The organism is Cupriavidus sp. IDO, assembly GCF_000812465.1.
Taxonomy (GTDB): Bacteria; Pseudomonadota; Gammaproteobacteria; order Burkholderiales; family Burkholderiaceae; genus Cupriavidus.
On sequence record NZ_JWMA01000044.1, the window covers coordinates 1 to 57,671 of the forward strand.

Below are 57,671 nucleotides of genomic sequence, written 5' to 3' on the forward strand. Positions count from 1 at the left end.
GGTTGTGGTCTGGCCACCGGGGGTGGAACCGTTGCCGCCGAAGCCATATAGCGGCATCGGCCGCCCGCCGGTGATGCCGCGGCGCACTCGCAATCGACAGCCGATAAGTGTCAAGGACCTGGCGCATTCCCTGCCGCCTACCGCATTCCAGACGATTAGCTGGCGCGAAGGCTCAAACGAAACGCTCAGTGGGCGCTTTGCCGCCGTATGCGTGCGTCACGCCGGTGGTAATAGTGGCAAGGCGCGTCTGCGCCCCGAGCAGTGGCTGTTAATCGAGTGGCCTGCTGGGGACGCTGACCCATTGAAGTACTTCCTATCGACCCTCCCGGCCGACATTGCGCTGGATGAACTGGTCGCCCAAGCGCACATGCGTTGGCGCATCGAGCGCGACTACCAGGATTTGAAGCAGGAGTTGGGGCTCGGGCATTACGAGGGCCGAGGGTGGCGGGGCTATCACCACCATGCCGCACTGAGCATTGCCGCCTATGGATTCCTGGTCTCTGAACGAATTACCACCGGCGGTTCAGTCGGCGCCAAAAAAAACTTCATCGCACGCCAAACGCCTGCGCTTCCCGCAGATTACATCCCGCGGGGCAGCCCAGCGCGCCCAGCGACACGTGGCTGATTCGATCACCACGATCCGCCATCAACTCAGCATTCTAATGATCGGCAGACTCGCCATGTGTCCATGCTGTCGGAGGCCGAACAAACGACTTCTCTTGTGACACAGTAAGATTAAAGGGTCTCTTCTGGACAGACAGCCCGTTCACAGGCGTCGACGTCGCGCCGGTGCGCGACCGCCACCGTGAGGACGCCAATTGGAAGCGCTACACCAAAGGCTTCATGAAGTATCTGAAGACTCAAGGCGAGGCCATTGCCGGGCTTCGGGTACCCGTCATACGACTGCGTTTATGACTAATGTGAAGCCGGAATTGGTGGAGATCCTTATCGGCTGGTAAGGCCCCTCTTGCAGAGCCATAAAAGGGGGCGAAATCACACTTGGTCCTTCGAAACAAATCGGTCGTCCTCAGACCTAGCGCTGTATCTCTGCACATCGGGGACCTCAGTAGCCCGGACGATGGTGCCCAGCGTTGCGCCTCCCTCCCCTGACAAACTTAGCCCGTACGCGACTGACAATCGGTCAAAGCCATCGGTATGCCACCCTGAATCCGCCAAGTCCTGTGGCACAGGCAGGCGCAGGACCTCGACGCTTACGTTCCAGCCAGGCGTGCTGTTAATTACCTCGCCCACGCTGCCGTAGAACCCCATCCTGGAGCCCCCGCCGCACAGCAAGAGCGGAACGCCACTCAATTGATAAATGCCAATGCCCTTACTTATTTTGGCATCGTTGATACACCCGACAACCTGCCTGCGAAATCCCGCCCTGCGAAACGCTTCGTCAGGATCGATGCCCGTGGTTTGCAGCTCATATCCCGGCAAGTAGTCGCCTATCGATTCTGGAATCGGTCGAAGCCGGTCCGTGGGCCTCTCGATCGAGCACAGGTAGTCTCGAGTCGGCCAATGTATCTCGCCTTCGGGTACAAGCTGTTTCAGCAAGTCCACCCTGGCGCGGTGAAGGTTCATGGATCCGTTGGGCTCGACGCGACTTGAGTAAAAGGTGAGCACACCGTCCGCTTCGCTCGGTACCCGGACATGGAACATCGCCGTGTCCACCGTTCCCGCGCCGACGTCAACCAGCATCATCACCGGCCGTGAGCGCCAGTCCCACCGCGCTGACTTCATGAAGCCCTGCAATTGGGCACTAACTTCGGGAACGGCATCGACCTCATCCCATGCGAATGCGGCCCGACCGTCCACGACGCGGTCCCGTCCGGCCAAGACATCGAGCGAGCGCCGGCGCCAGGATTCGACTTGGCTAGTCGTGATCTGCCGCGCCTCCGAATCACTTGCAAGATTCGCCGCTGCCCATGCCAGGCGCCTGAAGAGATCAACGACCGTCTTGTCCTCGTACGAACGGGCCGCAAGGCCAAGATTCACCCGCCAGTTCACGGCGTGCCTAGCATAAACGTCGCGATGTTCCGTGAACAGCCATGCACGAGCCCGGCGAATGACAAGCGCCAGGAAGGCGCAGCAGTCATTGAACTCCGTGACCGGACTCCGAGCCGGACATTCCAGCAGGCCGAGCTTCAAGTTTGAGATCCGGTGCGTGCCACCGGAGAGCGAATAGACATCCGCTGTCTTAAAGACGCGCGACGGCAGAAGGAAACCGTCGATGCCGCGTCGCTGGCCGCTGAGGTTCACCGGGAATACGCTGGTTGCGGCGAACGCGTCTCGAATCACAACCTTCGTTGAAGATGTTCCGAAATCGAGCCCGAGAATCAGGTCGGTCTCGTTCTCGGGATCTGCAGTCATGCTGCCGTCGACGCCGTCGTTCGCCAGTTGCGGCAGCGGCGCCTCGTCGGAAGGGTCTTCGGCGAAGAGCCCGTGAGGATGGAATAAGCCGATCTGTACCAGCGTTGACCTGGACTTAGGGGAGGCCTGCGGTACCACCGATGCACGGCTCACTTGGGAAGCTGTTGGACGCTTCGCTTGGCCATCCCGGCTGCGATCCGGACCTCGGGCGACGAGCTCGAAGCGACGATCAGGAGTCTTGGCGGGTGTCGGGTTCGATATCGGCACCCCCAGCCGCACCAGCGACGATTCGTCAGACCATGACGATGGCACCGACACTTGGCCCGGCTTTGCCGGCACAACGCCATTGCGACGGCCAGTCTGTCCGCCAAGCTTGCCTGTTCTCTTCCCTTCGGCATCTGCCGGCGGCCGTAGGCCCGCTGCCCGAAGCGCGTCCTGCAGCTGTGTCCCAAGCTTCATCGTGCTTTTCCCCCGGTCTACACTCACTCGATTAGGACAACACCCGTGCATACCAACTCGGATTCGTGCCGCAGGTCGCTGCGCGCTTGCAGCCGTGCCCTACGCTCCGCGGCGCGCTCGCGCGCCTTGACGATTCGCCCCTCGTTCGCCCGAATCGTACGAATCTTATTCTGCATTTGAAGGCGTGCAATCAGCTCCCGCAGGCGAGCGATCTCACGTGCCTCCTGCTTGTCCACTTGGTCCAGCTGGAAAGAGATCCGGTCCCTATTCTCACGATGCGCTGCTGCCATAAAGTTGTCGCACCGGGCATCCAAGGAATCCATTAACTCGCCGAAGCAGTCGCCGACGGCATCACCGTCCAGTCTTCCAGACGCCCCTGGCCAAGGTTGCCCCTGCATCCCCGCAACGGTCACCAAGCGTTCGGCGTCCTCCGCCGCCAAGTACTCTTTCGCACCGAGCAGGCGAGCCTCGAAGACTAGCCGCTCTGATTCCTGCTCGCCGCGGACCGACCAGCGCGCAACCGCAAACACATATTCACCTCGGGGAAGTCCGCCGACAGCCTCGGAGTCCGCCCGCATCGCAGCCACGGCCGGGTGGCGGTGCCGGTCCTCAGCATCCAGCCGGCTCCGTACAAACGTCACCAATGGGTGGTACTGCGAGATTGCCTCCGCGTCGTTTCGGCTTCGTCGGAGAAGGTTCTCGAACACACAGGGCTGACGCCCCGACGCGGGCGTCGCCAAGCGAGTCCGTCCCTGCAGGCGCTCCTTCTCCAGAAAATCCGCGAACGCGGCGCGCATAAAGGGCCCAAGGTCGACCTCCCAAACAGCTGGGTCACCATCCCTTACCTTGACCAGCTGCGCACCCTGGCAGTACTCATCTATGAAGTCACTCACGTACGCATGCAGATCCTCGGAAGTGACGTAGCGGTTCAGCTGTCGCGCTGCTGCAATGCGCTGCTGCAAGTAGTCGCCATGAGCCACGAGCCGGCCTGCCTCCTGCTCCAGATTCTCCTCGATGCGAGCCTTCTGCTCGACCGCCATGCGTGTCTGCTCGATGACGTCGCTCTCCTCCTCGTCGCTGAGATCGTGACGCAGCAGGTCGAAGCTCATCTCCCGCACCAGCTCTCCGAGTATGGCTTCGATGCTGCCCAAGGCCTGCTCGAAGATGCGCAGCCTCTCGAACAGCCTGACATAGACGCGCTCGTCCAGGGTTCCTGCAAGTAAGAGGTTGAAGATAACGATCCGCTCCGCTTTCTGACCGATGCGGTCGATTCGGCCGATGCGTTGTTCGATCCGCATCGGGTTCCAAGGAAGGTCGTAGTTGACCAGCAGCGACGAGAACTGGAGGTCCACGCCCTCACTCGCCACCTCGGACGCGAGCAGCAGTGTGGGGCCGTCTACTGCCTGGAATCGCTCGAGGGCGGCCTGTTTGTCCATGCCGCCCATTAGCACAACAGAATCCACGCCGATCTCTGCAAATCGCTCAGCGAGATAGTGCAATGTTTCCCGGAAGTAGGCGAACAGCACCACCTTTGCGCCAGCGTTTAGGCGCCAGTACTCAAGCAGCTGGTCGCGCAGCGTCTCGAACTTTGAATCGTTCCTTCGCAATGCCTCGTAGTCACCCACATCCCGCGCGATGCGTGAGAGTTGCGCAATCAAGCCGTCTGCATTAGGGCGCTTTCCATCGCCGCCATCGAGCGACGCAGCATCGCCAAAGGCATCCCACAGAATCTGGTCAATCTCATCGTCCAAATCGCCGGTCCGTTTCGACCAGGATCGGCATGCAGCAGCCATGGAACTACACATCTGGCGTTGCGGAATCGTCAACAGGAACCCCTCGGCCATGGCAAGCTCACGACAGTACTTACGGACTGCAGTCGTCACCTGGTGATAGAACTCGGCTTCGACCGGGGTCATCTCGGCTCTGACCGCGTGCGGTTGCCGTACCACGCGTCGCTCCTGCACGTCCCGCTTGCGCGTCCTCGTCACGACCTTTGTTATCGGATTGATCCGGTCGATCCGCTCTGCGAATTCAAGTCGGCGCCCCATCGACACCAGCGCATCGCCATCAGGCGGAGACTCCAAGAGAAACTGCAATGCCTCGCTTCGCTGCGCGAGCTCAAATCCGCGCAGCGCAGCAAATTTTTCGCGGATGAGCCGTAGGTCAGGCTGCCCCTGAAGCAGCAAATCCCTCAGTTCGACCAATGGCGCGTTGTCGCGCAAGGCTTGATCGAACGACCACTCGTGTGGAAACGAGTCGCTGTCCACCAAGTTCAGGAGGTGGAACAGATCGGAGTTGCGAAGGTGGACGGGAGTGGCTGACAGCAGGACAAGATTGTCCGTCATGCGACGAAGCAGCTGTCCAAGCCTTGCGGTCTGCGTTTCCGGATTTCGCATGTAATGCGCCTCGTCGACGATAACCAGATCGAACGTCGATGCATCTCCAATGCTGTCCTCTGCGATTCGCCTTAGTCGAGCAGCCGGCGAGCGCGTGTCCTCGTCCTCGTCAGGCGCATCGGCAAGACTGCGCAGGCCCTGCATGCTGGCAATGATGACAAACGACGCCCTCGGATTGCCGGCAGCCTGCTCCAGCGTCTCTACAGTTTCCTCGGCATTGCACAGGCGCGCCTCCACGCCGAAGCGGTCGGCTAGTTCCTGGCGCCATTTTTCGCGCAGCATCGCCGGGCACAGCACCAGAAGTCGGCGGGCATCCTCCCGGCTCCTTAGTTCCGTCCAGATCAGCCCAGCCTCGATGGTCTTACCGAGTCCCACCTCATCGGCAATCAGGATACCTCGCGAAGGCGAATCCAGAAATGACAGCACCGGCTTGAACTGGTAGGCGTAGAAGTCTGTATTTGTGGTGTAGAGGCTGTAGATCAGGTCGGCGAGCTTGCCGCCCAATCTGGAATGTGTCAGGGCAGACCGAAGGTCACGTGCGCGACCGAACCGCAGGCGACGCATGTCGTCAAAGACGTTCCCGCCCTCGTCCGGCACGGACTCAAGAGCCAGCCCTGGAACGAAGTCCGTACGATCGGGAAAGATCACCTGCCAGCGCGGGAACGCTGGATTACCAGTCTTCTCGCCCGATAGGACACCCGTCCGTGTGGGATTCGACTTGAGGCGCACCCGCTGCCCCGCGTGGAAATCAACACTCATCTGGTCACCCTCGCCCTGTCGCAGCAGTTTTGCCGCAGGCCGGCTCAGGAATTGAGCCACCCGCGCCGGATTTTAGGGTACTTATGGAGAAAACCCTGTTGGCGCTAGACCACCAACAACACCGCATCGCAGCGACTTCTATTTTGCGGAACCCCTCTGCTACTGAGCCGTGAGGACCGGCTTGAAGAACTACCCTGGTCCAGGGGTCTCGACGATTCAGCGCTCGAAGAAGCAGCATTCCGACATGATTGAATCTCTCAGGCCGCACGTTCGGACATGCGGGTGGCAAAACTTGCCGCCTGGCGGCCATATGCACCGCGTGCGGAGTCAGGAAGGAAGACGTGAAGCAAGCCTACGGCGCGCGAGAGGCCGGCGTAGTGCAGCATAGCCCGCTCGGGTTCGCCGATGCCGTTCATGTCGATGGCCAGCACAGCAAGGCGCTCCAAGCCTTTGAAAGAGTGCATCGTCGAGAAGACCAGGTCGCCGGCAGTGGCGGTGGTGGCGTCCACGAGACGCACACCCGCAATCGCATCGATGCCAGCCAGCAGGGAATTTTCTCGCGTCCGTGTCGACAGCACAGCAATGTCCTGCGGGCGGATGTCCTGCTTCAGCAGGCGGGCCACGGTGGACTCCAACTGCGCAAGAAACGCCTTACGGTCACGGTAGTAGACATTGTCGCAGGCCGGGCCCTCGGGTGCGCCTTCGATGGCTAAGTCAATGCTCGAGATGATCGAGGCTTGGATAGCCACTTGGCGCGTGTTACGGCAGTTCTCGAAGAGGTCGTCTAAGGCCGGCTGCGCCTCGGAAAGGCGCTTGTCCACCTGCTCCTGCACGTCCGTGCTGTAGATGTTCTGGTAGCGGTCGAAGAAGATGTGCCACCGGCCGCGGTTGATGCCCGGATTGCCGAGCATCAGGTCGAAGGCGTCAATGTTATCGGGCGTGAGTAGATCTTGCGCCTCGTCGATCACGAGTGCGTCCCAGGCTGGCAGGCCGATCTCCAGAGCCGCGTCGACGAAGGTCTTGGGGTACACCTCGGCGAAAAGCTCGATCGTGTTTGCGGTAACGTTCAGCCGATCGAGCATGCCAGCCTTGGTGATTACGTCCCGGTAAAGGGCGTGTACGTGTCGCACTTCCACGCTGGAAGCGCGACCGCTTTCTGCCATTGCAGTCCGCAGGTGTTGCGCCAGGAGTTGATTGAAGCAGAGATACAGGACCTTGTACCCCTCGCTTGCCAACTGGCGCGCCCGCTCCATCGCTACAACAGTCTTCCCGGTCCCTGCCTTGCCGCGGACGATCGTCCGCAAATTCGCCGCCATGCGTCGTGAGGCTCGGACTTGATCGTTGGACAGTTGGACGAGCTTGGACTCGACGCCGGTGAGGTAGCTACCGAGGCTGAAGGCTGAATCTACGTCGGGCCTTAATATGCGGCGGGCGAGCTTGATTACATCGACCGTCGGTGGCCTATAAATGCGGCCGTGCTTTTCCCGGTATGTCTCGACCCAGTGACGCTGCAGGCGTCCGATGTACCAGCCCAAGTTGGCCCGAAACTCTCGCTTGTCCAGCAACACGGCCGGCTCGATCTCTGCGCCTGTGGTCGTGAATGTTTCCATGGGCATCACTACGCCGAAGCCGAACAGCACATCTGCGAATGCACGGTCCGCTTCCTGCAGCTTCTTCTGCACCGCGAACATCGTGTTCTTGGCTTGCGTCCAGGGATCTTCGCGCTTGGTGTACGAGGAGCCGGTTGGTTCGCCGAAGGTCCACACACCCTTGTCACAGGAGACCTTGCCGCCCTTCACCTCCAGAGCGAAGATGCCCTTCGTCGAGAGCACAACGATGTCCGCCTCCCCCCAAATCTTGGACTCGTGGCCGTGGAGCCCGAGGGAGTGCAATGCGATCCAGTCGGCATCCAGGTCACGTCCGAGCTTCTCATAGACCGAGCGCTCGCCATACGGACAATCCTTCGGCTGTTCGGGTATCAGGGTCGCCATCGCTCAGTCCTCAATCGTGCCGAAGAAGCCCTTCCATCCCTTGCCTGTAACAGCATCAGTGGATCCGACGAGCATGGTACGGTCGAGCTCGCGATTGAACTTCTCGCAGGCCGTCTCTGGAACGAGCAGGCAGCAGTGACAGGCTGCGCCGCTGACGCGATCGCCGGACTGGGCTGGGTCCGTCTCCAGGCAGACCGGGTCGCTTCCGCACCATTTTGCCGAGCGCACGGTCCGAAGCACTATGCGTTTGAGCTGAGCGGTGTCGGCCAAACGAACGAGGCCACCAAGGCTGCCCTCTGAGTCCACCGAGCCTGTGTAAATCAGCACGCCGCTCATCGCGGGCCGCTGCCCGTCAGGCTCGCTGACGTAGAGGCGCTCCCTGAGCGCCGACGACGAGTAGCCACAATCGATGGAGATGGTTCGGATGAGCGCATGTGCGAATGAATGAACGAGGAGCAGTCTGGCGGTGATACTGTAGTCGCGCTGATACCCGCGCTCACCCGCGATGGCCGCCGACCGGTTTTCCAGCACGGCGACGCGGTCATCAATTTCTGGATTGTCCGCAAGCCACGAGTCAATAGCGTCGCTCCGGAAGCGAAGGAACAAGCCCTCGCCGCGGATCTCGGCCGCTGGAAGCCAGTTCCTCGGGGACTTGGACAGCGGTGCGACGAAGCCCTCCCGGATTGCAGCAGCGATTCGTTCGCCGCTGACGGGATAGGGTTCAATCCGGCTGAAGCCGGCAAGTGCGCGCACCTCGCGAAGTCTGGACACGGCGCCAACTAGGTCGAACCACCGTGCAATCTCGGGCGGTGGCGCAGACACAGTGTTGCAGAACTGGGGCACCACACCGCCCACAATCGGATCGTCCCGATCATGCGATAGCGCCGCGTATTCCTCCGCACGCGAACTAGCGTCGGTCAGGTCGGCCTGAAGCCCCTCGATCTTCTGCTTCTCTCGGAAGGCTGCTAGCAGCGCCTCGAGCGGCACGCCGTAGGTGCCCGCAAGTTTGGTCAGCACCGGCGTTACCGCCTCCGCCGGCAAGGCACCCAGGGAGATCCAGTTGCCGTCGATGATCTGAAACGTGGCCTCAGACACGGGCGGTATTGAGAGCGCTGAGGCGACCAGAGCAAAGTGCGCGTTCGATGCGCCACGCTGAATCACTCTCGGAGGCGCATCGCAGTCATGCTGCCGGTCGTGCAGCCAAGGGCGTACGCCACGGCAGCGCCGACCCTTCACGCTCTCCGGCCGGAACGCATCGCCGAGTGATTCCGAGGCGCCACAGCTCCTGCAGCGCACGTAGAGATCCGCGAGTGCGGCAGACTTGCCGCGGGACTTGAGTTCCATGGCAGGCCGGTCGCAAATTCCGCCCTCCCGCCGTCTGTGAGCCCACCACTCCCAAGGAAACTCGTCGATGTGCCCTTTCCGGCAGGCGATAACGAAGCGGACCGGCGTCGTGAACACGGGCTTGCCGTGTCCGTGGCACTCCAGCTGTGAGCCATCGGCGGCCAGTTGGAACGGGTTGTTTGGGGTGCCGATACGGTTGCACTGCGGGCATTCGTGCCAAGCGGGGAAACGTATTGCAGGTACCGAATGCGAGGAATCCACACGGCCAGGGAAACCGGACAGATCCTCGGTCACGGGCGGCAAGCGGAAGTGGCTCACACCGAGTTGCACCTGCAGCCGTGCCTCGCCTATCGTCAGAGATGGCAACCGTGTGGCGGACTCCCAGTCCTCAAGGCCCATCGGCATGAAGGACCCCTTCTCGAGGTCAACTATTGCACCGATACCGTAGGTCGAGATGAGCTGGGACCGGCGGACCCTCCCGAGCGGCTCGACGCCGGATGTGGCAGCCATGACCTTCTTAGCCGGGACACCAGAGCCGAAGGACTTCTTTGCCGTAACCATTACTTGTCCTCCGATCTACTTACGATCGTTTTGAGCACGAATGCGGTGGACGGCTCCACATCGCGCATGGTGTTTGGGGTTGCCCATGCTTGGCTACCGCCTGGGGTCGCGTCCTCGGCCGAGCACATCAGATGCGGCGCCGTGCGGCCGTAAGGCGCCTTCTTAATCCAATAGCGGAGCCGCCCCGAGGAACTCCGCGCCTCCTGGCTGCGTCTTGCCCACTCCTCGACAATAGCGTCGATGTCCCAAGCGGTGTCCGCGGCTTCGGTCCCGTCAGATACCGAGGCAACTCGCTTCCGAATCGTCGCCAGTATCTTCACCACCACGGCTTCGGACGGGTCAAAGCGCATTGCCCCCTCGTCGTCCGACAGACCTGGTACGAGATGCCTGACCAGCGAGGCAATCACCGCATGGAGCGCCTTATCGCGCGCGCGGGGAGCCCAGGGCGTGACGCTGGTCGCCTCGACGCTCCGGTACAGGGCGCCATGGTAGGCCCGGAAGTGTTCGAAGTGTGATAAGTCCCGCGGGCGGCCGAAGTTATAGAGCGTGACCACAAGACCGGGGATGCCGCGCCCAACTCGGCTGCTCGCCTGGATGTACTCGGCTGTCGATTTGGGCTGGCCATTCACCACCATCAACCCCAACCGCGGAACGTCGACGCCCACCGAGATCATGTTGGATGCCAGCACCGTGTCCTTCGGTTCAGGCTGCTCCATTGGATCCTCGTTGAATTGGTCAAGCGTCGAGGACAGCGCGTGCAGAAGTTCCGGCAGCTCGCGCGAAGAGCGACGGCTGCTCAGCTCGACCGGCTGGTTCTGGAGCTCGCGCCTTTCCACCGCTAGCCGTCCGGCGAGGAACTGCATCTGCCTCGGGACGTCATCCTGCATCAGGACGTATGCGCCACCGAGCTCTCGCAGGCTGTTGAAGTAGGAGACACAAGTCCAATAGGGGTCAATGCTCACATCGTTCGCCTTGCCCGTATCTCGTAGTGCTGAGGCCGACTGCAGCAGCGAAGCCACCAGCGCCTGAAGTGCAAACTTGGGACTCCGACCGGCCGTGGGAATTCCGACGTAAATCCGGTCAGGTCCCGAATCGTCACGCACCGCGAAGAAAGAGTCAGAAGCGTCAAAACCCGGCGGCGGAAACTGCAGGACGCTCCTGTCGAACAGCGAACGGACCTGCGCCTCGGCATAACCGATAGTGGCCGTGGATCCGATCACTTTGGGGCGAATGCCGCCCCGGGTGCAGAGGGTATCGACGACAGTCTCGTACAGGCCAGCCATGGAACCGAGGGGCCCCGAGATGAGGTGGAGTTCATCCTGGATTATCAGTTCGGGCGGCGCACCAGCATCGAGTGCGAAGATCTTGCGGATGTCGGTCCGTCTCGGGATCTGTGCAAACTTGTCGATCGTTCCGATCAGCAGGGACGGCGGCTCCGCATAGATCTCCTCGTCCACCGTCAGCACTGGCAGCGGTCGTCCGCCAGTCTCGCAACCCAGGTTGTCACACACGATGTTGACCCTGGGCAGCAGGGGATCGGCCCGGTAGGCCGTTCCGCGAAGCTCGGAGCCGCAGACCGGGCAGCGCAGCAGCTGGCGCGGCGTTGACTTCGGCCTCTGGTTCGCGTGCTCCTGCGCGATCGCTTCCCGGGCCTGTTCCATCTTATTCGGCGTTGCATCGGCTCCGACGTAGAGCCCGAGCGAAATACGGGCATCACCTAGGCGCGGCAGGTCCTCCTTGCGAATGAGGTCGCAGGCGGTGATCAGGGCCGCCGCGCGCTGGAACTGCTGGACTGTGAGCAGTCGCAGCGTGTACCGCATGATCACATCGACGCCGCCTGTCGTTCGCCGGGAGCTGTCGACGAGGCGCCGGTGGAAGATCTGGAATGCCGTGAGCGCGAGGTAGGCCTCGGTCTTGCCCCCCCCGGTGGGGAACCACAGCAGATCCATACACGTGCGATCTTCTTGAGAGGGGTCGACAAGCCCGGGGATGACGAGGAGCATGAAAGCGAGCTGGAACGGCCGCCACAGCAGCGGTTTCGGCGAAGCGCCCTTGGCCGGAAATCGCGCCTGCCTATCCATGGCAGCGTTGGCGAGCGCGAATGCCGTCCACGCAGCAGGATGGGTGTGAAGCAACTGCACGCCGCGCCGTATCCGATCCAATGTCGAGATGCATCGTTTGTGGTTGACACTCGCGGCGTCATGCAGCGGACCTTCGAACTGGCCAATGCGCGGCGCGAGTGTCTCGGCGATCCACCTTCCGTAGCACGAAGCGAACGCTTCCAGGGCTTGGATTACTTGGTCCTTCGCCGACTCGGTGCCCAGGAACGAAGCATGCAGTGCGTCGGGCCATTCAGCACGAAAGTGTACAAGGAGATCGTGGCCATCCGTGCTGGTACCACGAACGATCGACTGCGGCAGCCAAGCAGTCCGGACCTCGCCGACCGTCGCACCCGGGTCCTGCTGCCAAGTTGCCGCAATGCCATGCCCCACCGCGAACTCGCGGACGTCGCGGTACAGCAGTGCGTTCGTCAGTGCATCCTCGTCGCCGCTGTCGAGCGGCGGCAGGGGCCTGGGCTGAATTGCCGGCGAACCGGCCGCATCCGCGCGAACGATTATCTCCGTCTGTAACAGGCACCTTGCATCGCGGGAACCTGCATCCTCCGACTCGGGCTCCTCGTTTATCAGGGTCACGGTGTAGACGTCTTGCTTCGCACCGACGCGACGGCGCACGTGCAGGCAGAGCCTCGTATCGATGACCTCTCTGCCATCCAGACTGACGAATCTGTTTATTCTGGCAGTTGACGACTCGGCCTCAGGTGGAAGCGTTACCGAGTAGCCTAGCATGCGACGAGCCCATACCCGACGCGGTGGCGGCACTGCAGCCCCGCCTGTAGCTGCTATCGCGCCCCGAGCGGGCGTTGGATCCGCTTTCGGTTTCGTCTCGCCTTCCCTAGCTGTGGACGGTTCCTCAGTCACTGCAGGCGCCGGTGTCTCCATCGGCTCATACCGGGAGGTTGTCCCCAAGCTGATAGTCACAGAAGCACCGGCCTTGACAGCGAAGGTAATCCCGATCGAGCATGGTCGGATTGCCCGGTAGCCAGGGATAGCGGACTCCGCTCCTGACTCCTCTGCGCTGCCAGAATCCAGCCCGGTGTCGTCATCGATCCCGTCCATGGGCGCACCGTGCGGCCAGAGGATCCCGGTTAGGTAGGTATCGACAGGCGCCGACTCGATAATCTCGTCCGACTTTAGCGGTCCTACCAGCAACGAGTCCGCCATTAGCACGAGCTCCGATCGGACCGTCTGCTTATCGTGAGTGTCAGTTGTCATGACGCTTCCAGGTCTTGAAATCACCGGTACCAGCGAGGGAGACGCCAAGCCACATCCTGCTCGACCGCCATGGATCCGGCACCGTGTCGGGCAGTTCGGCGCTTGCGCAGGTCGAGATGACCTCGGCGATCCGAAGGTTGTAGATAACGCGAGGGAGCACGTAGCCGGGTTTCCAGAGCAGGTCAAGCAGATCATGCGTTAGCTGCGCGGCAGTCCGACCGAAAAGCAATCCGTCGCCCTCGGCAGTCTGCAGACGGATCTCGTACCGGACGTCACGCGCGCGCCTCGAGTCCGCCACGGCACTTACTTGCCGCAGGACAACCTTGTGACCACGCCAATCGCTGACATGATGAAGAAGCGCCTGCTGCACAGCCTCGACGGCCGCTACATCACCATGCGTGCCTAGGTCCACGAAGCTCGACGCCTCGACATCTCCTGGCAGTCCGGCCTGGAAGTTGACCATCCTGCCCCAGTTCACTTGTCGGACGCGGCCGTACTCGAAGCGCCTCTGGGTTGGGGCCTTGTAGATGGATGACGATGGCAGGCGACCCAGTTGGCGCCCCGCTCGTGTCACTGCAACGAAACCCACGTTCGCTTCCTCGAGCGGATCACCCGGCGGGTCGTCATCCTCCCGTGCCCGAGCGTCGAGAAGCGCCACGTTGTCGAATTCCATGCCCTTGGCTTGATGGACGGTCGTGATGTAGACCGCAGCGTCCTCTCTGACTTGGTCGTCCGGAAACGAATCAGGCCATTCGAGTCTCTTCCGGAGTTCGCCGAGGTCGATGGAGGTCACCGTATCAGAAGCGCCGCTGGCACGGGCCAGCCGACGCCAGGCGACCTCGATCGGGGGCAGGTTTAAATCGCGACAGATGTCCGGGTCTAGCTCGCTGTCAACCTTCGCATAGGCGAACTCAAAGACCTTGCGGGTGATCGTAGGAAGCTTAAATCGTGACAGCAACGCCGAGATCCACGCCGGCGCGCTCGTTACCGCCCCGGCCAACCGCATCCTGACGGAAACAGATGGCCCCTCGAAAGAGTCACCGAGCAACATCTTCCAGACTCGCAGGGTCTCTCCATTCGTTCGGGTGAGGATCGCGAGCGAGCCCTCGGGGAGCTGCGATAGCCATGCGGAGTCGAGTTTCGCGTCCGATGCCGACACCGGCAACCGGTCGAGAAATCGCTTCATCGCGGCTAGCTTCTTCTCGGCATCCAGTGCGCCGCTACTGAGAATCTTCCGCAGGCTGGTTGCCATGCCCGCCAGCTGTTCGGTCGACCGGTGATTCCTCGTGAGCGCGATTTCACGAAGCTCCGGCCCCATCCGATTTTTGAGATCGAGCCAAGGATCAGCCGGCGTCGGATTGCCGCTGTTGCGCGCCGCGAAGCGGTAGATCCCCTGCACTGGGTCGCCCAGCACTGTGAAGCCGACCCGCTTCCTTCCGTCTGAACTGAGTCGCGACAGCAGCGAAGCAACCATATCTGCGCGCACGCCGGGTAGGTCCTGGAACTCATCGACGATCACGTGGCCGATCCCGGCGAGGCGATCCACCATCGCGCTGCTGCCTTGATTCAAGGCTTCTGTGACGAGCGTGATGTTCTGGTCATGAGATTGGGATAGCAGCTGTGCGACTGGCGCCCCGCTCTGGCGAAGCATGCGAAAGGCCCATGAATCGAACGTCCTAATGGCGAGGTGGCGCAGGTCTTCCACGAGGCCCTCGTCATCCAGCCGAAGACTTGCGAGGCGTCGCGCCAACGTTGCCACCGCGCTACGCGAGAAGCTGAGGACGAGGATCTGTGCAGGCTGCAGGCCCTGCCGCATCAGGTGAAGGAGACGCATCGCCGCCACCTGGGTCTTCCCGGTCCCGGGCCCCGCGACGACAAGCAACCATTCGTGGCAAGGGGCCTCTATGACCGCGCTCTGTTCCGGATTCGGGGTGAACGACTGACCTGCGCCCTGCGGCAAAACATGACCCATACCCCCCTTCCCCCCTGATCCCGTCGGCGGACGCCTTCGCGCCTAGACTTGGCGCGTCGTAAGGAGATCCTGCATGCCGCCCTCGAGCTGAAGAGCCCGTGCTCGCCGCGCAGATTTCCAGAGTTGCGCGGACAGCTCCGTCCGCCCACTTTCGACGTTATACGTTCTTGTGAAAAGTATGCTGAAAGGCAGTTTAGCAGCAACATCCAATGTGTGTGGCCGTGTTTATACAACCAGCGCTGAGAAAGTGTGCTCCCGCCGACCCGATTATGTCTGCCCACCGCATGAAGAAACCGCACCCCTAGTCTTGACTCGGAGGCGCAGCTGCGCCGCGAGTTAGATACTTAAGTCCCCCTCGCTGATCGACTTGCATCCAAATCCGACCTATACCCGGGTCGGATTTGGATGCAAGTCAACAGAGAGGGCACAAAACGATGAAAGACGGGATTCGCGCAGAGCCAGATCATTGCTGTGCTGAAGGAGGCGCGCCGGCCAAGAAGCCCTGCTGCAAGCACTTCACCAAGCCAAAGTCCTACAACTGCAGTACAGGTCAGGAGCCTGCCAGCGCAGAACTAGCTAGGGTTTACTAGAAGAATCACACAGCCGGAGAGGATACGGCCCCACCCTCTTGGGCATCGTCACCCCGTAACTTCGTCCCCGGCGGTCGACACTACTTAGCACCCAAGCCCTCTGTGCTCTTCGCTTGGCGTCCCGCACTGAATCAGCTGTCGATATATAAAGAGCGTTTCTACGCAGCCATGGAAGTCAAGTCCCCCACCGCCAAACATTCAATTATTGGATTATTCTTTCGTACAACATATCTGCATGCAGATCAGGAGTCCCAACACGCCCATAATACTGGGTGAACCTATTCTGGAGGGCCTCAGCGAATGGACTATCCAATGTCGCGATACGGCGGAATTTGGATGGATCCTGAAGATCCGAAAAGGTAATTTGGCATAACTGCTGCAGATCCACGACCAAGTCCGGCAGAAACATTGTTTTAGGAAGAAACTTATAGCGTTCTGGTTGAAAACCTTTACGCGAGCGGCGATCGCGAATTAGCGAGGTGAGTTCGCTGCGCTTACTCTTGCTAATATCCGCCTTATTCATTTTATCCTCGGCGATAGCTACGTACTCGGGTTGCCGCTCAATCGGCGAACACTCTGCTAATAGCGCCTTTTCAACCTTGCCTTGGGCGCAATCACATGCCGGTGTGAGCACCACAAAATGCTTATCCTCCGCCACGGACACCAGAATATCGCCGAATCCAATAAAATTGTTCAACGGCGGCCAGATATACATTTCCACGGGCCTTACAGTATCGTCATCGGCAGAGATATTGAAAAAGCGGCGGATCGAGTCTGTTCCAAGTGCATTACTAAGACGCTTTGCGACAAGATATGCCAAATCGCTACCTTCGCATATCTGCTCCCCCTCCTTCCAGTGATTCTCAATATGGTCCCACAAATAAGACCGCTGCTGCTCTTCGATGTGGCGAACCAGCTGCGGAAGCCGCGTTCCAAGTATATTTGAAATCTCGGCACGCAGCGTTGCAGGTGGCTCTCCTTTCGTAACAACACGCACGAAAGGGCTTTTCAAGTGAACTACTTTGTGAGCAAAGCCTGAATGAAATATCACCGGAGTAAACCTTGAGGCCCGCAAAGCCTCAAGTACCTTTTCGCCGCTAAAGGTACCGCCATCATCTACTGCGGCATCCGCTTCATCATCCTTCAGATCAAGAATAATGAGATCAAAACGACTTGTTTCGAGTTGCGCGATCGCTTCTTCAAAGGTCGTCAATCTCGTGCATGCGATCGTATCTGGCGCTGCGACAACCTTGTTGCCGGCGATCAACTCATCAACAGAGGCTGCTATTTCGGCATCATCGTCGACAATCAGAATGTTCCACTTCATTTTTATACGCGTTTTTTTAAAATTACCCGGAATGCTGCGCCGCCCAGCCTCGAACTATCCATAAGCTGAAGCGTGCCGCCATAAAAATCGCTAACAATCTCCCCAGAAATAGCCAACCCTAATCCGACGCCATTCGGTTTCGACGAAAAATATGGTTCGAAAATTGAATCCCTTATTGCCACAGGCACACCAGGACCGGAATCAGCAAAAGTTATTTCCACTTGTTCTTCAGCTGTCCGCCGAACATCCACAGCGATTCTACGCGCCCCCTTTGGAACAGTTTCAAGCCAGAACAGACTGTTCTCCAACAAATTTACGATAACCTCTTGTATCTCAGCTTGATCAACTCTTACTAGTGTTTGTGTTTTAGGCAGCATAACGATAACGCCCAACTGCTTTACCCGCGTCTCCATTAAATCGAAGGCGCCATTTATGATTTCCTCGAGATAAAGTTGCGCAGGGCGCCCTCGTTTTCGGCCAGCAAATGGCTCAATTCTTCGGAAAACCGTCCGCAATGCGCCGCCCTGCTTTTCAATCGAACCAAAACGGTGTCGAATTTTTGAGAAAATCGGATGAGAACCATCACCAACGGCGTCGACATCTTCCTGACCCAGGACAGCCTCACTCACAATTTTCATGAGGGGCTGTCGCCCGTCATGAAGCACAACGTCCATGAGCTTGCCAAGGGTTGCCAGACCTTGATAGCGAGCTACAACAGCCTTGATTTCCTCAAGCTGTCTGGCAAATGAGTGGGCCGCCTCGTCGACCAGCGCTGTGACCGCCTTATCTGACGGATGTGCTTGCTCCAGATGCGTTCTTAGAGGGGAAAGGTCAACCTCCGCAAATAAGCCCCCCCTCTGACGAACCTCATCCTTCGCGACGGCACGACTCCCCTTCACACGAGCAACTTTTCGAATTGTCTCTATCTGCGCCAGTATAGATAGAATAATCCCTTGCAAATCGGAAAACGCCTCGCTTTCCCTCAGCCCTTCTCGATTAGACTGATCCTGCAGCTCCGGATTGCCATCTGCTGTTATGCTCACATAGCCGACAATCTGGTTATTCGAAAGCCTAGTTGTTGGATTTTGAACCCGGCGCATATCTAAGCGAAGCCAATCATTATTTGGCTCACCGTAGGGCATCACGCGAAAATTGTCGCGATAAATGTTCACTCCGGCGAATGCATCGAGATCGTGGCGGACACTGGAAAGCGTGGCGCCCGTCTTCTGCACTATGTTGCCCAGGTCATCACGATCCCATATCCTTAGATGGATCCTAATTGGCCCACATTTAGGTGCACTACCATCCGCACTTGTATTGGCCGATGGCTCACTGACAATCCATCCCGCTGATGTCTTGAAGAGCTTCCCAGAAAAGCTCTCCTTGCGGCCGATTGCGAGTACAGAATAGGAGATGTTACAGTCACCGTCGGCATTAACCTCCCCTTCAACAAGATAATGAGGATAATTAATCGAATCGGGTGGATTTATTTCGGTTGAGAATTCTGCAAAGGGCGGGGGTGCCGAGACCTTGATTCGGAAATCCTGCAATGTAGCGAATGGTGAAACGAGACGTGAAAGCCCTCTTTGCAGGTCTTCAAAATGGCTACGTGCCCAGTCTTGCGTCAAGCGATTCAACCGCAGCACGGTCCCATGCGAGTAGTCGTATCTGCCTTTAAGTTCGCCAAGCTCGCACAATAAATTCAAAACTCCACTTTTGCTTACTTCTTGCGCCGGCCGCTGGGTAATCGGCATGAATATCTCATCGAGATAAGTCTCATCATTTTCGAATTGTGTCCAGTCAAAGAAAGCATGCACTTCCTTTGAGCTCCCCGGCTCTCTGCTGAACAGGTCTAGGGACGTAGCAAGCCTTGCTGCAGCAAAGCGTCCGATTCCTTTTTCTCCAAGCGCTCGCCGACCATCGCTGACCTTCTTCTTTCTCTTGCTCGGGGTTGCAGGCTCCATCCAGGCCCCCCGCACAGTCTCAAGACTCATACCCGAGCCGTTGTCAATTACCTCAATACAGCCATCGCCAGCTACAAGCGGTGGAACAAAGCGAATGAGTACCGCTTTTGCGTTCGCATCATAAGCATTTTTTACAAGCTCAATTACTGCAACAGTGTCGCTGCTTATGAGTTCCTCGCCTAATGTCTTCATTATGCGAGCACGAGGTCTAAATGCAGAGCGCTGCGAGATATTGCCGGCTTCGCTATTCATCTACTTGTCCTATCAGCATATTTTGAGGAGTTCTATATCGCCCACCAACAGAAGGTTACGCCAGCTCCCCCAATACGCCAGAGTTCGCTACTCTCCGAGCCGGGTAGTACAGAGAGGAGCAATTCTCTTCCCCAAATATTACCCGATCCAGATGGCGTGTAGGTCGCCACGCACAAGACGAGTCTTGCCGACTTCCCAACGCGCTGCAACAATGAAGCCATTGGGGAAATCGCCGGCACTCTTTAGTGTAAAGTGCCAAGATATTCTCATTGAGAGTACGGCAGTCACCTGGACCCAGGTGGTCTCCAGGCTGCGAAGCCAACGTGGCTGCCTACCTCGCTTCGGTACTCGCTAACCGCCTTAGCGACAAGATTGATCTTGAAAGAATTTGGTGAGATACCGGAGTTACGGTAAGTCGGAGCCAGAATGACGGACATCGTAGCCCGAGAGAAGCGCAGCAGGATGATGGCCGGGATCCGGGGAAAGGACACCAAGCCTGAGCTGATTGTACGAAAGGCCCTGTTTGCTGCAGGTTACCGCTTCAGACTGCACAGACGCGATCTGCCTGGTGCGCCCGATGTCGTCATGCCTGGACGCAAGGTTGCCATATTTGTCCACGGCTGTTTTTGGCATTCTCATAGCGACTGCGGTTTGGTCAAGGCGCCCGCGACAAACGCAGAGTTCTGGCGAGCCAAACTGGCTGGCAACGTCGAACGAGATTGCAGGGCCATTGCCGCGCTCCGGTCAGCGGGGTGGCGAGTGCTTGTCGTGTGGGAGTGCGCCACCAAGGGCAAGGTAGCAGGGCGACTAACGGAAAACTTGGTGGAATGGATCGCAGGGAGCAGACCTTTGGGTGAAATCCCGGCGAGTGCTCTTAGGAACCATTGATACCATCCCGCCATCCAGGTGCGAAGATGCTTAGATTTTCTGCAGCCAGATCCTTACGTTGTCGAGGCTCCCGAACCGTTCTTTTAGTTTCGTAGCGATATCTCCCGACGACGATATGACCACCACCGGGTGGGCATCCTGAACCAATTCCTGATACGCCTGCAAGTCAAGGTAGGACGTCGTAACCAGAATGCCGAACTGGCGATGCCTGAGGCGCGAAATGAGCCTCGAAAGAGGTTTTATCCCCACGGCGTTGTTCATGCCGTAGCATTTGGCTTCCATAGCGAAATCGACGTCTATCGCACCGGCGCCGTGACCGATCCGATAGGTTCCCAAGGCATCCCGTCCGCCATCTCGCCAAGGGCGAGTAATTTCCCATGTCTGGATAGCCGGCATAAAAAGGCGCGCCAGCTCCATTGCGCACCGCTCGAACGCATAGGAATCTTCCTTGTAAAACTCATAAATGAGCTGCGCGTAGGCGGCAAGCTCTGGCGTTTGGGGACGCTGCTGCTGTTTGGACCTTATTACGCTGACTGGGGCTGATTTTAGCGGCGTGAATTTTCTGCCACCAACCCAATCCAGCCACGGCTTGGGGGCGTGAATGGAGCAGATTGCCTTGCCTGCTTGAATGTCTTTCACCCACGCTCTGGACACAACAGGAACGTCAAGAATGGTAAATGTAGCCTTGTAATTTTGAAACCGAACGCCATCGCCGCTCGTCCGCCAGACGGCCACCAGATCGTCATCTGCGCCCATGCCCGCCGCGCCGGGCACCGCTAGACCAATGAACCGGACATCGCGATAGACGCCCGTGTTGCCGAAGAGAAGGATGGGCGGGAAAGTAGGGCTCTGCTGCCGTTGGTGTGCCTCGTCGAACAGATTCCTGAGCATGAGGTTTCCCTGCCGGGGGGTCTGATGCAGGTCTCCGGGGATACGATTGTCACCGTAGTAGACGAATGTACCGTTTTCGCTGTTCAGGGCGTCAGGCCAGTTCACATCCGAGAAACTGGTCTTCAAGACTAGAAGCTTTAGAGTCTTTACTTCAGGCCTTTGTCCGAGGTGGCGAAACCCCGCTCCGTTGTCGACATTCAGCAGCTTGGGTAGGGGGTCATCTGAAGAGTTTCCGTTTCTGGATCCCCCATAAACCTGGTCCACCAACAAATCGACGGTATCCAGATTTTCGTCGGTCATCGCCCCCGGCCTGCCACCTTTGGCTTCCTCACATTCTTCGCCTGTGCGGCGCTGATCCATTTAAAGATGGCGGTCATGACGTCGGAGCATACACCGTTCCCGCAAAGCTTCACTTTCTCCCTGCGACTGCCATGCGGTAGCAGATGTTCATTACCCCCGCCCATAGCGTTGAGCAGTTCGTTAGGCTGAAGCATTCTGAGGTAAGGCACCCCCTTGCGCCAAGTGACCAAGCCGAATCGATCAACGGTAGTAATCGTGCGTAGTGGCACGTCCAGCGTTTGCCAACCGCCAGCGTAGTCGGAGCCGTAGTAGACAATGATGAACGGAACATTCTTCCCGAGGGCAGCAATGGCACGCTCAGCCCGTTCTAGAGTGGCTTTCGCTCTCCCCGGCTTGTGCAGCGGGCTGGATCGATGCGGAGTTTCCCAGTCTATGATGTCTTTGGCCGTCATCGAGCGATTGCCAGCAAGAGCCAGCAGCTGCTCGCGGCTAACTGTGGACCCTTGCTTGTCGCAGACCAGGAACATTCGCTTCCGAGCCTGGGCAGACCCAAAATCAGCTGAGTTGAGGAAAAGGTCACTGACCGTGTAGCCGAATCCTTCGATGGTCTCGACGAGTTCATTGTGTCGGTCCCATCTCTTCATTCGGTTCACGTTCTCGACGATCACCCAGCGCGGCTGCATCGACCTTATCCACGGAACGATGCCGATCGCAGTTTCACGGCTAGACTCAGAGCCTGGTTTGGCCCCCCGCGCAATGGAATGCGACGTACATTCCGGGGAAGTCAGGAGCACGTCCGGCTTGTACCTTCGACCCAGTGCGTCCGTGTCTACGTTTTCTATGAAGTCGGTAATCACATCCGATTTGGGAAAATTGGCCTTATAAGTCTTTGTGGCCAAATCCCACGCATCCAGCCCCAGCAACGGGATGCCTCCTCCTCGCACAGCACCTCTGGCACCAAATCCACCACCGCAAAATAGATCTACAAAGGTTGCCATTTTGGTCTTCTAACGCGTTAGCTTGTGCGACATTTGCGACCCGGGGAGCCTTTCTTCCCCACTTTCGGGCTGCGGGTAGACTACCAGGTTTGCGCTTGCTTCACCAGGCCGACCAGCCAACCGTTGCGCAACGGAACACTCGTTCGCTTTTGCCCTGAGGACCAATCCATGGACACCCAGCGCCGGCAGGAGCTCTGATACGCCCAGTAAGGACTCCTGCCACGCTCGCAAGTTGCCGCCGCTGACGAGTCTTCAGAGAGGTCGGTATAGGCTGGCGCAGGTCAGATCCGCTTACAAGAGGGTTACACAACCCCAGAAAACGGCAAAGGGTTACAAGCCAATGGCTTGTAACCCTTTGATTTCATTGGTGCCGGCTGCAGGACTCGAACCCGCCACCTGATGATTACAAATCAATGGAAGTGGCTTTGACGTTGTACCTGCGATAAGTGCTGCACGCCAGTCCAGCTAATTCTGGATTTCCAGTCCAGCAAAAGCGATCGTAGTCCGGCTAATTCCGGTTTCCTACAGCTACACAAGATCAAACATCAATATTCCTCGCCACCAGCGCATTACTCTCAATAAAGTTCCTACGCGGCTCCACCTCATCCCCCATCAGCGTAGTGAAGATCTGATCCGCCGCAATAGCATCTTCAATCTGCACCTTCAACAAACGGCGCTGGGTAACATCAAGCGTAGTCTCAAACAACTGCTCAGGATTCATCTCACCCAAGCCCTTGTAGCGCTGACGAGAAACCCCACGCTCAGCCTCAGCCAACAACCACTGCATAGCCTGGTGGAAATCATTCACCGTCTGATCCCGCAGCTTATCCCCCTCCCCACGCTGCACCTTAGTCCCCTCAGGCGTCAGCCCCTGGAACGTCTTGGCAGCATTGGAAAGCGCCGCGTAGTCAGCACCATGCACAAAATCCGCATCCAGATGCGACAACCGCACATTGCCATGATGACGACGCGCAATCATCAGCCGATGCTTGTCCGTCTTCTCATCAAACTGCGCATACACATCAGCCGTACCATCATCATTCACCGCGGCGCCAATCAGCGTCTTGGCATGCATCTCAGCCAGCTTGGTCTTCAGCGCCACGGCCGAGGCTTCCGCCGCCGCGGCGCTGTCCAGATCCAGCGTCACGCCGTCAGCAATGGCGCGCAGCGCGTCGGTATCAACAATGCGCGACAGGCGGCCGATGACGCCTTCGGTCAGCTGGTACTGGCGCGCGAGCTCGGCCAGGGCGTCGCCGGTGATTTCGGTGCCGTCGGGGCGGATCAGCACTGCCTTTTCCATGGCCAGCTTCAGCAGGTAGGCGTTGAGTTCCACATCGTCCTTGATGTAGCGCTCTTCCTTGCCGTGCTTGATCTTGTAGAGCGGCGGCTGGGCGATGTAGACGTAGCCGCGCTCGATGATGTCGGGCATCTGGCGGTAGAAGAACGTCAGCAGCAGGGTGCGGATGTGCGAGCCGTCCACGTCAGCATCGGTCATGATGATGATGCGGTGGTAGCGCAGCTTTTCCAGGTTGTAGTCGTCCTTGCCGATGCCGGTGCCCAGCGCGGTGATGAGCGTGAGCACTTCCTGGCTGGAGAGCATCTTGTCGAAGCGGGCGCGCTCTACGTTCAGGATCTTGCCCTTGAGCGGCAGGATGGCCTGGAACTTACGGTCGCGGCCTTGCTTGGCGGAGCCCCCTGCGGAGTCACCCTCCACCAGGAAGAGTTCTGACAGGGCAGGATCTTTTTCCTGGCAGTCGGCCAGCTTGCCGGGCAGGCCCATGCCGTCCATCAACCCCTTGCGGCGCGTCATTTCGCGGGCCTTGCGGGCGGCTTCGCGGGCGCGGGCGGCGTCGACGATCTTGCCGCAGATGATCTTGGCATCGCCCGGGGTTTCCAGCAGGAAGTCGCTCAGGGCCTTGCCGACGAGTTCTTCCACCGGCAGGCGCACTTCGGACGAGACCAGCTTGTCCTTGGTCTGCGAGCTGAACTTGGGCTCGGGCACCTTGACGGAGAGCACGCAGGACAGGCCTTCGCGCATGTCGTCGCCGGTGGTTTCCACCTTGGCTTTCTTGGCGACTTCGTTCTCTTCGATGTACTTGTTGATGACGCGCGTCATCGCGGCGCGCAAGCCGGTCAGGTGGGTGCCGCCATCCCGCTGCGGGATATTGTTGGTGAAGCAGAGCACCTGCTCGTTGTAGCCGTCGTTCCACTGCATGGCCACTTCCACGGCGATACCGTCTTTTTCGGTATTGGCGTAGAAGATGTTGGGGTGCAGTACGCTCTTGGAGCGGTTGATGTATTCGACAAAACCTTTCACGCCGCCCGAGAAGGCAAAGTCTTCTTCCTTGCCGGTGCGCTGGTCGACCAGCTTGATGTGGACGCCGTTGTTCAGGAACGAGAGCTCGCGGATGCGCTTGGAGAGGATCTCGTAGTGGAACTCGACGTTGGTGAAGATTTCTTCGTCGGCCAGGAAGTGGACTTCGGTGCCGCGCTTGTCGGTGGCGCCGATGATCTTCATCGGCGAGACTTCAACGGGCTGGCCGTCGGGGCCGGTTACGGTCTCGACGATACGGTTCTGTACGTCGCCCTTGGCGAATTCGATCAGGTGGACCTGGCCGTCGCGGCGCACGGTCAGGCGCAGCCACTTGGAGAGCGCGTTCACGCAGGACACGCCCACGCCGTGCAGGCCGCCCGATACCTTGTAGCTGTTCTGGTTGAACTTGCCGCCGGCGTGCAGCTCGGTCATGGCGATTTCAGCCGCGCTGCGCTTGGGTTCGTGCTTGTCGTCGAACTTGACCAGGGGCGGAATGCCGCGGCCGTTGTCGATGATGGAGATCGAGTTGTCGCTGTGGATGGTGACCTGGATCTCGGTGCAGTAGCCGGCCAGCGCTTCGTCGATGGAGTTGTCCAGCACCTCGAACACGAGGTGGTGCAGGCCGGTGCCGTCGGAGGTGTCGCCGATGTACATGCCGGGCCGCTTGCGTACCGCCTCCAGGCCTTCCAGAATCTGGATCGAAGAGGCTCCGTAGGTGTTTTCCTGTTGCGGGTTCTGCTGTTCGGTCATGTCTTTCTACTCACGGCTGCTGCGGAAATCGGGCTGCGCCGGCAGTGGCGCGGCGCGATGGTCCGCATGGCGGGTTACTTAAAAACGGCAAAAGGGGCGGATCGGTTTTTATCGATCCTGCCCCTGCTGCGGTGGTCTGCCCGGTGGGTGCCCCGTGCGGGCTGCCGTAGCGTGCCGATTGATGCTCCGGTTTCGTCCTGGCTGGTCCTGTCTACCGGGTCATCAGATGCGCATCGGCATGACGACGTACTTGAAGTTGTCGTCTTCCGGCACAGTGATCAGCGCACTCGAATTCGAGTCGCCGAGGCTGACCTGCACTTGCTCGCTCTTGAGGTTGGCAAGCACGTCGAGCAGGTAGGTCACGTTGAAGCCGATATCGAGCGCGTCGCCCGAGTAATCGAGTTCCAGCTCTTCCTGCGCCTCTTCCTGGTCGGCGTTGGTGGAGCTGATCTTGAGCATGTGCGTATCGAGGATGCAGCGCACGCCCTTGAATTTGTCGGTGGTCAGGATCGCGGTGCGTTGCAGCGCCTGCTGCAGCTTGATGCGATCAATGGCGAAGGCGTTCTTGTAGCCCTTCGGGATCACGCGCTGGAAGTCCGGGAACTTGCCTTCCACCAGCTTGGAGATCAGCTCGATGTTGGCGAAGGTGAACTTGACCTGGTTGGCGGCCAGCTGCACCTGCACGGGATCATCGTTGTCTTCGAGCAGGCGTTGCAGCTCCAGGATGGTCTTGCGCGGGATGATGACTTCCTGGCGTGCGCCCACGCCGGCAGCTTCGTGCTCGAGCTCAACGCCGCAGTACGCCAGGCGGTGGCCGTCGGTGGCAACTGCCATGACCTTCTTGCCGTCCACCACCAGCAGCATGCCGTTCAGGTAGTAACGGATGTCTTGCTGCGCCATGGCGAAGTGGACCATTGCCAGCAGGTGCTTGAAGGTCTTCTGCGGCAGGCTGACGCTGGCGTTGAATTCGCTGGCTTCGGCCACGGTCGGGAATTCTTCGGCGGCAAGCGTCTGCAGTGCGAAGCGGCTCTTGCCGGACTGCACGGTCATGCGCTTGTCGTTGAGCGACAGGGCTACGTCGCCGTCGGGCATCGCGCGCAGGATGTCGAGCAGCTTGCGCGCGGCCACGGTGGTGGCAACGCTGTCACTGCCAACGCCGCATTCGGCGTGGGTGGTGATCTGGATCTCGATGTCGGTCGAGAGGAAGGAAACGTTCGACCCGGACTTTCGAATCAGCAGATTGGCCAGGATCGGGAGGGTGTGGCGGCGCTCCACGATGCCGCTCACGATTTGCAGCGGACGCAGCAGGTTGTCTCGCGAGGTTTTGACCAATTGCATTGAATTTATCCTTCGTCGTTTGTAGTCGGCGACCGCAGAACGCAAACAACTCCAAATTCACTTAGGAATCAAGGAGTTAATATGCCATTGTACCAAGGATAAGCCGCTGCGGTGAAGCGGGGCGCGACCGGCCGGGGCGGAAGGTGTGCACAAAAAGCCACGATCCGCGTGCTGCACTTGGCCATCTCGTCCCGACTCACCGCAAAGCCTTATCTGTGGCCGCTTCACGGGAAATCCCGCGGGCAATGCTCTGGCGATGCTGACGTTGTTTCCAGGCGTCCGGCTTCCCGTGACGCGTACCCTACAGTATGCCAGCCTCGAGGGGCCGGCTTCCAAAATCCACAATCCCCCGAATGTGGCTTCGGGATCAGCCTTTCAGCGTCTGCTCCAGCACGTGCAGCTCGTGATTCAACTGCGCATCCTTGCTGCGTTCGTCGGCGATCTTGCGCACGGCGTGCAGCACGGTGGTGTGGTCTCGCCCGCCGAATAGCTCGCCGATCTCCGGCAGGCTCTTCTGCGTGAGTTCCTTGGCCAGGTACATCGCGATCTGGCGCGGCCGTGCAATATTGGCAGGCCGCTTTTTCGAGTACATGTCAGCGACCTTGATGTTGTAGAAATCGGCACAGGTCTTCTGGATGTTCTCGACCGAGATCTGGCGGTTCTGCACGGTCAGCAGATCCTTCAGCGCCTCGCGCGTGACCTCGATGGTAATGTCCTTGCCGTGGAAGTTCGAGAACGCCAGGATCTTGCGCAGCGCGCCTTCCAGCTCGCGCACGTTGGAGCGCAGGTGCTTGGCGACGAAGAACGCCACCTCTTCCGGCACGCTCACGTTCTCGGCGGCGGCCTTCTTCATCAGAATGGCCACGCGCATTTCCAGCTCGGGCGGCTCGATGGCCACGGTCAGGCCGGAGTCGAAGCGCGAGATCAGGCGATCGTCAATGCCGGTGATTTCCTTCGGGTAGGTATCGCTGGTGATGATCACCTGCGCCCGGTTGGCAATCAGGGCCTCGAAGGCGTAGAAGAACTCTTCCTGCGTGCGGTTCTTGCCGGAGAAGAACTGAATATCGTCGATGAGCAGCAGGTCCAGCGAGTGGTAGTACCGCTTGAACTCGTCGAACGCCTTGCGCTGGTACGCCTTCACCACGTCCGACACGTACTGCTCGGCATGGATGTAGCGGATGCGGGCGCGCGGGTTCTCCAGCAGCATGAAGTTGCCGATGGCGTGGATCAGGTGGGTCTTGCCCAGGCCGACGCCGCCATACAGATACAGCGGGTTGTACGACTTGCCCGGATTGTTGGCCACCTGGATCGCAGCGGCGCGGGCGAGCTGGTTGGCCTTGCCGGTCACGAAGTTGTCGAACGTCAGGATCGGGTTCAGGCGCGAGCGCTCATGGACCGTATCGTTCTGCTGGTTGCCGCCCGGGCCTTGCTGCGGCTGGTTCGCTGGCTGCTGCTGCGGCGGGCGGTACGAGCGGGCGCTGGCTTCGGCCGGGTCCATGTGGACCACGTCGATGTCGGCGCCGTCCCCGCCATGCTGGCCGCCCTGGTGGCCAGGCTGCGGACGCCCGGGGTAGGGCGCCTGCGCCGGCGCGTAGCCGGGCTGGCCGCCGCGCGTGGGGTACTCGGCATAGCCAGTGGCAGGTCCTTGCTGGGCAAACTGCTGCCCCATCGGCTGGCCGCCGGGATAGCCCTGCATGCCCGTACCCGGTGCTGCGTGACCGTCGTGACCGCCGGCCGGCATCATGCCCGGCTGGCCACCCATGCCGCCCGCGTTGGGCTGCGAGTATGCGGCTGCACGGCCGGACGCCACGGGATCCAGGACAAAGTGAACGCTGACCTCAGCTTCCCAGTACTCGCAGGCGAGGGCAGTAATGCGCCCCGAAAATTGGCTCTTGACCCAGTCCAGCTTGAAGCGGTTCGGCGCGGCAATGCGCAGCGCGTGCGCTTCCTCGTCGAACGCGACGGGCGCCAGCGGCTTGATCCAGGTCTTGAACTGTTGCGGCGTCAGCTCGCGCTCGAGTTGCGCGGCTGCCGCCTGCCAAAAATCTTGCATTGTTTGTGTTTTAGTAATTCGCGCCCCCGGGCGCGCCACGGATTGCATGTGCATCTGGTCAATCCGGGCCCGCCTGCCTGCCGTACTGAGAATCGGTGCTGGCAAGCAGCCTCCCCGGCAACCATGCCGCTGCCAACGAACCGGCTGGTCCGTCGCATCTGCATGCGGTTAACTGAGGAGGGGGCCCGGGTTGCGCCTGCGCCACGCAGCCCGTGTTGTGTTTGGAGCCGGATTGTACCCCCGGGGTTAAGTTATCCACAAAGGATAAGTCTGTGGATAACTTGTGCAAATGCAGTGGATTGATGTGCACAACCCCTGATGTGGCGCGGCTTTGCGGGTAGGCGAAACCACCGAAAATTCAGCCAAAACAGCGGGTTCGGCGGAATTTGCTGCACCCGCACATTAGGAAAACGTCACGTCAATTTATTCACCGGCCACTGTGGACAATGGACCACCGAGGCACGCAGGCAGGTGTCGCAATTGTGCCCGGCCACGCAGAACGCGGCCTTGACACGCTTCTCGAAAATCAGTTAAATGGCGGGTTCTGCGATGCGGCAGGGGATCACGTATGCGCATCGCCGGGTCTGGCCTGTCCGTGCCGTCCGCGCCCGCAGGCCTTGGCCTGCAACGCGCGCCAATCGGCCGGCAGCAAGACAGAACCAGAATCGTCGGCAACGCCGCTGCGTTATCCAATGTCAGCGGCAGCCCCATGCGAACCATACGCGGCGGCCACTGCACCCCGGCACCGGCCGGAGCCAGGGCGAGCCCAGATCAACCAGAGAGTGCAACATGAAACGTACCTACCAACCTTCCGTTACCCGCCGCAAGCGTACCCACGGTTTCCGTGTCCGCATGAAGACCCGTGGCGGCCGTGCCGTCATCAACGCTCGTCGCGCCAAGGGCCGCAAGCGCCTGGCAATCTAAGGGCCGGGCGACCGGCCTGAACGGCGCATCCGGTGGCGGTTGCCTGCAACCGCACCAGGAAGCGCCTGTTCTTGCCAATCGCCTCGCCTTCAGGATGGCCGGTAGCTTGCCGCAAGGCGCAGTGTTCCCGCTAGCTTTGCACAGCGTGACTACCCATGCCTTTCCCAAAGCCGCGAGGCTCACAAAGACGGATGAGTTTTCATCCGTTTTTGCTTTGCGGCCCCGGCGGCGCAGTCCGCATTTCGTGCTCTACGTGCGCGCCAACGGCCGGCCTGAAGCCCGCCTCGGCGTGGTAGTGGGCAAGAAGTTCGCGCCGCGCGCCGCCGAGCGCAACCTGGTGAAGCGCATGGCACGCGAATTGTTCCGCCAGCGGCAGGACGAACTGGCCGGCCGCGATATTTTGCTGCGGCTGCAGACAAAGTTCCCGCGGACGGAATTTGCGAGCCGCGCGGCGGTCCGACGGGCATGCCTGGCGGAAATCACCGGCCTGCTGGAGGTTGCGGCCAGGCCGCTGCCCAATCCACCAGCGCCGCCGGCCCCGCCGCCTGCTCCGCAAAGCCAGCCCCCGGGCCTTCCGGCCTGACCGCCCCGCCGCCATGAAGCGAATCCTGCTTGTCCTGCTGCGCATCTACAAGATCGCCCTGAGTCCGTACCTGGGCTCGCAGTGCCGCTTCGAGCCGACCTGTTCCGACTACGCGCGCGACGCCGTCATCCGTCATGGCGCCGCGCGCGGCTCCTGGATGGCCGCCTGCCGGCTGTGCCGTTGCCATCCTTTCGCACAGGGCGGGTATGATCCCGTGCCTGAGGCGGGGAAGCCCGCTGCACATGCCTCCCGCCCCGCGCCAGGCCAACCGCCTGTCACGATCCGGCTTCCCAGACCCTGATTTCCTCCGACCACAGCGAGACATGGATATCAAACGCACCATCCTCTGGGTCATCTTCTCGATGGCCCTCGTGCTGCTCTACGACAACTGGCAGCGCGCCAACGGCCACGCGTCGATGTTCTTCCCGAGCGCGACGCAGCAGGCCGCACCGGCAGGCGGCGCCAGCGGCGCGGCAGCCCAGGGCGACGTGCCCAAGGCCAACGCCACTGCAGGCGGCGCAAGCGCTCCGGCAGCACCGGGCGTAGCGCCCCAGGCGGCCGCCCAGCCCACCGGCGAGAAGATCGTGGTGACCACCGACGAGGTGCGCGCCGAGATCGATACCGCCGGCGGCATCCTGTCGCGCCTGGAACTGCTCAACGAGCACGAAAAGGACGGCAAGCCGGTCGCGCTGTTCGAGCGCGACGCCACCCGCACGTACCTGGCCCGCTCGGGCCTGATCGGCGGCGACCTGCCGAACCACACCACGGTGTTCACCGCAGCCCCGGGCCCGCGCTCGCTGGACGGCGCCGACAAGCTGGAAGTGACGCTGACCGCCGACAAGAACGGCGTAAAGTTCGTGAAGACTTACATCTTCCACAAGGGCAGCTATGTGGTGGACACGCGCTTTGCCGTGACCAACGGAGGTGCCGCGCCGGTCTCGCCGACGCTGTACATGGAACTGGCACGTGACGGCAGCAAGGTCGAGCAGTCGCAGTTCTACAGCACCTTCACCGGCCCGGCCATCTACACCGACGCCGACAAGTACCACAAGATCACCTTCGACGACATCGGCAAGGGCAAGGCCAGCGTGCCGGCTGCCACCACCAGCGGCTGGGTGGCAATGGTGCAGCACTACTTTGCCTCGGCCTGGATTCCGCAGTCCGGCAAGGAGCACAGCTTCTACGTCGAGAAGATCGATGCCAACCTGTTCCGCGTGGGCATCCAGCAACCGCTGGGCCAGATCGCCCCGGGCGCTACCGTGACGACCGACGCACGACTGTTCGCCGGTCCGCAGGAAGAGCGCATGCTCGAGAAGATCACCCCGGGCCTGGAGCTGGTGAAGGACTACGGCTGGCTGACCATCCTGGCCAAGCCGCTGTTCTGGCTGCTGGAAAAGCTGCACGGCTTCCTGAACAACTGGGGCTGGTCGATCATCGCGCTGACGGTGCTGATCAAGCTGGTGTTCTTCCCGCTGTCGGCTGCCAGCTACAAGTCGATGGGCAAGATGAAGGACCTGCAGCCGCGCATGACGTCCATCCGCGAACGTCACAAGGGCGATCCGCAGAAGATGAACCAGGAGATGATGGCGCTGTACAAGACCGAGAAGGTCAACCCGCTCGGCGGCTGCCTGCCCATCGTGATCCAGATCCCGGTGTTCATCGCGCTGTACTGGGTGCTGCTGTCGTCGGTGGAAATGCGCGGCGCGCCGTGGCTGGGCTGGATCCATGACCTGTCGGTGCCGGATCCGTTCTACATCCTGCCGGTCGTGATGGCCGTGTCGATGTTCGTGCAGACCAGGCTGAACCCGACCCCGCCGGACCCCGTGCAGGCCAAGGTCATGATGATCATGCCGCTGGTGTTCTCGTTCATGTTCTTCTTCTTCCCGGCCGGCCTGGTGCTGTACTGGGTCGTGAACAACATCCTGTCGATCGCCCAGCAGTGGCAGATCAACCGTATGCTCGGCAAGGGCAAGACGGCAGTGGTGGCGAAGAGTTGATTGCGGATGAACGCAAGGCAGTGACAAAAAGCCCGGCAGCGATGCCGGGCTTTTTATTTGCGGCCGGCGTATCCTACCGGCCTGCATCGGCACCACGCACCCGCCACCTGACAGGAGCTCCCTCATGACCTGGTCCGCCCGCCAATACACCACCTTCGAAGACGAACGCACCCGCCCCGTGCGCGATCTTGTGGCCGCCATTCCCAATGAGATCGCCCGCACGGCCGTGGATATCGGTTGCGGGCCGGGCAATTCGACGGAAGTGCTGATGTCGCGCTTTCCCGGCGCTTCGGTGACGGGGCTGGACAGCTCGCAGGACATGATCGACGCCGCGCGCAAGCGCCTGCCCGACGTGCGGTTCGATGTCTCGGACATCACCACGTGGGACGACGCCGGCCCCTATGACGTGATCCTGGCCAACGCTGTGCTGCAATGGGTGCCCGAGCACGTCACCCTGTTTCCTGCGTTGGTCGAGAAGCTGGCGCCGGGCGGCAGCCTCGCGGTGCAGATGCCAGACAACCTGGAAGAGCCCGCGCACCGCCTGATGCGCCAGGTCGCCGCCGAAGGTCCCTGGGCCGGCAAGCTGGCGGCGGCCAGCAATGCCCGCGCGGCGCGGGCATCGGCGCGCTGGTACTACGAGCTGCTGCGCCCGCTGTGCACGCGCGTGGATGTCTGGCTGACCACCTACTACCATCCGCTTGCCGACGGCCCGAAGGCGGTGGTGGAATGGTTCAAGGGCAGCGGCCTGCGCCCCTTCCTGCAACCGCTGGATGATGCGGAGCGTGCGGCCTACCTGGCGCGGTACGAGGCCGAGATCGCCGGCGCGTACCCGCCGCTGGCGGATGGTTCGGTGCTGCTGCCGTTCCCGCGGCTGTTTATCGTCGCCACGCGCTGACCCGGCGCTAGGCTGGGACGTGGCAGACGGCCTCGATGTTGTGGCCGTCCGGATCCAGCACGAAAGCGCCGTAGTAGTCGGGATGGTAGTGCGCACGGATGCCCGGGCCACCATTGTCGCGCCCGCCGGCCGCCATCGCGGCCTGGTAGAAGGCATCGACCGCTTCGCGGCTGTCGACACGGAATGCCACATGCACCGGCGGCTGGTTGGGCACGCCGCGGCTGATCCAGAACTTGGGCTTCTGTGGCGGCCCGAAGCCCGCCACGTCGGTATGGCCGGTGACACTGGCCGGAAATTCCATCACCTTGATGAAGCCGATGGCGCCAAGCGCTGCAATGTAGAAAGCGCGGCTCGTCTCGTAGTCGCTGACGGTCACGCCGGTGTGGTCGATCATCTGTCTTCCTCGTTTCGAAGGTTGCGCTCAGGCCAGATCGAACACGCTCATGGTCGCGTTGTAGCGGCTCACCAGCACCGCTTCGCCATGCACGTCGGCAAAGACATCGGCCTCGACCACGATGATCGAGCGGCCTGACTTGAGCACGTCGGCACGGCAGCGCAGCCGTTCACTGCGCACTGCCCTGAGCAGGTTGATCTTGAATTCCGCGGTCACCACGTGACGGCCGGCTTCCAGGATGGTCGCCGCCGCGGCGCCCGCGGTATGGTCGGCCATGGTGGCCTGCACGCCCGCGTGCACCACGCCGCCGTGCTGCAGGTGGCGTGGCGTGACGAGCAGTTCGGATTCGCACCAAGCAGGCCCGCAATCGACCAGCGTGATCCCGACATCGCCAACGAAGGCGGCCTGGCGGAAGCCGGCTTCGATGGTTTCGCGCAGCAAGAGTCGCTCCTGTTCAGTCGACATGGCAGTCCTCGTCCGGTGTGGTCTGTCGGGTGCATCGGATGGCCGCATTGCAGCGCGAAGGCACCGCAATGTCAATCCGCGATGCGCACGCTGCCGCACATGCAGCCGCGCATTACGTGCGCCATCGCCTACACTATTTGCACTGCCCGCCGAATCGCCCGATGCCCGCCATGCCCGCCGAATCGCCGCCCGAACTGCACCGCCAGACGCGCCCGGCAGCGGCATTCGTTGCCCTGACGGAAGCCGGCCTGCATCGCATCGAGGCCTGCATCGACCTCCTGCTGCAACGCGACGAAGTGGAGGATGTCCACGACCTGCGCGTGGCCGCGCGGCATTTGCGCGCGGTGCTGTGGATCTTCGGCCCCGCCTTGCCGCGGCGCGTCACGACGCGCTGGAAGCGCGACCTGCGCAACCTGGCCGGCGCCGCCGGCGATGTGCGCGACTGGGACGTGTTTCTCGCCGAAACGCTACAGCCAGCACAGGAGTTACAGCCCGGCGACCCGGTGCTTGCGGCGCTGATCGGGACGGTACGCGCGCGCCGCGGCCTTGCCCGTGAAACCATGGTTGCGCGGTTGACCGAGTATCGCCACTGGCCGCTGCCGGCGCTGCATCGCGACCTGGCCCACCTTTCCGCCCATGCGGACAGCGGACCGGGGCAGTTGGGCAAATTCGCACCCAAGCGCGTGCGCAAGGCGCGCGGGCGGCTGCGCAAGCTGATGCAGGCCGCTGCCGACGGAGAACTCCGCACCGTGCATCGCGCCCGTATCGCCGGCAAGCGGCTGCGCTATGCCATCGAGTCGCTGGAGCCGGTGCTGCCGGCGCGCTACACCAAGCGCCTGCACAAAAAGCTCGTCAAGCGCCAGGGCCGGCTCGGACGCATCGTCGACGGCAACGTTGCCCGCAGGCTGATGGCCGAGTGCCTGATGATGCCGGAGCCGGGCCAGTACGGCTGGCCCGAAGCGCGCTGACGGATGCGTGCCGGCAGGCTCCTGCCGTTGGTTGCGCGGGCAGCGTGCCCGCCACTTCTGCGCAGGCGATCTGCGACAATACCGCCATGACTGCTCCCCAGCTTCCTATTGCCGCCATTGCCACCGCGCCCGGACGCGGCGGCATCGGCGTGGTGCGCGTGTCCGGCCCGGATGTCAGCGCCGTCATGCACGCCGTCTGCGGCCAGGCGCTCAAGCCACGTCACGCGACCTACCTGCCGTTTCTCGATACCAGCGGCAAGGTCATCGACCACGGCCTGGCGCTGTACTTTCCGGCGCCGAATTCCTACACCGGCGAAGACGTGCTCGAACTGCAGGGCCACGGCGGCCCGGTCGTGATGCAGATGCTGCTCACGCGCTGCCTGCAGGCCGGCCACGAGATCGGCCTGCGCCTGGCCGAGCCCGGCGAGTTCACGCGGCGCGCCTTTCTCAACGACAAGCTCGACCTGGCACAGGCCGAGGCCGTCGCCGACCTGATCGAAGCGAGCACCGAAGCCGCGGCCCGCTCGGCGGCGCGCTCGATGGAAGGCGAGTTCTCCAGCGCCATCCACGCGCTGGTGGAAAGGGTGATCCACCTGCGCATGCTGGTGGAGGCCACGCTGGATTTCCCCGAGGAAGAGATCGACTTCCTGGAATCGTCCGACGCGCGCGGCCAGCTCGCCACTATCCGCGCCGACCTGGCCGGGGTTCTGACGCAGGCAAAACAGGGCTCGCTGCTGCGTGAAGGCCTGTCGGTGGTGCTGGCGGGCCAGCCCAACGTGGGCAAGTCATCGCTGCTCAACGCACTGGCCGGCGCCGAGCTTGCCATCGTCACGCCGATCGCCGGCACCACGCGCGACCGCGTGCGCGAGACCATCCAGATCGACGGCATTCCGCTGCACATCATCGATACCGCCGGCCTGCGCGAGCACGCTGCCGACGAGGTCGAGCGCATCGGCATCGAACGCACGTGGGATGCGATCCGCCGCGCCGATATCGTGCTGCACCTGGTCGATGCCACCGACTACCTGCGGCACGGATTGTCGGAAACGGATGACGCCATCGACGACCAGCTCAGCGGACAGCTGCCGCCGGGCGCGCCGATCGTGCGCATCGTCAACAAGATCGATGTCGCGCCCGCCGTGGGCGGCGTGATGTTCAGCGGCAACCGGCCCCACGTGGTGGCCGCCAACGGCCCCAATCCCACCGAGATCTGGATCTCCGCGCGCACCGGCGCCGGCATCGAATTGCTGCGCCGTGAACTGCTGCGCCTGATCGGCTGGCAGTCCGGCAACGAGGGCATGTTCCTGGCCCGCGAACGCCACCTCACCGCGCTGCGCCAGGCGCAATCGCATCTCGACGTTGCCGCCGAGCAGGCCGCACAACAGGCACAGGCGCTGGATCTCTTTGCTGAAGAGTTGCGGCTGGCGCAGGAGCACCTGAACAGCATCACCGGCGAGTTCACCAGCGATGATTTGCTGGGGACGATTTTTACGCGGTTTTGTATTGGGAAGTAACGTATCGCCAAACCCAATGGGCTCAGGGATTCTGGTCGCAGCCCGTTCGCTTTTTTGGGAGCTGCCGAGTCCGTTCAGCCCGGCGCGTGCGTCGTGCGCACGTGCGGCCTCGGCTCCTTTTTGCTAAGGATGGCCACCAGGATCAGCGCAAGGGATGGGGAAAAGATCACCGAGAAGAGCGACCAGGCAGCACCGGAGCGCCCCAGCGCATGAGCCAGCAGGCCGATCGCGAAAGAGCAAAGGCACCAAAAACCAATAGCAAACATGGCAGCAAATCCGGAGGGTTCAACGTGAACTCCAGTATGCGAAATTGCCGCCCGGTCATTTGACTTCACGGGACACAGGTTTTGCAGTCTGGGACACTAAGGGAAAGCGCTGACCCCGGTATGCCTGCGCGGATACATGATCGGCCGGCGCAAATGCTGGCCCGTTCTCATTTTGATATCGCTGCTTGCCCGCCAGCAGTAATCATCGCAGCGATGGCCATCGAGCATGGCCCATACTGCCGGCACTGGCATCATTGCAGTGCCGGTCTTTTTTCACGCAGGAAATACTGATGTTGAACCGTACGCAGCAAGTCCTTATCGCCGTCGTCGCCGTGGCCGTCCTTGGCATGTTGTGGCTGACCGGCAATGACCGCGGCCAGGATACCGCCACGCCGGAGGCCGTTTCCGCCACAGCGGCGCCGCAGGCAGCCAGCGACGTGCGCGGCATTCCGCGCAACGGTACGCTGGACCCGATCAGCATCGACCCGGCCCGCCCGGCCGACCCGATGCCGCAGTACCAGGCCGATGCGCTGCTCGATGACTACCGCGAGAACCAGGGCGCGGCCGACGACCGCTATCGCGGCAAGTACTTCATCGTCGAGGGCATTGCCAGCGGCGTGCGGCGCGATGCCGCCGACAATGTGTTCCTGGATATCCGCACCAATGATCCGGGTGTCGCCGTGCGCGCGAGCCTGCTGCGCCGGCAGATCTGCGGCCCGGCAGGGCGTGTGTGCGAGGTGGAAGCGCGTGCCACCATGGTCCGGCGCGGCCAGAAGGTGGCGGTGGAATGCACCGGCGCGGGCTTCAGCGATGGCGTGCCGCTGCTGGGCGACTGCCTGCTGCGCGGCGGTGCCAACTGAACGGGTGAGGCCATCATGCAAACTGTACTTTCCGTCCTTGCCATCCTGATCGTGATCGCCACCGTGGTCGGGCTGGCGGTACCGCAGCTCATCAGCCAGACCTTCCTGAAAGGCAAGCCGGTCGGCCGCCTGCAGATCGCCGTGATCGGGATCTGCCTGGCGGCGCTGTGCCTGATCCTGGTCGGGCGCATGGCGCAGCCTGTCGCGGGCGGCTGAACGGGTTTTGCCCCTCTGTTCCCGGCATTGCGAAGGCGGCCAGGCGCCTAAAGTAGCCAGACCATGCTGCCGGCAATCCGCCTGCCCGGCATCGCGCACCGCGTGATGCACTGGACACAGGCGGCGTCCGTAGCGACGCGATCCAGGACACTCCATGAACAAAGCATTGCTGGCCGCCAGCCTCGGCCTGCTGATTTCCGGCTGCTCCACCTACCAGGCCGTGACGCCGGTTGACGGCCCCGACCGCGCCCACCCGATCTCCGCCTTCCAGCTGCCTGCCGGCGGCGGCCCGCGCGGCAACTACGGCGCCAACGGCGCGCTGCTCTGCGTGGTGGCAAACCCGGTGACGGGCAATGACTACATCGAGTCGTTCCGCGCATCGCTGCAGGCCCGCAACTTCGAGGTGAAGCTGCTGCCGCCGGACACGCCGGTCGTTGCCTGTCCGCTGGTGGCGACGTATTCGGCCAGGAGCGCGTGGTTCTGGATGTCCTACCTCAATACCGTGGACATCACCGTGTTCCGCAACGGCGAGCGAGCCGGCAAGGCCGTCTACAGCGCCAATCGCAGCGCCGGCGGACTCAACCTGAGCAACTTCGTGCAGCCTTCGGCCAAGCTCGATGAACTGGTCGAGCAGTTGTTCCCGGGCATGCTTCCGCCGCCGCCTCCGCCGGCGGGTACGCCGGTGGCGGCCCCGGCGGCAGTCACTACCGGCGCCAGACCGTCCTGACCGTTCAGGACTCGAGCCGGCCCAGCCGCACCACCGTCACGCCGGGGCGCATCTGCCGCAGCGAGGGCATCACCAGCACGCAGTTGGGATAAGGCGTGACGACGGGCTGGCCATCGCGCCAGCCGATCACGGTGCCGGCTTCGGCGAAGGTCTCCAGGCCGGTGTAGGGGCCGGCAAAGCGGAAGTCCATGCTGCTCGCCACCACCGGCTCGGTCACGCGCACCACGCGCTGCGCGGCAGGCAGGGGGCGCAGCCAGCCGGCAGGCAGATCGGCTTCATCGACCACGCCGGCGTGCAGCAGGAAGCGGGCGGCGCAGTCCTGCGCCACGGCCACCGCGGCAGTCTCCCAGTGCTGGCCGCACTCGATCAGCAGCGCATTGCGGGCGCTGGCCGGATCGCCGAAGCCATCGTAGTCGCGCATGCGGCGGCCTTCAGGGTGGCCTTCGTCGACGACCACATCGGCAGGCGCGCCCAGCGCGCGCGACAGCGCAATGCCCTTGTCGAGCGGGCCGGAGACGATCAGCGGGCGGCTCTTTTCATGCATCGAGTGCAGGTCGAGCAGCAGGTCCACGGTGTCGATCACGGGCCGCATCGCGCGGGCGCGGCGCAGCTCGGACGAATCGCGGCTGGTGTCATCCAGCACCGCGGCGGTCCACACGCGGTTGAAATCCTGGTCGACGAAGCGCGAGGCATCGGGGCGCGCCGGATCGAAGCGGTGGTAGGCCTCGACATTGGCGAACGCCAGCGTCAGCCGGCCGCGGCGCGGGCGCAGGCCGTGATCGAGCAGGCCCTTGACGGCGATGGCGCCGCACACTTCGTTGCCGTGCGTCAGCGCGTTGATCATCACGTGCGGGCCAGGGAGGCCGCTGTCGAAGGTGAAGAGGTAGGGGATATCGCCGTTGCCCGCGGCATAGGGGCGGATATCGGGGAACTCGACTTCGACGGGGTAGGCGTCGAAGGTGGTGGCTTGCTGCGTCATGGGAATCTGGGCCTTCAGGGCTGCCTGCTGTTTACTCGTGAATCCCCGCCGTCTGCACGATGGTGCGATAGCGGCCGGTCTCGCGCTTGATAAAGCTGCCGAACTGGGCCGGGTTGCCCGGCGCCACTTCCACGCCGGCTTCGGCCAGCTTCTTCTTCACGTCGGGCATGGCCAGCACGGCCTGCATTTCGGTATTGAGGCGGTCGATCACCGGGCGCGGCGTGCCGGCCGGGCCCATCAGGCCGAACCAGACGCCCATGTCCACGCCCTTGAGCGACGGCGTTTCGGCCAGCGCCGGCACGTTCGGCGCCGCGGAAGAGCGCTTGCCCTCGGTCACGCCAAAGGCCTTCACGCGGCCAGCCTGGATGTGCGGCAGCGCGGACGACAGCACCATCACGGCGAGGTCGATCTGGCCGCCGAGCAGGTCGGTGGCCATGGCCGAGGCACCCTTGTACGGCACATGCGTGATGTTGACCTTGCCCTGCTGCTTGATCAGCTCGCCCGCCAGGTTGAGCGGCGTGCCCACGCCCGACGACGCGTACGCCAGCTTGCCCGGCTGCGCCCTGGCGAGCGCGATCAGCTCGTCGGCATTCTTCGCCGGCAGGCTGGTCTTGCCGACCAGCACCATCGGCTGGGTGCCGACAAAAGTCACGGGCGCCAGGTCCTTCTCGCCGTCATAGCGCACCGCCGGATTGGTCAGGCGGGCGATCGACACTTCACTGCCCGAGCCCATCAGCAGGGTGTAGCCATCGGCCTCGGCCTTGACCACCTTGGACGCGCCGATGGTGCCGCCTGCGCCGCCCAGGTTTTCGATCACCACGCTCTGGCCAAGCCGCTTGCCCAGTTCCGGCGCGATGGTGCGCGCCACCAGATCCACGCTGCCGCCCGCGGTGTAGCCCACCACCAGCGTGATCGGCTTGGCCGGCCAGGTGGCGGCAAAGGCGCCGCCGGCGAATGTGCTCAGGCAAAGGGTGGCGGCCGTGGCCGCGCGCAGCAGGGTCTTCATGGTCTTGGCTCGTTTTGAATGATGTTGTGGCCAGATGTTAGAGAGCGCGCGGCCCGCCCGGCATGCCGCTTTGGCAAGGGACCTTGCCGTTTCGGCAATGCCCCCGGCGCGCCCTAGTCGGCGACCGCTGCCCGCCAGAAGGCTTCGGCCAGCGGCCGCATCGGCGCGCGCTGGCGGTACAGCCGGATATCCAGCGCCAGGTCGCCGCCGGCCTCGGCACCGTTGCCGGTCATGGCGCGCACCAGCCGGCCGGCGTGCAGGTCATCGGCAATCAGCCGCGCGGGCAGCCAGGCCAGCCCCATGCGCTGGCGCACCATCTCGTGGACCGATTCGGCGAAGTCGCTGACGGCGATGACATCGAGCCGGTCGGCCAGCTTGCGGCGTGCAATCTCCTGGTTGACCATGCGGCCCAGTGTCAGCGTTTCGGCGTAGCCGATCATTGGTACGGGCTGGTCGTGGGCTGCCTTGCCGGCTCGCAGGCGGAACTGCGGCGCCCCGCGCGCATCGGCCGCGCTCACGCACACGAGCCGCTCCACGCCGACCGGGTGGAACAGGTAGCGCGCGTCATCGAGCATCACCGGCAGGTCGGGCGGGCTGTAGCAAAGCAGGAAGTCGGCATCGCCCTCGGTGAACATGGCCAGCGCGTCGTGCATCGGGAAGGTCGACAAGCGCGTGCGAAAGCCCGCAGCGGCCGGGTCATGGCGCAGCGCCTCGCGCAGGCCCGCCAGCCACGCCGGCACCATCGAACGCGCCAGCGTCTTGCCGGTGGCGATGGTGACGGTGCTGGCATCGGCCCGATGCGCGGCGCGCAGCGACAGGCGCGCCTCGTCCAGCGTGCGCAGCGCGCTCTGCGCGGCTTCCAGGAACTGGCGGCCTTCGGCGGTGAGCCGCACCGGGAACACGCTGCGATCGATCAGTGGTGCGCCCGCCCAGACTTCCAGCGCCTGCATGCGGCGCCCAAAGGCGGGCGGTGTCACATTGCGCAACTCGGCTGCGCGCGCCAAGCTGCCGGCCTGCGCCAGGCAGACGAAATCTTCGAGCCATCGGATATGCATGGGGTGGGGGCGGGACGGTCAGGCCCGGCTACGGGAATCCCCACATTATCGGCACATTGGCGCGGCAGTTGCGGCCGGGGTTCCTCGGTTAGAATTTTCCGCATGAAACTGACCAGGCGCGGCACCCCCAACGCATCCTCCGGCAAGGCGGATGACACCGCTCAACTATCCAATCCACCGGCTGCGAGCACGGACACCGGCCCCATCTACACCGTAGACGAACTGGCGCGTGCGGCCGGCACCACGGTGCGCAACGTGCGCGCCTACCAGGACCGCGGCCTGATCGATCCGCCGCAGCGGCGCGGGCGCGTGGGCATCTACACGCAGGCGCACCTGGCCCGGCTCAAGCTGATCCACCACCTGCTCGCACGCGGCTACACGCTGGCCAACATCACCGAACTGCTGAAGGCGATTGTCGAAGGGCACGACATCCGCTCGATCCTCGGGCTGGAGAACGCTATCAGCAGCCCGTGGACCAACGAGGCACCACGGCGCTATTCCTACCTGGCGCTGGCGCGCATGTTCGGGCGGGCGATTTCCCGGCCGACGCTGGCCAAGGCCATTGCGCTGGGACTACTGGAGCCGGATGGCATGGGCTACCTGGCGCGCAGCCCGCGCGCGCTGTCGGCCGGCGCGGAAATCGCGCGCGCCGGCTTTGCGATGGAAGACGTGCTCGGCATCATCGAGCACGCCCGCGGACACTTCCAGGCGGTCTCGGACCAGATCGTGTCGATGGTCGTGCGCGAGCTCGACAAGTTCGGCGAAGGCAAGCTGCCGCCGCCGCAGGACGTGCCGCGGCTGGTGGACATTCTCTGGCGCGTCCGCCCGCTGGCGATGGTGGCGATGGAGACCGAGATGATGCGGGCGCTCGAGATCTCGGCCAACAAGTACCTGGGGGATCGCGTGGCGGCGATCATCGAGCATCTGCATGATGCGGAGGGTGGGGACGGCGCCAAGCCCTAGCGAATCGCCGGTTTGCTCAGCGCGCACCCGCCACCCGCCTATAGCGCAACCATGTCGAAATCCGCTTTCGCCATGCCGCAGTCCGGGCAGCTCCAGCCCTGCGGCACCGCCGCCCACGGTGTGCCGGGAGCAATACCATGCTCGGGCATGCCGAGGGCTTCTTCATAGACGAATCCACAGATGCGGCATTGCCAGACCGTCATGCCGCCCCCCGCAGCGAGGGCGCGCGCGTGGAGGCGCCGGCGCGGATGGCGGTGGCCTCGATCTCGGCGATCAGCGGCTCGATGCGCGCGAGCTGTGCGCGGTTGTCTGCATCCCACGGATGGAAGCCCGGCCGGAAGTAGGCGAACCATTCCGGGATCATCTTGCGCAGCACGCCCGGCGAGCCCCACAGGAATTTAATCACGCCGCCGAAGCCCAGCAGCTTGTTGCGGCAGGTCTTGTCGGCCATCACCAGCCGGATGTGGAACACGAACACCATTGCCCAGAACGTGACCGTGGTGGTCAGCATGGTGAAGGTGCGCAGCAGGTAGCGGTACAGGCCGGGCTTCATCACCGTGTTCCACACGTCGTAGGCGACGGCCTTGTGCTCGGTTTCCTCCAGCGCATGCCAGGTCCACACCTGCGCGTAGCCGGTCTCGGAACGGGTGCCCATGTGGCTGCCGTCGCGCAGCAGCCCGTCCGCCAGCATTGCCGTGTAGTGCTCCAGCGCGATGGTGTGCGCCAGCTGCCACGACTTGGGCAGGATCTTGCGCAGCAGGTCCAGCAGCTTCCACACGGTGCGGTCCATCGGCGCGGCGGGCAGGCCGGCGTCTTCCATCAGCCGGTTGTAGAGGATGTGTTCGCGCGTGTGCATGGCCTCCTGCCCGATGAAGCCAGCGATGGCGCGGCTCAGCTCGGGATCGGTGACCTGGTCGCGGTAGTTGCGCACGCTGTCCATGAAGAAGCGCTCCCCGGCCGGGAAGAAGATCGACAGCGCGTTGATGAAATGGGTGATGTGATTGCCCCGCTCGTGCCAGTCGCTGATGCGCTCCGGCGGAAGGTGGGGATGCACGTCGCGGCGGACTGGCATCATGGCATTCTCCTGTCTTGGATTGACGCCGGGGCGGCTGGCAGGCCGTGGCGGCGCGGTTGAACGTTGGCGGCCTTCAGCGGCCAGCCAGGAACGGCAGCAGGTCGGCTGCCACGCGCTGCGGGTCTTCTTCCATCGGCACATGCCCGAGCCCCGCATAGCGCTGCAGCCTTGCGCCGGGTATGCGCTCCGCGAACGCCTGCGCGTGCGCGGGCGGAATCCAGCGGTCGCGCTCGCCCCACAGCACCAGCGTCGGCGCGTGCACGCTGCCGAGCAGATGCGTGTCGAGCTCGGCAAAGTCGAGCTTCGGCACCATCTTGCCGATGGCCTCGCGGCTGCCTTCGGCATAGAAGAAGTCCACGTAGCGCCGATAGGTGGATTCGGGCACTTGCGAGGCATCGCCATACACGTCGCGCGTGGCGGCGCGGATGATGAATTCGGGCAGCATCCATGGCGCGGACCAGCGCACTGCCGCGTGGCGGAACAGGTCGATGTAGATCGGCAGGCGCATCGGGAAGCCGGCGGCGTCGATCAGCACCAGCTTGTCCACTGCAGCAGGACGGCGCACAGCGAGGTCCCAGGCGATCAGCCCGCCCAGCGAATTGCCGATGATCGTGGCGCGCCGCAGGCCCACCGCGCTCATGAAGGCATCGATGAAATCGCGGTAGCGGTACACGTCCATCGTTTCGATGCGGCCGCGCGTGTTGCGCAGCGGACCGGTCAGCCCGAACGGCGCGATATCGAGCCGCAGCACGCGGTGCTGCCTTGCCAGCGCCGGCAGCACGCCTTCCCACGTATGCAGCGACGCGCCGAAGCCGTGGATCAGCAGCAGCGGCTCGGCGTCACGCGGGCCTTCGTCGGTGTAGTGCACCATGGCGTCGAGCACGCGGATCCAGCGCGAAGCCGGCAGCGCGTACCGCCGCACAAGCTCCGCGCGCGGCAGGTTGAAGAATCCGATGCGGCCCTGGCCGAACCAGCGCGTCAGTGCGCCCGGCGGCTGCAGCAGCGCCGCGTCTGCATCCATGGCGAACCGGTTCATGAGCGTTCTCCCGCCGCGCCGGGCACCACTGCGGCACCGAGGTCGCGCTTGCGCCGCGTTTCGCGCACCACCAGCGACTGGTACGCGGCGGGCAGCAGCCGCGCCATGGCGTCGGCAGCATAGGCATCGGGCCCGATCAGCACGCGGCGGCGGTTGCGGCGCACGCCTTCCAGGATCACGCGCGCGGCCTTGTCGGGCGTGGTGATAAAGAACTTCTCGAACTCGTCGCGGCCGTGCTGCGCGTCGCGCACCAGGAAGCCGTTCACGCTCGACGACACACGGCTGGCCTGCGCGATATTGGTCTTGATGCCGCCCGGATGCACGGTGGTGGCCGAAACGCCGCAGTCCATCAGGTCCAGCTCCTGCCGCAGCGATTCGGTGAAGCCGCGCACCGCATACTTGCTGGCGTTGTAGGCGCCCATGCCGGGCTGCGCGAAGATGCCGAAGATGCTCGACGTATTGACCACGTGGCCCTCGCCGCTCGCCTTCAGGTAGGGCAGGAAGGCCTTGGTGCCATACACCACGCCCCAGAAGTTGATGCCGATGATCCACTCCAGGTCGTCGTAGCTCATGCCTTCCACGGTGCTGGACAGCGCCACGCCGGCATTGTTGAAGATCAGGTTGGCGCGGCCATGCTCTGCCGCGGCAGTGGCGGCCCATTCATACACGGCGGCGCGGTCGGCCACGTCCACGCAATGCTGCGTCACCTTCAGCTGCGGTGCAGCGACCGCAGCAAGCGCTGCCGTCTGCGCGAGGCCGGATTCGTTGCGATCCGAAAGCGCGAGATGGCAACCCTCTTTTGCCAGCGCTACCGCCAGCGCGCGCCCGATGCCCGAGCCCGCGCCGGTGATGGCGGCGACCTTGTTGCGAAGATCCTTCATGAATGGTCTCCTTCCGGTGTCGTTGTCGTTTGTGTTGTGGCCTGCGCGCTCAGGCACCGGCGGCAGTGGCGATTTCCGGCACGTCGGCCGATTCATATGGCTGCGGCATGCGGACGGGCCAGATCTCGTAGTCGGTCATGCGGAAGCTTGCGGTGGCGCGGCGGAACTGCCAGGTGAAGCCCGGCCACAACGTGGTGTTGCGCCCGCTGCGCGGATCGATGTACCAGCTGGCGCAGCCGCCGGCGGACCAGATCGCATGGCCGAGCTTGCCTTGCAGGCCTTCGTTGAACGCGCGCTGCACGGGCTCGCGCACCTCCACCGCCTGCACGCCTTCGCGGCGCATCCGGCGCAGCGCGTCGAGGATGTAGGCGACCTGCGACTCGATCATGAACACCATCGAGCTGTGGCCCAGTCCGGTGTTCGGACCGACCACGAAGAACAGGTTGGGAAAGCCGGCGACCGTGGTGCCCAGGTAGGCCTGCGCGCCGTCACCCCAGGCATCGAGCAGGTCGACCCCGTCGCGGCCCGCGATCACGCCACGCGGAAGCGGATCGGTGGCATGGAAGCCGGTGCCGAGGATGATGCAGTCAACCGGCCGGCGCGAGCCGCTGCGCAGGATCACGGCATCGCGCTCCACGCGGGAAATGCCCGTGGTCACCACATCCACGTTGGAGCGTGCCAGCGCCGGATAGTAGTCGTTGGAGATCAGCACGCGCTTGCAGCCGATCGTGTAGTCGGGCGTGAGCGTGGCGCGCAGCTGCGGGTTGCGCACCTGCCGCGCAAGATGCCGGCGCGCGATGCGCTCCACCACCTTCATCAGCTTCGGATGCGCGACAAAGCCGAGCACGCGCGATTCCAGCATCCAGTAGATGCCGGTGCGCACGAGTTTCTGTGTGAACGGCAGCCGGCGGAACAGCCATTGCTCGGTGGCGCTGACCTCCCGGTCCGGCTTGGGCATGATCCACGGCGGGGTGCGCTGGTACAGATCGAGCTGCGCCACCTTCGGCGCGATCTGTGGCACGAACTGGATGGCGCTCGCGCCGGTGCCGATCACGGCCACGCGCTTGCCCTGCAGCGCATAGGCATGGTTCCAGTGCTGTGAGTGGAAGCACTCGCCCTCGAAGCTGTCCAGGCCGGGGATATCGGGATAAGACGGCCGGCTCAGCCCGCCCATGCCCGACACCAGCACGCGGGCGCGCACTACCTTGCCGTCAGCCATCTCCAGCCGCCAGCCACCGGCGGGCTCGTCCCACGCGGCGTGGCGCAGCTCATGATTCAGGCGCAGGTTCGGGCGCAGCGCGAAGCGGTCGGTGCAGTCCTCGAGATAGGCGCGGATCTCCGGCTGCGGCGAGAACATGCGCGACCAGCCGGGATTGGGGGCGAAGGAAAACGAATAGAGGTGCGACTGCACATCGCAGGCGCAGCCCGGATAGTGGTTGTCACGCCAGGTGCCGCCGACCGAGCCGGCCTTTTCAAAGATCAGGAAGTCCTGCTCGCCGCTCTGGCGCAGGCGGATCGCCATGCCCAGCCCGGCGAAGCCGCTGCCGATGATGGCGATGTCGGTATGTTCGGTGGCACCGGGGCCAGCCAGTCCGGGCAGGTCTGCACGGGCATTCATGCGCGCTCCTCCGTGTCGGTATCGGTCCGGGCGGAGCCGATTTGACATCTATCACTGTCACATTGATGGATGTCATCGTAGGAGGCGGAACGCGGGTGGTCAATGACCTGACCTGAAGAATGGCTCTAGTTTTGGGGGATTTCCAGTCTGGTTGGGATCATATGAAACAAGGCCCGGAGGCCGCGAGCTGCGTCATGCGGCGAGATGGGTCGTGCGTTTGAAACCTGGCTCGGGGACGAAAATATTTTGGTGTTTTTGCGGAAAAGAAGCCAGGGCCAGGGCTGTTTGATACGGCGATCAGCGCGCCTGCGCCCCGAATCGTCTCCGCCGCCACGCATTGGGCGTCTCATCCGTCCACCGTTTGAACGCATGCGTGAACGCACTCTGCTCCGAGAACCCCAGGCGCATCGCCAATTGCGCCAGGCTGACGCCCGGATCGGCCAGGTACTGCTCGGCCAGCGTTCGCCGCACGCTGTCGACCAGCGCGGAGTAGCTGAGCCCCTGTGCCTGCAGGCGGCGCCGCAGCGTGCGCACGGGCACCTGCAGATGCGCCGCCACCACGGCGATGGGCAGTTCGCCTTCCTGCAGCCTGCCGCTGATATAGGCACGCGCCTGCACCAGCGCATCGGCGCCAGCCGGCACGCACAGGCGCAGTTGCGCATCGGCGATGCGCGTCATCTGTGCCTGCATCGCGGCATCGGCCTGCATTGACGGCCGGTCCAGCAGTGCCGGTGCGATATGCATGGCGTGCCGGCTGGCGCCGAACTCCACCGGGCAGCCGAAGACCTGCTCGTGCGCGCTGGTGTCGCCGCACGCGGCGTGCGGAAACTCCACGCGGCTCGCGACCGGGGTCTCGCCCAGCAGCCAGCGCCCGAACACGGCCCACGTCGCCATATGCAGCTCATGCGCATGGCGCGACAGCGGGCCGTGCTGCGCTTCCCATGTCATGCATGCGTCTTGCGGGGTTTCAGTCAGGCGGGTGCAGCCGATGTCGTTGGCCAGGACTTCGTAGTGGATGCCTTGCAGGATGGCGTCGCGCACGGTCGGCGTGGTGAGCACCACATAGCCCATCTCGGCATAGTGGCGCGGACGGAAGCAGGCGCCTGCGCGCAGGCCGACATGGGGGTCGCCGGTGACGGTTTCGAGCCAGTCGAGCAGTGCGAGATAGCGCGGCGCCGCAACGCGTGCGGTGGGTTCGTCGAGGATCGCTGTGTCCAGCCCGACGGCATGCAGCTGGTCGGCCAGCGCGATGCCTGCGCTTTCACCGTAGTCGAGCACGGTGCGCAGGTAGGCGGGCGATACCGTACCGCTCGTCACGCTTATCGTGCCGTGATGGCGGTCCCACTCGTTGGCGCGTGGCATCAAATGACCTGTCATCCGGGAACAAGACCGGGAGCCGATCTTTATCCAAACTCCGGGGTGCGTCAATGCGGGGCTGCCCCCCGCCAGTCACGACACAAATAACGCCAAACTACGTGGACCGATGCCAACGGAGACAACATGCCATCTCAAATGCCCTCGCCGGCGGACGCCTGTCCGCCACATTCCGCGGCTCATGACGACGGGCTGTCCGTCTCACGCCGCGGCTTCCTGAAGGTCGGCTTCGGATTCTCGGCCGCGCTGGCCTGCACGGCGCTGCTGCCGTCGCTTGCTGGCTGTTCCGGCGCAGCCAGCGCCCCGCAGCCTGACATGGCCTGGCTGCGGCGGGACGACGTGGCGATGTTCCGCGCGCTGCTGCCGGCCATCGTCAGCGACCTGGCCGACGCGCCGCCAGAGCAGCGCGAGGCGCAGCTCAGGAACGCACTGAAGAACATCGACCGCACCTGCGCCTCGATGGGCGAGGGCGGCCGCGCCGAGTTGCGCAAGCTGCTCGACCTGCTCGCCAGCATGCCGCTGCGCTGGGCGCTGACGGGCATCCGCACCGGCTGGGACAGCGCGACCCCTGCGCAGGTACAAGCCTTTCTCGCGCGCTGGCGCGGCAGCCGTTTTGCCACGCTCAACGCCGGCGGCGTGGTGCTGGTGAAGCTGTCGAGCGTCGCCTACTACGTCACTCCCGCGGGCTGGGCCGGCAGCGGCTATCCCGGTCCCAACGCCGCCGTCTATCAAGCCATCCACTCCTGATTCCATCATGGCCATCAACGATCTCTACGGCACCGGCATCGCGTCCGGCTGGAAGGTGCTGGACGCTTCCACGTTCACGTCACCGCGCACGTTCGACGCCGACGTCGCCATCATCGGCAGCGGCGCGGGCGGCGGCATCAGCGCCGAGGTGCTGAGCCAGGCCGGCCTGCGCGTGATCCTCCTGGAAGAGGGCGCGCTGCGCACCTCCGACAGCTTCAAGGACATGGACGAGAACCGTGCCTACCGCGAGCTCTACCAGGAAGCGGCCGCGCGCACGACCTCGGACGGCGCCATTGCCATCCTGCAGGGCCGCACGGTGGGTGGCAGCACCACCGTCAACTGGTCGTCCAGCTTCCGCACGCCTGCACCCACGCTGGCGCACTGGGCCGAGCACCACGCGGTGAGCGGGCACAGCGCGAGCGAGATGGCGCCGTGGTTCGACAAGGTCGAGGCGCGCCTGGGCGTGGCGCCCTGGGCCATGCCGCCGAACCCGAACAACCACGTGCTCAGGCGCGGTTGCGACAAGCTTGGCTGGGAATCGCACGTGATCCCGCGCAATGTGAAGGGCTGCTGGAATTCGGGCTATTGCGGGCTGGGCTGCCCGGTCAATGCCAAGCAGTCGATGCTGGTTTCGACCATTCCCTCGGCACTGGCGAGCGGCGCCACGCTGGTCCATCGCGTGCGCGTGCGCACGCTCGAGCATGACGGCAAGCGCGTGCAGTCGCTGTCGGGCGAGGCGCTGGGTGCGGACGGCTATACGCCGACGGGCGTCGGTATCGTCGTCCGGGCCCGGCACGTCATTGCCGCGGGCGGCGCCATCAATACCCCCGCGCTGCTGCTGCGCTCGCGCGTACCCGATCCGAATGGCCGGCTCGGACTGCGCACATTCATTCATCCGGTGAATATCAGTATTGCCGTGATGCCTGAGCGCATTGATCCCTATTATGGCGCACCGCAATCCGTTGCCTCGGACCAGTTCCAGTGGAAGGACGGCGCCACCGGCCCGATCGGCTACAAGCTGGAGGTGCCGCCCCTGTTCCCGGGCATCAGTGCGGGCGTGCTCAATGGCGTGGGCGACGCACTGCGGCACGACATGGCATTGCTGCCGAACACCAACGCCATGCTGGCGCTGCTGCGCGACGGCTTCGTGCCTGAAAGCGAAGGCGGGCGCGTGCGCGTGGCCGACGACGGCAGCCCGTTGCTCGACTACGACCTGACGGATTACGTCTGGGACGGCGTGCGCCGCGCGTGGCTGAGCATGGCCGAGGCCCAGTTCGCCGCCGGTGCGCTGCGCGTGCGCCCGGCCCACCTAGACGCCACCGACTACCGCAACTGGCCCGAGGCGCGCGATGCCATCGCAAAGCTGCCGCTGAAGAAATTCCGCACGGCGCTGTTCACCGCGCACCTGATGGGCGGCTGCGCCATGAGCGACGATCCGAAACGCGGCGTGGTGGACAGCCACGGGCGCCACCACCAGCTCGCCAACCTCAGTGTCTTCGACGGCTCGGTGTTTCCTACCAGCATTGGGGCGAACCCCCAATTGTCTGTATTTGCGCTGACGGCACAGAATGCCCACACGCTGGCCGGAAGCATCACGGCATGAGGTTTTCGGGTGCGCAGGCGGATTCGCCGGCCACTGTGGGCGCGGCGCAGGACGAGCCGGGGCGCGCAAAGGGTGTGTGCAATGTTTTCTGTTGCAGACACCCTGGTGGCCCGCCCCCTGTCGACGCCGGGCAACAATGTTGCGATGAAGCCAACACATCACCCGAATTAGAGGAACGACTCAAATTCAGGTCTTGTGAAACGCCCGTGGCGGTGGATAGGCTCCGTACAACTGTTTCAAGCAACCGTATGCCGACAGAGCACGGAGCGGGACAGCCGATGTATTTGCAAGGGGTTCAAAGCAGCAAAGAGAGAGACGCCCCCATGAAGACCGGCAGAAGCACGGCAGGAGACACCAAGGCCCGGATTCTCGACGCCACGGAAAAGTTGTTCATCGAGGTCGGTTATGAAGCGACCTCGCTTCGGCAGGTAACTTCACGCGCCATCGTCAACCTGGCGGCCGTGAATTACCACTTCCGCAGCAAAGACATCATGATGCACGCCGTGCTCAGCCGGCGCCTGGACCCGCTCAATACGCAGCGGCTGGCGCTGCTCGATGCCTGCGAAGCCCGCTGGCCCGGCGACAGCATCCGCTGCGAGCACGTCATGGGCGCGCTGTTCGTGCCCGCGCTGCAGATGGCACGCGATCCCGCCGTGGGCGGCCCGTCCTTCCTGCGCCTGCTCGGCCGCGTGTATTCCGATACCTCACCGTTCATCCAGTCCTACCTGCTGGAACACTACGCACCGGTGTACGGCCGCTTCTTCGACGCGTTCTCGCGGGCACTGCCCGGCCTGCCGCGCCAGGAGCTGGGCTGGCGCCTGCAGTTCGCGCTCAAGGCGCTGGCTGGCGTGCTGGCCTGCGACGACCTCGTCAACCTGATGCCCGCCTTTACGCAAGGCCGGCAGATGAACGATGCGCACGTGCTGGCGCAACTGAGCGCGATGGTGCTGGCAGCGCTGACGGTACCGGCACCCGGCAGCGATCAGCAGTTGGCATTGCAGGCGGTATTCGACCTCAACGAGTCCGCGCAGCAGGCCAGCAAGAGCGCGAACGACGAGCCCCCCGAGGGTTCAGCGCAGGATGACGCGACCCGCGCGACGGCGATCGCCGCGGCCACCGTCGGCAAGGCCATCCGCAGCGCACGCGGCGTGCGCAACGAGGGCGCCAGCCGCGCTGCCGTGACCAGCGTTCCGGTCCGCGCGCGCGAGCCGGCACTGAGCTTTCCCAGCAACCCGCTGGACGACTGGATGCGAATGCGCTCCAGGACGTAGCGGCTGGCGCTGACCGGGTTGATCACCCGGCGCAGCGCCGCCGCATCCACGCCGCGGCATCCGCCGCACAACGATTCGACCACCACCACGCAGCGAGGCATTGCGCACGCCCCGCGGGACGCGGCCGCCTGTACGGCGCGCCGGCCGCCCGTTTCGGGACTGCCCTGTGCCTGCACTTTGCCTGCCGGCCACCGGCAGGCAGACCAACAAGGAGACCTTTCATGACCATGAAGCCGCTCTACCTTGCCGCCATCGCCGGCGCCGCCATCGGCATGATTGCCGCACCGCTTGCCATCGGCCCTGCCGCACTGGCGCAACCGGCACCGGCCGCGCAGGCCGCCACGGCATCGCCGTACGATGGGCTGCCGGCCTCGCAGCAGTCCACGCTGTTCTCGAAGCAGGTTGCCAGCGGCGAACTCGCGCGCATGTCCGACGAACAGGTGCTCGCCGTGTTCCGCGCGCTGCAGCCCGAGACGCTGCTGCAATGGGCGCGTGCCGAGATGAACCGCTATCCCGAGTACGAATACTGGATGTCGCGTCAGGAGCGCCTGAACGGCCAGTGGCAGGACCAGCCCGCGCGCATGATGATCCGCTACCGCCACCAGCCCCGCCAGCTCTACGCGAAGTGGCTGCCGGGCGGCATCCAGTCCGGGCAGGAGATCCTCTATGACGAGACCCGCCGCAAGGACGAGATGTACGGACACCTCGGCGGCGTGCTCGGCTTTACCTCGATGTGGATCGCGCTGGACGGGACCCTGGCGCGCGCGCAATCGAACCACACCGTGCGTGACCTGGGCTTCCAGTTCGTGCTGTCGATGCTCGAGCGCGATGCGAAATCGCTGCGCGCGGCGGGCCTGAGCGAGAAATACAGCCGCGCCGAGATCGTGCAGGAGCAGGGCGTGCGCATGGTGGCGCTGACATGGGACCTGCCGGCAGGCTCGCCACAGTACTACGCCAAGAAAGTGCAACTGATGCTCGACCTGAAGCATCCGTATGTGCGCGTGGAAACCGCTTGGGATGCCGACGGGAACATGGTCGAGAAGATCGTGTTCGAGCGCCTGGTGCGCAAGACGTTTGAAGCGGCGGTCTTCGATCCGGCCAATCCCGACTATCGCTTCTGAGTGCGCGCGGTGCGCACCGTCCGTTTGAATTGGCGTGCGCGCCGCATGGCGGCCGGTTTAAACACGGGCCGCCAGCGCTTGCGGTGCAACGCTGTGGGGCACGCGGCCGGTGTTTGGAACGGCCGCTCTATTGACGCTCGAATGCACGGGCGGCGAGAGTCCCCGGACTCGGACCGGTCCTGCCGGTTGTGCGGGGAAACAGAAAAAAGGAGACAGGCGATGACCATGTCGAAGCTTCGACGCAGCAGTTCCATTCTTACCGGGGTGAGTCTGACGATGCTGCTGGCCGCATGCGGTGGTGGTGGCGATGGCGGCAGCACCGCCTCATCCGGCACGCCCACCGCCACGCAATGCGCGAGCAATGGCACGTGCCCGGCTTCCGGCCCGATCCGCAATGGTGCCGCGCCAGGCCCGCTGTGCCCGGCCGCGCTCGACTACAGCACCACCTTCACGGGCGGCTCCGGCGCGGGCGAACTCATCAGGCTGCGCTTCGACACGCAGGCGCACACCTACCAGCTCGAGATCATCGAATCGCCGGTGCCCAAGCAGACTGGCTCGATCAGCCCCACGCGCGCGGGCGTGACGTTCAGCGGCACCTTCGCCAACCTGACCACGCTGCCCACGGCCGAGCAGAACCGCTGCGCCGTGGCACTGCAAAGCGCCAACGCTTCCGACAGCACATCGCAGGCACTGATCGATCCGTCGCATCCGCCGGTGATCTTCCTCGGCAATGGCGTGGCCGGTGGCGGCATTCCTGGCGCGACGATTTCCTACGGCGGCATTCTCGGCATCGGCGCAATCCCGTCGACGACCTTCCCGATCTACCCGGTGCTCGCTTTCGCGCAGACCGAGACTGATTTCGGCAAGGTGGCCGGCACGTGGAACGTGCTGGGCTATCACCAGGTGCCCTCCGGCGGATCGCTGACCGCGCAGAGCCACTTCACCCCGGCCACCGCGCAGACCACCGAAACGCTGAACGCCGACGGCAGCTGCACGGCCACAGGCAGCAGCTGCGTCACCACCGGCAACAGCTGGAAGCTGCGCACGCAGAACGACGGCGCCTTCGAGAGCAGCAATGCCGATGGCAGCCGCCGCTACCCGTCGTTCTACAGCCAGGCCATCACGAACAACAACAACAGCCGCGCCAAGGGCGTGCTGGTCGTCGGCAAGCTCAACGGTGCGCTGATCCCGCTGCTGATCCGCGTGGGCTACGCCAATGTGGCCTCGATCTTCTCGATCAATGTCGACGATGAATCCGGCCTTGCGCTGCTGGCACCCAATGCACGGCTCGCCAGCGCGCAGATTATCGGCGGCTACATCGGCTCCGGCAGCGACCTCGCGTACACGGCCTCGCTGGTCTACGACAACCACGTCGACCTGCTCGACCCCATGACCATGAACCTGACCGGCAGCTACCAGCTGGATTTCACGCAGAACGTGCCAGGCATGGTGACCACCACTGACAACAGCGGCACCGGCGGCGCCCTGATCGCCAACGGCCGCGTGTTTGCGCACTTGGCAGGCACCGGCGGCAGCAACCCGACCTTCCGCGTCAGCGTGCTCGCCAGCCCCTGACCGCTCCACGCGAAACGCCCGTCACATCCATAAGAAACGCCCCACAGGAGACAGCCCCATGCAGCCCCAGAACCTTGCCCAATCCGTCGTTCTCCGCGCGCCAAGGCTGCGTGCGGCTTCGCTGGCAGCGGCCGCCGTCACGGCGCTGGCCGCCTGCGGCGGCGGAGGCGGCGGCGACAGCACGCCCGCCACGCCCGCCGCCGTGCAGACCCGCCTGTGCCCGGCATCGCTCGACTACTCCACCACCTTCACCGGCGGCACCGGCTCGGGCGAACTGGTGAAGGTGCAGGTCGATACGACGAAGAAGACGTGGCAGGTCACGTTCCTGGATTCGTCGGTGCCGCGCAAGACCGGCACGGTGCAGCCCACGCGCAGCGATCCCACCAACGGCCAGAACGTGATGAGCGGCACGCTGCAGGCCGAGACCGGGCTGCCCACGGAAAAGCTGAACCAGTGCGCGTTCCAGCTCGTCGGCGCAAGCCTGGACCCGAACCGCCCCGCCAAGCTGTTTATTGGCGAGGGCGTGGTGGGCGGCACCATCCCCGGCGCACGCATCCAGTTCAACGGCGTGCTCGGCGCGGGCGCGGTGCCCGACACCACATTCCCGTACTTCCAGTTCATCGGCTTTGCGCAGACCGAAACGGACCTGTCGAAGATTGCCGGGCAGTACAACGGCACGGGCTTTCATGAAGTGCCGTCGAAGAACTTCCTGACCGTGGCGCAGGATTACCGCATGGCGCTGGCCGCAGACGGCTCGTTCACCGTCTGCGACAACGCCAGCGGCACCTGCGAGAAGAAGGGCAACAACTTCGTGCCGCAAGCCAGCGGTGCGCTGCTTTCCACCAACTACAAGGCGGAGAGCCAGCCGCCCACGCTGGGCTCGACGCTCGGCCACGTCTACCTGATCGTGGGCAAGCTGCGCGGACAACTGGTGCCGATCATGATCCGCGTGGGCTACGCCAATGACTCGCTCGCCAACGGGCCGCTGGGCGCCGACGACGAAATCGGCATCGGGATGATGTCGCCGGCGGTGGCGATCACGCAGGGGACGGTCAACGGCGAGTACGTAGGCGTGGACAGCAACTTCGACTACCGCACCACCGCGCTGGTTGACGCTGCCGCCACCATGCTGGACCCGTTCCGGCCGGCCGACGCCTCGCTGGCCATTCCATACAAGCTGGACTACTCGCAGGTCGTGCCCGGCGTGGTGACCACCACGCGCCGCGACGCGGCGGCCGGCTCTGGCCCCAAGGGCAAGCTGATGTTTACGGGAGGCGTGTTCGGCTTCCTCGAATCACGCGACAACGGCCCGTACTTCACCGTAGGCGCCTTCGTGCAGTAAGCGCATGCCACAACACGCCCGGGCCATTGCAGCCCGGGCAGATGAATACCGACCAATGACCGGGGACACATGATGAACACTCTGCGCCTTACCCTTTCCATCCTGCTCGCCAGCCTGGCGGTCCTTGCCGCGCCCGCGGCCCACGCCCAGAAGAAGGGCGACAACGTAGTTTCGGCCGGCTGGTTCAACATCCAGACCCATGGCCAGAGCGGCCCGCTCACCACCACGCTGCTCGATGCGCCCATCAACTACCCGCTGGGCCTGCCGACAACCTTTACGGCACCCGGCAGCAGCCTCTCGTCGTCCAACGCCAATACGGTGGGCCTGACCTTCAGCCACTTCTTCACCGATCACATCGCACTCACCGCCGTGGGTGGCATTCCGCCGGAATTCAAGATCTACGGCCACGGCGAACTGATCCCGCCGGGGCCGGCCGGGGCGCTGGGGCACCAAAGCCTGGGCGACCCCTCGCTCAACCCGATCATCACCAAGGCGCGCCAGTGGAGCCCGGCGGCGATGGTGCAATACCACTTCCTCGAACCTGGCACGCGCTTCCGGCCATTTGTCGGGCTGGGGGTGTCATATAACTTCTTCACCAACATCACCGTCAATCCGGCATTCGCGGATTCGGTGAACAACAATCTCGGCGCGATCCTGGCCGCAGGCGCCGGCATTCCCGGGCCTACCTCGGTAAGCGCGGATGCTTCCTCGTCGTGGGCGCCGGTGTTCAATCTGGGCGGCACCTATAACTTCGACGACCATTGGGGGGTGACGGCGGCGGTGACCTACATTCCGTTGAAGAGCACGTCGACGATGACGATCAAGGCGGCGAACGGGACGACGTTGTCGACGTCGAAGACGACGCTGGAGCCGAATCCGGTGATTTTTTTCCTGGCGGCTTCGTATAAGTTCTGAGGTGCACGACAAGAGCACATCAGCCTGCCACCAAAGGTTCTTCTTCGCCGATTTGTGGGGCTCGGGTCTTGGAGGGGCCGTTGCTGGTGCGCCTGAGGTTTAGTGGCTGCGGCTGGCCCCTGTCGAGGGTCGACGGCCTCAGGTTTCGCCCCTGAAGGGGCGACCTACTTTGGGGGCCGTCTAAAAGGGAGTCGCCGGCTACGCCGGCGAAACAGCCACGCCTCCAAGAACCCAATCCCGTGATCCCGCGAAGAACCATAAAAAAGCGAGGCGCCAAAGCGCCTCGTTTTTTTGTCCTGCGACAGCCGGATTGAACCCTTACTGCGTCACAGCCCCCGACGCCGGCACCGGCGCCTGAGCCACCGGCCCATTCTCATTCAACCCACCACCCAGCGCCCGATACAGATCGATCGAGTTATTCAACCGCAACTGCCGCGCCTGAATCAGCG

45 protein-coding genes and 1 pseudogene (1 of these 46 running past the window's edge) are annotated in these 57,671 nt (G+C 63.3%); 20 read left to right on the forward strand and 26 right to left on the reverse strand.

The window, feature by feature from the left end:
• Window positions 1-622: pseudogene (locus RM96_RS14515) on the forward strand (IS701 family transposase); the annotation flags it as partial.
• Between the two features lie 371 nt (window positions 623-993).
• On the opposite strand, the gene RM96_RS14520 reads toward RM96_RS14515, so the two are convergent.
• From RM96_RS14520 to RM96_RS37115, 8 genes are all read right to left on the reverse strand, one after another.
• Entirely contained in the window at window positions 994-2,832 is a 1,839-nt protein-coding gene (locus tag RM96_RS14520) for a hypothetical protein (RefSeq protein WP_152624113.1), read from the reverse strand.
• A 23-nt stretch (window positions 2,833-2,855) separates the two neighbouring features.
• Window positions 2,856-5,987 (reverse strand): SNF2-related protein, encoded by a 3,132-nt coding sequence (locus RM96_RS14525; protein WP_039011524.1) that lies wholly within the window; start codon window positions 5,985-5,987, stop codon window positions 2,856-2,858.
• 257 nt (window positions 5,988-6,244) lie between these two features.
• Window positions 6,245-7,978 carry a nuclease-related domain-containing DEAD/DEAH box helicase gene (locus RM96_RS14530; protein WP_039011526.1) on the reverse strand — a complete coding sequence of 578 codons (1,734 nt, stop codon included), beginning with the start codon at window positions 7,976-7,978 and terminating at the stop codon, window positions 6,245-6,247.
• A gap of 3 nt (window positions 7,979-7,981) precedes the next feature.
• The gene (gene drmB, locus RM96_RS14535; RefSeq protein WP_152624114.1) at window positions 7,982-9,883 is read right to left on the reverse strand and encodes a DUF1998 domain-containing protein; all 1,902 of its coding nucleotides are present in this window, start codon (window positions 9,881-9,883) and stop codon (window positions 7,982-7,984) included.
• Window positions 9,883-12,729, reverse strand: a complete 2,847-nt coding sequence (locus RM96_RS14540; RefSeq protein ID WP_202966738.1) for a helicase-related protein — start codon at window positions 12,727-12,729, stop codon at window positions 9,883-9,885. Before RM96_RS14540 ends, drmB begins: the two co-directional genes overlap by 1 nt.
• Window positions 12,730-13,204: 475 nt before the next feature.
• On the reverse strand, window positions 13,205-15,187 hold the full coding sequence (locus tag RM96_RS14545) for a UvrD-helicase domain-containing protein (RefSeq protein WP_052279515.1): 1,983 nt from the start codon (window positions 15,185-15,187) through the stop codon (window positions 13,205-13,207).
• 792 nt (window positions 15,188-15,979) lie between these two features.
• Window positions 15,980-17,104 carry a response regulator gene (locus RM96_RS14550; protein WP_052279516.1) on the reverse strand — a complete coding sequence of 375 codons (1,125 nt, stop codon included), beginning with the start codon at window positions 17,102-17,104 and terminating at the stop codon, window positions 15,980-15,982.
• 2 nt (window positions 17,105-17,106) lie between these two features.
• Window positions 17,107-19,320, reverse strand: a complete 2,214-nt coding sequence (locus tag RM96_RS37115) for a sensor histidine kinase (protein ID WP_082016551.1) — start codon at window positions 19,318-19,320, stop codon at window positions 17,107-17,109.
• A gap of 426 nt (window positions 19,321-19,746) precedes the next feature.
• Between RM96_RS37115 and RM96_RS37120 the strand changes: the two genes are divergently transcribed.
• Window positions 19,747-20,208, forward strand: coding sequence for a very short patch repair endonuclease (locus RM96_RS37120; RefSeq protein ID WP_082016552.1), 462 nt, complete (start codon window positions 19,747-19,749; stop codon window positions 20,206-20,208).
• Window positions 20,209-20,238: 30 nt separating this feature from the next.
• Here the strand turns inward: RM96_RS37120 and RM96_RS14555 are convergent, their stop codons facing one another.
• From RM96_RS14555 to dnaA, 5 genes are all read right to left on the reverse strand, one after another.
• Window positions 20,239-21,459, reverse strand: coding sequence for a restriction endonuclease (locus RM96_RS14555; RefSeq protein WP_238587274.1), 1,221 nt, complete (start codon window positions 21,457-21,459; stop codon window positions 20,239-20,241).
• On the reverse strand, window positions 21,396-22,397 hold the full coding sequence (locus RM96_RS14560; protein ID WP_039011531.1) for a DNA cytosine methyltransferase: 1,002 nt from the start codon (window positions 22,395-22,397) through the stop codon (window positions 21,396-21,398). Before RM96_RS14560 ends, RM96_RS14555 begins: the two co-directional genes overlap by 64 nt.
• A 538-nt stretch (window positions 22,398-22,935) precedes the next feature.
• Entirely contained in the window at window positions 22,936-25,461 is a 2,526-nt protein-coding gene (gyrB, locus tag RM96_RS14565; protein WP_039011532.1) for a DNA topoisomerase (ATP-hydrolyzing) subunit B, read from the reverse strand.
• 222 nt (window positions 25,462-25,683) lie between these two features.
• Window positions 25,684-26,799, reverse strand: coding sequence for a DNA polymerase III subunit beta (dnaN, locus tag RM96_RS14570; protein ID WP_039011533.1), 1,116 nt, complete (start codon window positions 26,797-26,799; stop codon window positions 25,684-25,686).
• A gap of 367 nt (window positions 26,800-27,166) precedes the next feature.
• The gene (dnaA, locus tag RM96_RS14575) at window positions 27,167-28,852 is read right to left on the reverse strand and encodes a chromosomal replication initiator protein DnaA (RefSeq protein WP_039011535.1); all 1,686 of its coding nucleotides are present in this window, start codon (window positions 28,850-28,852) and stop codon (window positions 27,167-27,169) included.
• Window positions 28,853-29,641: 789 nt separating this feature from the next.
• Here dnaA and rpmH point away from each other — a divergent pair.
• The 5 genes from rpmH to tam all read left to right on the forward strand — a co-directional run bounded on the left by rpmH (window position 29,642) and on the right by tam (window position 33,251).
• A complete protein-coding gene (gene rpmH / locus RM96_RS37125) occupies window positions 29,642-29,776 on the forward strand; it encodes a 50S ribosomal protein L34 (RefSeq protein ID WP_008650850.1) in 135 nt (44 codons plus the stop codon).
• Between the two features lie 145 nt (window positions 29,777-29,921).
• Window positions 29,922-30,359: a ribonuclease P protein component gene (gene rnpA / locus RM96_RS14580; RefSeq protein ID WP_152624118.1), complete on the forward strand. Its 438-nt coding sequence runs from the start codon at window positions 29,922-29,924 to the stop codon at window positions 30,357-30,359.
• Between the two features lie 13 nt (window positions 30,360-30,372).
• The gene (gene yidD / locus RM96_RS14585; protein ID WP_039011538.1) at window positions 30,373-30,660 is read left to right on the forward strand and encodes a membrane protein insertion efficiency factor YidD; all 288 of its coding nucleotides are present in this window, start codon (window positions 30,373-30,375) and stop codon (window positions 30,658-30,660) included.
• Window positions 30,661-30,682: 22 nt separating this feature from the next.
• A complete protein-coding gene (gene yidC / locus RM96_RS14590; protein WP_039011539.1) occupies window positions 30,683-32,356 on the forward strand; it encodes a membrane protein insertase YidC in 1,674 nt (557 codons plus the stop codon).
• Between the two features lie 124 nt (window positions 32,357-32,480).
• The gene (gene tam / locus RM96_RS14595) at window positions 32,481-33,251 is read left to right on the forward strand and encodes a trans-aconitate 2-methyltransferase (protein WP_039011541.1); all 771 of its coding nucleotides are present in this window, start codon (window positions 32,481-32,483) and stop codon (window positions 33,249-33,251) included.
• A gap of 7 nt (window positions 33,252-33,258) precedes the next feature.
• Here the strand turns inward: tam and RM96_RS14600 are convergent, their stop codons facing one another.
• Both RM96_RS14600 and RM96_RS14605 read right to left on the reverse strand, forming a co-directional pair.
• A complete protein-coding gene (locus RM96_RS14600) occupies window positions 33,259-33,645 on the reverse strand; it encodes a VOC family protein (protein ID WP_039011543.1) in 387 nt (128 codons plus the stop codon).
• A 27-nt stretch (window positions 33,646-33,672) separates the two neighbouring features.
• Window positions 33,673-34,110 carry a PaaI family thioesterase gene (locus RM96_RS14605; RefSeq protein WP_039011545.1) on the reverse strand — a complete coding sequence of 146 codons (438 nt, stop codon included), beginning with the start codon at window positions 34,108-34,110 and terminating at the stop codon, window positions 33,673-33,675.
• Window positions 34,111-34,271: 161 nt separating this feature from the next.
• On the opposite strand from RM96_RS14605, the gene RM96_RS14610 reads away from it, so the two are divergent.
• Both RM96_RS14610 and mnmE read left to right on the forward strand, forming a co-directional pair.
• Window positions 34,272-35,078 carry a CHAD domain-containing protein gene (locus RM96_RS14610; RefSeq protein WP_238587276.1) on the forward strand — a complete coding sequence of 269 codons (807 nt, stop codon included), beginning with the start codon at window positions 34,272-34,274 and terminating at the stop codon, window positions 35,076-35,078.
• An 86-nt stretch (window positions 35,079-35,164) separates the two neighbouring features.
• Window positions 35,165-36,592: a tRNA uridine-5-carboxymethylaminomethyl(34) synthesis GTPase MnmE gene (gene mnmE, locus RM96_RS14615; RefSeq protein WP_039011546.1), complete on the forward strand. Its 1,428-nt coding sequence runs from the start codon at window positions 35,165-35,167 to the stop codon at window positions 36,590-36,592.
• Between the two features lie 74 nt (window positions 36,593-36,666).
• Here the strand turns inward: mnmE and RM96_RS14620 are convergent, their stop codons facing one another.
• Window positions 36,667-36,858: a hypothetical protein gene (locus RM96_RS14620; RefSeq protein WP_039011549.1), complete on the reverse strand. Its 192-nt coding sequence runs from the start codon at window positions 36,856-36,858 to the stop codon at window positions 36,667-36,669.
• 290 nt (window positions 36,859-37,148) lie between these two features.
• On the opposite strand from RM96_RS14620, the gene RM96_RS14625 reads away from it, so the two are divergent.
• The 3 genes from RM96_RS14625 (at window position 37,149) to RM96_RS14635 (ending at window position 38,661) form a co-directional block, all read left to right on the forward strand.
• Window positions 37,149-37,718: an OB-fold putative lipoprotein gene (locus tag RM96_RS14625; RefSeq protein WP_039011551.1), complete on the forward strand. Its 570-nt coding sequence runs from the start codon at window positions 37,149-37,151 to the stop codon at window positions 37,716-37,718.
• A 15-nt stretch (window positions 37,719-37,733) separates the two neighbouring features.
• Window positions 37,734-37,934: a hypothetical protein gene (locus RM96_RS14630; protein ID WP_039011552.1), complete on the forward strand. Its 201-nt coding sequence runs from the start codon at window positions 37,734-37,736 to the stop codon at window positions 37,932-37,934.
• Window positions 37,935-38,088: 154 nt separating this feature from the next.
• The gene (locus RM96_RS14635; RefSeq protein ID WP_039011553.1) at window positions 38,089-38,661 is read left to right on the forward strand and encodes an Sbal_3080 family lipoprotein; all 573 of its coding nucleotides are present in this window, start codon (window positions 38,089-38,091) and stop codon (window positions 38,659-38,661) included.
• A 4-nt stretch (window positions 38,662-38,665) separates the two neighbouring features.
• On the opposite strand, the gene RM96_RS14640 is transcribed toward RM96_RS14635, so the two are convergent.
• From RM96_RS14640 to RM96_RS14650, 3 genes are all read right to left on the reverse strand, one after another.
• Window positions 38,666-39,640, reverse strand: a complete 975-nt coding sequence (locus tag RM96_RS14640; RefSeq protein WP_039011555.1) for a M14 family metallopeptidase — start codon at window positions 39,638-39,640, stop codon at window positions 38,666-38,668.
• Between the two features lie 31 nt (window positions 39,641-39,671).
• Entirely contained in the window at window positions 39,672-40,646 is a 975-nt protein-coding gene (locus RM96_RS14645; protein ID WP_039011556.1) for a Bug family tripartite tricarboxylate transporter substrate binding protein, read from the reverse strand.
• A gap of 113 nt (window positions 40,647-40,759) precedes the next feature.
• A complete protein-coding gene (locus tag RM96_RS14650; RefSeq protein ID WP_039011557.1) occupies window positions 40,760-41,701 on the reverse strand; it encodes a LysR family transcriptional regulator in 942 nt (313 codons plus the stop codon).
• Window positions 41,702-41,803: 102 nt separating this feature from the next.
• Here RM96_RS14650 and RM96_RS14655 point away from each other — a divergent pair, with 102 nt between their 5' ends.
• Window positions 41,804-42,664, forward strand: a complete 861-nt coding sequence (locus tag RM96_RS14655; RefSeq protein WP_039011559.1) for a MerR family transcriptional regulator — start codon at window positions 41,804-41,806, stop codon at window positions 42,662-42,664.
• Between the two features lie 38 nt (window positions 42,665-42,702).
• Here RM96_RS14655 and RM96_RS14660 read toward each other — a convergent pair whose 3' ends face one another.
• The 6 genes from RM96_RS14660 to RM96_RS14685 all read right to left on the reverse strand — a co-directional run bounded on the left by RM96_RS14660 (window position 42,703) and on the right by RM96_RS14685 (window position 48,636).
• Window positions 42,703-42,867 (reverse strand): rubredoxin, encoded by a 165-nt coding sequence (locus RM96_RS14660; protein WP_039011560.1) that lies wholly within the window; start codon window positions 42,865-42,867, stop codon window positions 42,703-42,705.
• Window positions 42,864-43,739, reverse strand: a complete 876-nt coding sequence (locus RM96_RS14665; RefSeq protein WP_039011561.1) for a metal-dependent hydrolase — start codon at window positions 43,737-43,739, stop codon at window positions 42,864-42,866. Before RM96_RS14665 ends, RM96_RS14660 begins: the two co-directional genes overlap by 4 nt.
• A 73-nt stretch (window positions 43,740-43,812) precedes the next feature.
• Window positions 43,813-44,775, reverse strand: a complete 963-nt coding sequence (locus RM96_RS14670; RefSeq protein WP_039011563.1) for an alpha/beta fold hydrolase — start codon at window positions 44,773-44,775, stop codon at window positions 43,813-43,815.
• Window positions 44,772-45,656, reverse strand: a complete 885-nt coding sequence (locus RM96_RS14675; protein WP_039011565.1) for an SDR family NAD(P)-dependent oxidoreductase — start codon at window positions 45,654-45,656, stop codon at window positions 44,772-44,774. Before RM96_RS14675 ends, RM96_RS14670 begins: the two co-directional genes overlap by 4 nt.
• A 49-nt stretch (window positions 45,657-45,705) precedes the next feature.
• A complete protein-coding gene (locus RM96_RS14680) occupies window positions 45,706-47,274 on the reverse strand; it encodes a flavin-containing monooxygenase (protein ID WP_039011568.1) in 1,569 nt (522 codons plus the stop codon).
• Window positions 47,275-47,571: 297 nt separating this feature from the next.
• Window positions 47,572-48,636, reverse strand: coding sequence for an AraC family transcriptional regulator (locus RM96_RS14685; protein ID WP_039011570.1), 1,065 nt, complete (start codon window positions 48,634-48,636; stop codon window positions 47,572-47,574).
• Between the two features lie 138 nt (window positions 48,637-48,774).
• Between RM96_RS14685 and RM96_RS14690 the strand changes: the two genes are divergently transcribed.
• From RM96_RS14690 to RM96_RS14720, 7 genes are all read left to right on the forward strand, one after another.
• Entirely contained in the window at window positions 48,775-49,395 is a 621-nt protein-coding gene (locus RM96_RS14690; RefSeq protein ID WP_039011572.1) for a hypothetical protein, read from the forward strand.
• 7 nt (window positions 49,396-49,402) lie between these two features.
• The gene (locus RM96_RS14695; RefSeq protein WP_039011573.1) at window positions 49,403-50,998 is read left to right on the forward strand and encodes a GMC family oxidoreductase; all 1,596 of its coding nucleotides are present in this window, start codon (window positions 49,403-49,405) and stop codon (window positions 50,996-50,998) included.
• Between the two features lie 323 nt (window positions 50,999-51,321).
• Window positions 51,322-52,269, forward strand: coding sequence for a TetR/AcrR family transcriptional regulator (locus RM96_RS14700; RefSeq protein ID WP_039011575.1), 948 nt, complete (start codon window positions 51,322-51,324; stop codon window positions 52,267-52,269).
• A 221-nt stretch (window positions 52,270-52,490) separates the two neighbouring features.
• Window positions 52,491-53,390 carry a DUF1571 domain-containing protein gene (locus RM96_RS14705; protein ID WP_039011576.1) on the forward strand — a complete coding sequence of 300 codons (900 nt, stop codon included), beginning with the start codon at window positions 52,491-52,493 and terminating at the stop codon, window positions 53,388-53,390.
• Between the two features lie 219 nt (window positions 53,391-53,609).
• Window positions 53,610-54,965: a DUF2957 domain-containing protein gene (locus RM96_RS14710; RefSeq protein ID WP_039011577.1), complete on the forward strand. Its 1,356-nt coding sequence runs from the start codon at window positions 53,610-53,612 to the stop codon at window positions 54,963-54,965.
• A gap of 58 nt (window positions 54,966-55,023) precedes the next feature.
• The gene (locus RM96_RS14715) at window positions 55,024-56,307 is read left to right on the forward strand and encodes a DUF2957 domain-containing protein (protein WP_052279517.1); all 1,284 of its coding nucleotides are present in this window, start codon (window positions 55,024-55,026) and stop codon (window positions 56,305-56,307) included.
• A gap of 72 nt (window positions 56,308-56,379) precedes the next feature.
• Window positions 56,380-57,222: an OmpW/AlkL family protein gene (locus tag RM96_RS14720; protein WP_039011875.1), complete on the forward strand. Its 843-nt coding sequence runs from the start codon at window positions 56,380-56,382 to the stop codon at window positions 57,220-57,222.
• A 318-nt stretch (window positions 57,223-57,540) separates the two neighbouring features.
• Here RM96_RS14720 and RM96_RS14725 read toward each other — a convergent pair whose 3' ends face one another.
• Window positions 57,541-57,671, reverse strand: partial view of an efflux transporter outer membrane subunit gene (locus RM96_RS14725; protein WP_039011578.1) — the 3' end only. The gene runs 1,354 nt beyond the window's last position; the window shows 131 of its 1,485 coding nt (coding positions 1,355-1,485); its start codon lies off the right edge, out of view — the gene reads right to left on this strand; the stop codon is at window positions 57,541-57,543.

Coding starts and splice junctions, on each gene's coding strand:
- RM96_RS14520 (WP_152624113.1), bottom strand. CDS start 2,832: ATGAAGCTTGGGACACAGCTGCAGGACGCGCTTCGGGCAGCGGGCCTA.
- RM96_RS14525 (WP_039011524.1), bottom strand. CDS start 5,987: ATGAGTGTTGATTTCCACGCGGGGCAGCGGGTGCGCCTCAAGTCGAAT.
- RM96_RS14530 (WP_039011526.1), bottom strand. CDS start 7,978: ATGGCGACCCTGATACCCGAACAGCCGAAGGATTGTCCGTATGGCGAG.
- drmB (WP_152624114.1), bottom strand. CDS start 9,883: ATGGTTACGGCAAAGAAGTCCTTCGGCTCTGGTGTCCCGGCTAAGAAG.
- RM96_RS14540 (WP_202966738.1), bottom strand. CDS start 12,729: ATGCTAGGCTACTCGGTAACGCTTCCACCTGAGGCCGAGTCGTCAACT.
- RM96_RS14545 (WP_052279515.1), bottom strand. CDS start 15,187: ATGGGTCATGTTTTGCCGCAGGGCGCAGGTCAGTCGTTCACCCCGAAT.
- RM96_RS14550 (WP_052279516.1), bottom strand. CDS start 17,104: ATGAAGTGGAACATTCTGATTGTCGACGATGATGCCGAAATAGCAGCC.
- RM96_RS37115 (WP_082016551.1), bottom strand. CDS start 19,320: ATGAATAGCGAAGCCGGCAATATCTCGCAGCGCTCTGCATTTAGACCT.
- RM96_RS37120 (WP_082016552.1), top strand. CDS start 19,747: ATGACGGACATCGTAGCCCGAGAGAAGCGCAGCAGGATGATGGCCGGG.
- RM96_RS14555 (WP_238587274.1), bottom strand. CDS start 21,459: ATGGATCAGCGCCGCACAGGCGAAGAATGTGAGGAAGCCAAAGGTGGC.
- RM96_RS14560 (WP_039011531.1), bottom strand. CDS start 22,397: ATGGCAACCTTTGTAGATCTATTTTGCGGTGGTGGATTTGGTGCCAGA.
- gyrB (WP_039011532.1), bottom strand. CDS start 25,461: ATGACCGAACAGCAGAACCCGCAACAGGAAAACACCTACGGAGCCTCT.
- dnaN (WP_039011533.1), bottom strand. CDS start 26,799: ATGCAATTGGTCAAAACCTCGCGAGACAACCTGCTGCGTCCGCTGCAA.
- dnaA (WP_039011535.1), bottom strand. CDS start 28,852: ATGCAAGATTTTTGGCAGGCGGCAGCCGCGCAACTCGAGCGCGAGCTG.
- rpmH (WP_008650850.1), top strand. CDS start 29,642: ATGAAACGTACCTACCAACCTTCCGTTACCCGCCGCAAGCGTACCCAC.
- yidD (WP_039011538.1), top strand. CDS start 30,373: ATGAAGCGAATCCTGCTTGTCCTGCTGCGCATCTACAAGATCGCCCTG.
- yidC (WP_039011539.1), top strand. CDS start 30,683: ATGGATATCAAACGCACCATCCTCTGGGTCATCTTCTCGATGGCCCTC.
- tam (WP_039011541.1), top strand. CDS start 32,481: ATGACCTGGTCCGCCCGCCAATACACCACCTTCGAAGACGAACGCACC.
- RM96_RS14600 (WP_039011543.1), bottom strand. CDS start 33,645: ATGATCGACCACACCGGCGTGACCGTCAGCGACTACGAGACGAGCCGC.
- RM96_RS14605 (WP_039011545.1), bottom strand. CDS start 34,110: ATGTCGACTGAACAGGAGCGACTCTTGCTGCGCGAAACCATCGAAGCC.
- RM96_RS14610 (WP_238587276.1), top strand. CDS start 34,272: ATGCCCGCCATGCCCGCCGAATCGCCGCCCGAACTGCACCGCCAGACG.
- mnmE (WP_039011546.1), top strand. CDS start 35,165: ATGACTGCTCCCCAGCTTCCTATTGCCGCCATTGCCACCGCGCCCGGA.
- RM96_RS14620 (WP_039011549.1), bottom strand. CDS start 36,858: ATGTTTGCTATTGGTTTTTGGTGCCTTTGCTCTTTCGCGATCGGCCTG.
- RM96_RS14625 (WP_039011551.1), top strand. CDS start 37,149: ATGTTGAACCGTACGCAGCAAGTCCTTATCGCCGTCGTCGCCGTGGCC.
- RM96_RS14630 (WP_039011552.1), top strand. CDS start 37,734: ATGCAAACTGTACTTTCCGTCCTTGCCATCCTGATCGTGATCGCCACC.
- RM96_RS14635 (WP_039011553.1), top strand. CDS start 38,089: ATGAACAAAGCATTGCTGGCCGCCAGCCTCGGCCTGCTGATTTCCGGC.
- RM96_RS14640 (WP_039011555.1), bottom strand. CDS start 39,640: ATGACGCAGCAAGCCACCACCTTCGACGCCTACCCCGTCGAAGTCGAG.
- RM96_RS14645 (WP_039011556.1), bottom strand. CDS start 40,646: ATGAAGACCCTGCTGCGCGCGGCCACGGCCGCCACCCTTTGCCTGAGC.
- RM96_RS14650 (WP_039011557.1), bottom strand. CDS start 41,701: ATGCATATCCGATGGCTCGAAGATTTCGTCTGCCTGGCGCAGGCCGGC.
- RM96_RS14655 (WP_039011559.1), top strand. CDS start 41,804: ATGAAACTGACCAGGCGCGGCACCCCCAACGCATCCTCCGGCAAGGCG.
- RM96_RS14660 (WP_039011560.1), bottom strand. CDS start 42,867: ATGACGGTCTGGCAATGCCGCATCTGTGGATTCGTCTATGAAGAAGCC.
- RM96_RS14665 (WP_039011561.1), bottom strand. CDS start 43,739: ATGATGCCAGTCCGCCGCGACGTGCATCCCCACCTTCCGCCGGAGCGC.
- RM96_RS14670 (WP_039011563.1), bottom strand. CDS start 44,775: ATGAACCGGTTCGCCATGGATGCAGACGCGGCGCTGCTGCAGCCGCCG.
- RM96_RS14675 (WP_039011565.1), bottom strand. CDS start 45,656: ATGAAGGATCTTCGCAACAAGGTCGCCGCCATCACCGGCGCGGGCTCG.
- RM96_RS14680 (WP_039011568.1), bottom strand. CDS start 47,274: ATGAATGCCCGTGCAGACCTGCCCGGACTGGCTGGCCCCGGTGCCACC.
- RM96_RS14685 (WP_039011570.1), bottom strand. CDS start 48,636: ATGCCACGCGCCAACGAGTGGGACCGCCATCACGGCACGATAAGCGTG.
- RM96_RS14690 (WP_039011572.1), top strand. CDS start 48,775: ATGCCATCTCAAATGCCCTCGCCGGCGGACGCCTGTCCGCCACATTCC.
- RM96_RS14695 (WP_039011573.1), top strand. CDS start 49,403: ATGGCCATCAACGATCTCTACGGCACCGGCATCGCGTCCGGCTGGAAG.
- RM96_RS14700 (WP_039011575.1), top strand. CDS start 51,322: ATGAAGACCGGCAGAAGCACGGCAGGAGACACCAAGGCCCGGATTCTC.
- RM96_RS14705 (WP_039011576.1), top strand. CDS start 52,491: ATGACCATGAAGCCGCTCTACCTTGCCGCCATCGCCGGCGCCGCCATC.
- RM96_RS14710 (WP_039011577.1), top strand. CDS start 53,610: ATGACCATGTCGAAGCTTCGACGCAGCAGTTCCATTCTTACCGGGGTG.
- RM96_RS14715 (WP_052279517.1), top strand. CDS start 55,024: ATGCAGCCCCAGAACCTTGCCCAATCCGTCGTTCTCCGCGCGCCAAGG.
- RM96_RS14720 (WP_039011875.1), top strand. CDS start 56,380: ATGAACACTCTGCGCCTTACCCTTTCCATCCTGCTCGCCAGCCTGGCG.